Annotated in this window: 47 protein-coding genes; 26 read left to right on the plus strand and 21 right to left on the minus strand. The window is 67.1% G+C overall.

From position 1 onward, the window contains the following. The first annotated feature begins 224 nt into the window (after window positions 1-224). The 3 genes from ACV229_RS37265 to ACV229_RS37275 all read left to right on the plus strand — a co-directional run bounded on the left by ACV229_RS37265 (window position 225) and on the right by ACV229_RS37275 (window position 3,989). Window positions 225-1,076, plus strand: coding sequence for a hypothetical protein (locus tag ACV229_RS37265; protein WP_448088057.1), 852 nt, complete (start codon window positions 225-227; stop codon window positions 1,074-1,076). Between the two features lie 232 nt (window positions 1,077-1,308). Beyond that, window positions 1,309-2,622, plus strand: a complete 1,314-nt coding sequence (locus ACV229_RS37270; RefSeq protein ID WP_448088058.1) for an MFS transporter — start codon at window positions 1,309-1,311, stop codon at window positions 2,620-2,622. Between the two features lie 17 nt (window positions 2,623-2,639). Beyond that, window positions 2,640-3,989: an MFS transporter gene (locus ACV229_RS37275; RefSeq protein WP_448088059.1), complete on the plus strand. Its 1,350-nt coding sequence runs from the start codon at window positions 2,640-2,642 to the stop codon at window positions 3,987-3,989. A gap of 123 nt (window positions 3,990-4,112) precedes the next feature. Here the strand turns inward: ACV229_RS37275 and ACV229_RS37280 are convergent, their stop codons facing one another. Further along, window positions 4,113-4,820 (minus strand): Crp/Fnr family transcriptional regulator, encoded by a 708-nt coding sequence (locus tag ACV229_RS37280; RefSeq protein WP_448088060.1) that lies wholly within the window; start codon window positions 4,818-4,820, stop codon window positions 4,113-4,115. 82 nt (window positions 4,821-4,902) lie between these two features. Between ACV229_RS37280 and ACV229_RS37285 the strand changes: the two genes are divergently transcribed. The 3 genes from ACV229_RS37285 (at window position 4,903) to ACV229_RS37295 (ending at window position 7,213) form a co-directional block, all read left to right on the plus strand. Continuing rightward, window positions 4,903-5,430 carry an Mpo1 family 2-hydroxy fatty acid dioxygenase gene (locus ACV229_RS37285; protein WP_448088061.1) on the plus strand — a complete coding sequence of 176 codons (528 nt, stop codon included), beginning with the start codon at window positions 4,903-4,905 and terminating at the stop codon, window positions 5,428-5,430. Window positions 5,431-5,438: 8 nt separating this feature from the next. Then, window positions 5,439-6,446: a 2-dehydropantoate 2-reductase gene (locus ACV229_RS37290; RefSeq protein WP_448088062.1), complete on the plus strand. Its 1,008-nt coding sequence runs from the start codon at window positions 5,439-5,441 to the stop codon at window positions 6,444-6,446. Between the two features lie 140 nt (window positions 6,447-6,586). Further along, on the plus strand, window positions 6,587-7,213 hold the full coding sequence (locus ACV229_RS37295) for a class I SAM-dependent methyltransferase (protein ID WP_448088063.1): 627 nt from the start codon (window positions 6,587-6,589) through the stop codon (window positions 7,211-7,213). Between the two features lie 30 nt (window positions 7,214-7,243). Here ACV229_RS37295 and ACV229_RS37300 read toward each other — a convergent pair whose 3' ends face one another. Both ACV229_RS37300 and mdtD read right to left on the minus strand, forming a co-directional pair. After that, window positions 7,244-8,518: an EAL domain-containing protein gene (locus tag ACV229_RS37300; RefSeq protein WP_448088064.1), complete on the minus strand. Its 1,275-nt coding sequence runs from the start codon at window positions 8,516-8,518 to the stop codon at window positions 7,244-7,246. Between the two features lie 186 nt (window positions 8,519-8,704). Continuing rightward, entirely contained in the window at window positions 8,705-10,141 is a 1,437-nt protein-coding gene (mdtD, locus tag ACV229_RS37305; RefSeq protein ID WP_448088065.1) for a multidrug transporter subunit MdtD, read from the minus strand. 246 nt (window positions 10,142-10,387) lie between these two features. Here mdtD and ACV229_RS37310 point away from each other — a divergent pair, with 246 nt between their 5' ends. Together ACV229_RS37310 and ACV229_RS37315 are read left to right on the plus strand one after the other, a co-directional pair. Next, window positions 10,388-10,711: a DUF2917 domain-containing protein gene (locus ACV229_RS37310; protein ID WP_448088066.1), complete on the plus strand. Its 324-nt coding sequence runs from the start codon at window positions 10,388-10,390 to the stop codon at window positions 10,709-10,711. A 146-nt stretch (window positions 10,712-10,857) separates the two neighbouring features. Next, the gene (locus ACV229_RS37315; protein WP_448088067.1) at window positions 10,858-12,252 is read left to right on the plus strand and encodes a CoA transferase; all 1,395 of its coding nucleotides are present in this window, start codon (window positions 10,858-10,860) and stop codon (window positions 12,250-12,252) included. An 18-nt stretch (window positions 12,253-12,270) separates the two neighbouring features. Here ACV229_RS37315 and ACV229_RS37320 read toward each other — a convergent pair whose 3' ends face one another. Then, complete coding sequence (locus tag ACV229_RS37320; protein ID WP_448077366.1) at window positions 12,271-13,017, minus strand: GntR family transcriptional regulator; 747 nt, start codon at window positions 13,015-13,017, stop codon at window positions 12,271-12,273. A gap of 187 nt (window positions 13,018-13,204) precedes the next feature. Here ACV229_RS37320 and ACV229_RS37325 point away from each other — a divergent pair, with 187 nt between their 5' ends. Next, the gene (locus ACV229_RS37325; RefSeq protein WP_448088068.1) at window positions 13,205-14,050 is read left to right on the plus strand and encodes an aldo/keto reductase; all 846 of its coding nucleotides are present in this window, start codon (window positions 13,205-13,207) and stop codon (window positions 14,048-14,050) included. A 28-nt stretch (window positions 14,051-14,078) separates the two neighbouring features. Here ACV229_RS37325 and ACV229_RS37330 read toward each other — a convergent pair whose 3' ends face one another. The 6 genes from ACV229_RS37330 to ACV229_RS37355 form a co-directional block, all read right to left on the minus strand. Next, complete coding sequence (locus ACV229_RS37330; protein ID WP_448088069.1) at window positions 14,079-16,190, minus strand: hypothetical protein; 2,112 nt, start codon at window positions 16,188-16,190, stop codon at window positions 14,079-14,081. 274 nt (window positions 16,191-16,464) lie between these two features. Next, complete coding sequence (locus ACV229_RS37335; protein WP_448088070.1) at window positions 16,465-17,523, minus strand: HoxN/HupN/NixA family nickel/cobalt transporter; 1,059 nt, start codon at window positions 17,521-17,523, stop codon at window positions 16,465-16,467. A gap of 175 nt (window positions 17,524-17,698) precedes the next feature. After that, complete coding sequence (gene fusA / locus ACV229_RS37340) at window positions 17,699-19,813, minus strand: elongation factor G (RefSeq protein ID WP_448088071.1); 2,115 nt, start codon at window positions 19,811-19,813, stop codon at window positions 17,699-17,701. A 208-nt stretch (window positions 19,814-20,021) separates the two neighbouring features. After that, the gene (locus tag ACV229_RS37345; protein ID WP_448088072.1) at window positions 20,022-20,522 is read right to left on the minus strand and encodes a DUF192 domain-containing protein; all 501 of its coding nucleotides are present in this window, start codon (window positions 20,520-20,522) and stop codon (window positions 20,022-20,024) included. A 190-nt stretch (window positions 20,523-20,712) separates the two neighbouring features. Continuing rightward, window positions 20,713-20,934, minus strand: coding sequence for a hypothetical protein (locus tag ACV229_RS37350; protein WP_448088073.1), 222 nt, complete (start codon window positions 20,932-20,934; stop codon window positions 20,713-20,715). A 268-nt stretch (window positions 20,935-21,202) separates the two neighbouring features. Continuing rightward, window positions 21,203-21,781, minus strand: coding sequence for a pseudouridine synthase (locus ACV229_RS37355; RefSeq protein WP_448088074.1), 579 nt, complete (start codon window positions 21,779-21,781; stop codon window positions 21,203-21,205). Window positions 21,782-22,056: 275 nt separating this feature from the next. Here ACV229_RS37355 and icd point away from each other — a divergent pair, with 275 nt between their 5' ends. Together icd and ACV229_RS37365 are read left to right on the plus strand one after the other, a co-directional pair. Then, window positions 22,057-23,313 (plus strand): NADP-dependent isocitrate dehydrogenase, encoded by a 1,257-nt coding sequence (icd, locus tag ACV229_RS37360; RefSeq protein ID WP_448088075.1) that lies wholly within the window; start codon window positions 22,057-22,059, stop codon window positions 23,311-23,313. 143 nt (window positions 23,314-23,456) lie between these two features. Next, window positions 23,457-25,685 carry an NADP-dependent isocitrate dehydrogenase gene (locus ACV229_RS37365; protein WP_448088076.1) on the plus strand — a complete coding sequence of 743 codons (2,229 nt, stop codon included), beginning with the start codon at window positions 23,457-23,459 and terminating at the stop codon, window positions 25,683-25,685. A gap of 120 nt (window positions 25,686-25,805) precedes the next feature. Here the strand turns inward: ACV229_RS37365 and ACV229_RS37370 are convergent, their stop codons facing one another. Then, the gene (locus tag ACV229_RS37370) at window positions 25,806-26,030 is read right to left on the minus strand and encodes a hypothetical protein (protein WP_448077376.1); all 225 of its coding nucleotides are present in this window, start codon (window positions 26,028-26,030) and stop codon (window positions 25,806-25,808) included. A 580-nt stretch (window positions 26,031-26,610) separates the two neighbouring features. On the opposite strand from ACV229_RS37370, the gene ACV229_RS37375 reads away from it, so the two are divergent. Then, on the plus strand, window positions 26,611-28,209 hold the full coding sequence (locus tag ACV229_RS37375; protein WP_448088077.1) for a multicopper oxidase family protein: 1,599 nt from the start codon (window positions 26,611-26,613) through the stop codon (window positions 28,207-28,209). Between the two features lie 172 nt (window positions 28,210-28,381). Here ACV229_RS37375 and ACV229_RS37380 read toward each other — a convergent pair whose 3' ends face one another. Then, the gene (locus ACV229_RS37380; protein ID WP_004196460.1) at window positions 28,382-28,585 is read right to left on the minus strand and encodes a cold-shock protein; all 204 of its coding nucleotides are present in this window, start codon (window positions 28,583-28,585) and stop codon (window positions 28,382-28,384) included. A gap of 545 nt (window positions 28,586-29,130) precedes the next feature. Here ACV229_RS37380 and clpS point away from each other — a divergent pair. The 4 genes from clpS (at window position 29,131) to ACV229_RS37400 (ending at window position 34,259) form a co-directional block, all read left to right on the plus strand. Further along, window positions 29,131-29,445, plus strand: a complete 315-nt coding sequence (gene clpS / locus ACV229_RS37385) for an ATP-dependent Clp protease adapter ClpS (RefSeq protein ID WP_059975503.1) — start codon at window positions 29,131-29,133, stop codon at window positions 29,443-29,445. Beyond that, window positions 29,442-31,742 (plus strand): ATP-dependent Clp protease ATP-binding subunit ClpA, encoded by a 2,301-nt coding sequence (gene clpA, locus ACV229_RS37390; RefSeq protein ID WP_448088078.1) that lies wholly within the window; start codon window positions 29,442-29,444, stop codon window positions 31,740-31,742. Before clpS ends, clpA begins: the two co-directional genes overlap by 4 nt. Before the next feature lie 104 nt (window positions 31,743-31,846). Continuing rightward, a complete protein-coding gene (locus tag ACV229_RS37395) occupies window positions 31,847-33,226 on the plus strand; it encodes an amino acid permease (protein WP_448088079.1) in 1,380 nt (459 codons plus the stop codon). A 265-nt stretch (window positions 33,227-33,491) separates the two neighbouring features. Continuing rightward, window positions 33,492-34,259, plus strand: coding sequence for a COG4705 family protein (locus ACV229_RS37400; RefSeq protein ID WP_448088080.1), 768 nt, complete (start codon window positions 33,492-33,494; stop codon window positions 34,257-34,259). A gap of 58 nt (window positions 34,260-34,317) precedes the next feature. Here the strand turns inward: ACV229_RS37400 and dut are convergent, their stop codons facing one another. From dut to ACV229_RS37425, 5 genes are all read right to left on the minus strand, one after another. After that, window positions 34,318-34,764, minus strand: coding sequence for a dUTP diphosphatase (gene dut / locus ACV229_RS37405; RefSeq protein WP_448088081.1), 447 nt, complete (start codon window positions 34,762-34,764; stop codon window positions 34,318-34,320). A 58-nt stretch (window positions 34,765-34,822) separates the two neighbouring features. Further along, the gene (gene coaBC, locus ACV229_RS37410; protein WP_448088082.1) at window positions 34,823-36,034 is read right to left on the minus strand and encodes a bifunctional phosphopantothenoylcysteine decarboxylase/phosphopantothenate--cysteine ligase CoaBC; all 1,212 of its coding nucleotides are present in this window, start codon (window positions 36,032-36,034) and stop codon (window positions 34,823-34,825) included. 69 nt (window positions 36,035-36,103) lie between these two features. Then, window positions 36,104-36,604: a signal peptidase II gene (gene lspA, locus ACV229_RS37415; RefSeq protein WP_448088083.1), complete on the minus strand. Its 501-nt coding sequence runs from the start codon at window positions 36,602-36,604 to the stop codon at window positions 36,104-36,106. Between the two features lie 2 nt (window positions 36,605-36,606). Then, window positions 36,607-39,444, minus strand: a complete 2,838-nt coding sequence (gene ileS, locus ACV229_RS37420) for an isoleucine--tRNA ligase (protein ID WP_448088084.1) — start codon at window positions 39,442-39,444, stop codon at window positions 36,607-36,609. Between the two features lie 101 nt (window positions 39,445-39,545). Next, complete coding sequence (locus ACV229_RS37425) at window positions 39,546-40,538, minus strand: bifunctional riboflavin kinase/FAD synthetase (protein WP_448088085.1); 993 nt, start codon at window positions 40,536-40,538, stop codon at window positions 39,546-39,548. Between the two features lie 122 nt (window positions 40,539-40,660). On the opposite strand from ACV229_RS37425, the gene purN reads away from it, so the two are divergent. From purN to nadC, 6 genes are all read left to right on the plus strand, one after another. Beyond that, on the plus strand, window positions 40,661-41,323 hold the full coding sequence (purN, locus tag ACV229_RS37430; RefSeq protein WP_448088086.1) for a phosphoribosylglycinamide formyltransferase: 663 nt from the start codon (window positions 40,661-40,663) through the stop codon (window positions 41,321-41,323). Next, window positions 41,320-42,585, plus strand: coding sequence for an RsmB/NOP family class I SAM-dependent RNA methyltransferase (locus ACV229_RS37435; protein ID WP_448088087.1), 1,266 nt, complete (start codon window positions 41,320-41,322; stop codon window positions 42,583-42,585). Before purN ends, ACV229_RS37435 begins: the two co-directional genes overlap by 4 nt. An 18-nt stretch (window positions 42,586-42,603) precedes the next feature. Further along, window positions 42,604-43,962, plus strand: a complete 1,359-nt coding sequence (locus ACV229_RS37440) for a mechanosensitive ion channel family protein (RefSeq protein ID WP_448088097.1) — start codon at window positions 42,604-42,606, stop codon at window positions 43,960-43,962. 193 nt (window positions 43,963-44,155) lie between these two features. Continuing rightward, window positions 44,156-45,352, plus strand: a complete 1,197-nt coding sequence (locus ACV229_RS37445; RefSeq protein ID WP_448088088.1) for a DesA family fatty acid desaturase — start codon at window positions 44,156-44,158, stop codon at window positions 45,350-45,352. A 209-nt stretch (window positions 45,353-45,561) separates the two neighbouring features. Continuing rightward, window positions 45,562-46,698, plus strand: coding sequence for a quinolinate synthase NadA (gene nadA, locus ACV229_RS37450; protein WP_448088089.1), 1,137 nt, complete (start codon window positions 45,562-45,564; stop codon window positions 46,696-46,698). Beyond that, entirely contained in the window at window positions 46,695-47,579 is an 885-nt protein-coding gene (gene nadC / locus ACV229_RS37455) for a carboxylating nicotinate-nucleotide diphosphorylase (RefSeq protein WP_448088090.1), read from the plus strand. The genes nadA and nadC overlap by 4 nt, the downstream gene beginning before the upstream one ends. 104 nt (window positions 47,580-47,683) lie before the next feature. Here nadC and nadB read toward each other — a convergent pair whose 3' ends face one another. The 4 genes from nadB to radC all read right to left on the minus strand — a co-directional run bounded on the left by nadB (window position 47,684) and on the right by radC (window position 50,854). Next, complete coding sequence (gene nadB, locus ACV229_RS37460) at window positions 47,684-49,270, minus strand: L-aspartate oxidase (RefSeq protein ID WP_448088091.1); 1,587 nt, start codon at window positions 49,268-49,270, stop codon at window positions 47,684-47,686. Window positions 49,271-49,432: 162 nt separating this feature from the next. Further along, window positions 49,433-49,600, minus strand: a complete 168-nt coding sequence (gene rpmG, locus ACV229_RS37465) for a 50S ribosomal protein L33 (protein ID WP_448088092.1) — start codon at window positions 49,598-49,600, stop codon at window positions 49,433-49,435. Window positions 49,601-49,617: 17 nt separating this feature from the next. Beyond that, entirely contained in the window at window positions 49,618-49,851 is a 234-nt protein-coding gene (gene rpmB / locus ACV229_RS37470; RefSeq protein ID WP_004186391.1) for a 50S ribosomal protein L28, read from the minus strand. A gap of 241 nt (window positions 49,852-50,092) precedes the next feature. Next, window positions 50,093-50,854, minus strand: a complete 762-nt coding sequence (gene radC, locus ACV229_RS37475) for a RadC family protein (RefSeq protein ID WP_448088093.1) — start codon at window positions 50,852-50,854, stop codon at window positions 50,093-50,095. A 135-nt stretch (window positions 50,855-50,989) separates the two neighbouring features. Here radC and ACV229_RS37480 point away from each other — a divergent pair, with 135 nt between their 5' ends. From ACV229_RS37480 to ACV229_RS37495, 4 genes are all read left to right on the plus strand, one after another. Beyond that, complete coding sequence (locus tag ACV229_RS37480) at window positions 50,990-51,445, plus strand: FKBP-type peptidyl-prolyl cis-trans isomerase (protein ID WP_448088094.1); 456 nt, start codon at window positions 50,990-50,992, stop codon at window positions 51,443-51,445. 2 nt (window positions 51,446-51,447) lie between these two features. Further along, window positions 51,448-52,428 (plus strand): 4-hydroxy-3-methylbut-2-enyl diphosphate reductase, encoded by a 981-nt coding sequence (gene ispH / locus ACV229_RS37485; protein WP_448088095.1) that lies wholly within the window; start codon window positions 51,448-51,450, stop codon window positions 52,426-52,428. 267 nt (window positions 52,429-52,695) lie between these two features. Further along, entirely contained in the window at window positions 52,696-53,736 is a 1,041-nt protein-coding gene (locus tag ACV229_RS37490; protein WP_448088098.1) for a branched-chain amino acid ABC transporter substrate-binding protein, read from the plus strand. A 211-nt stretch (window positions 53,737-53,947) separates the two neighbouring features. Further along, the coding region (locus tag ACV229_RS37495) for an ABC transporter permease subunit (RefSeq protein WP_448088096.1) at window positions 53,948-54,199 on the plus strand (252 nt) is incomplete at its 3' end.

The raw sequence follows: 54,199 nt of genomic DNA on the forward strand, positions 1-54,199 counted from the left end.
TTCGGCGATCGGTCTTGGAACAGGCTCGGGAATGAAACGGGCGGTTTGTATGAAATTCGTAATATATGAGGGTACTTTCGGATCGCTGGAATGCCACATCGTTGCCTATTGTGGGTAAATGTGAAACTGCGCTCGCTTCGGCCATGCGGTCAAAGGAACGACACGCGTCGTTCTTTTCTCAGTGGCGAGGGGCATGACGCAATCGGCAGCGACGGGGGCGTGTCATGGTTTTTCTCGAAAAAAACGTTGCGTTGAATTTTGTCGAGCGGAAGGATCACGCCGTCGAACTCGTCGGGGGCGACAACGAGAAACGGACGTATTACCCTGCCATGACAATGTGGCTGAAGCTGGGGCAGCTTCAGGTGGTGCAACAACTTGCAGAGTCGCTGGACGCGGACAAGCAGCCGACGCTTTCCCTGTCGCTGCACGGCGTGGCCCATCTCGACGGGCAAGAGCTGTCGATCATCGGCGACGATCAACACACGACGCGCACGCTTCAGGTGTCCTTCGAGGCGCGCGATGTCAACACGGCTGACCGGCTGGGCTTGCGTGCGCTGGAAGACGAGCTGGGCAACGCGTTGTCCGATGTGGTGCTCGGCAGTGCCCGGCTCGGCTTCAATCGTGCCGACGACGGGACCGACGAGTCCGATCAGTGGTGGCTCGCGTGCCACATTCCCAGCGCCTGCCTGCAGGTGCTTGCGAAGGCCATCGCGGATGGCCAGCTTGGCGCGGTGGAGTTGGGGTTGGCCATGCGGCACCTGTATCTGGCCGAAAATGCGGCGGCCGACCCTGCACGCCAGCCTCGCCTGTTTCTCCGGCCCAACCAAAGCGACGATGCGATCGAATGGCCAAGTATTGCAACCGGCTATGTCACCCATCTGCGGATCGACTTTGCGGCGACCGCATTGCGCGGCGCTGCGGCGGCCAAGGATCCGGACGGCGACGCAACCGCGAAGCTCGTCGCGGATGCCGTGAACTCGCTGGGACTCAGGCTCGTCAACCTCAGATTGACGGTGAGATGGATCGGCGTCCTCATCGCCGTGCTGCTCTTCCTTGAAGTTCTCGAACGTCTGTGAGCCGTTGCGCTCCCGGCAAAGCCCTCGTCGCGAGGGCTTTGTTTTTTTCGGCCGCCGCATGGCGGAAGGCCGCCCGGGCCTTATAACCACAGGCAATCAGTCGATGCCATAAATTCAATAGACGCTCGCGGGCCCGGCTCCGACACTCCTTTTCCAGCAATTCGTGACACGAATGACGGCGCGCATCGAGACCCCGGCACGGGGCGGCGCGACGGCCCCTGGAGGAGACACCATGTTTCAACGCCCCCGCGTCACTCGGTCGATACTCGCGCTGATGTGCGCGATGTCGTTCATCATGTACCTCGATCGCGTGAACCTGTCGGCGTCGGCCGGCGTGATCCGCGACGACCTCCATCTGTCGAATACGGGCGTCGGCCTCGTGTTCGCGGCGTTCGCGTACACGTACGCGATCTGCCAGGTGCTCGGCGGCTGGGCGAGCGACCGCTACGGCGCGAAGCGCACGCTGATCGCGTGCGCGGCGATCTGGATCGTCGCGACGGTCGCGACCGGCCTCGCCGGCGGCCTCGTGTCGCTGTTCTGCGCGCGCATGCTGCTCGGCGTCGGCGAGGGTGCCGCGCTGCCCGCGCAGGCCCGTGCGCTGACCAACTGGTTTCCCGCCGGCCGGCGCGGCTTCGTGCAGGGGATCACCCATTCGTTCTCGCGGCTCGGCAACGCGGTCACGCCGCCGCTCGTCGCGTTCGTCGTCGCGCTCGCGTCATGGCGCGCATCGTTCGTCGCGGCGGGCGTGCTCACCGCGGTGTGGGTGATCGTCTATGCGTGGTACTTCGCCGACGATCCGCGCCGCCACCGCCACATGACCGCCGACGAGGCCGCCGACCTGCCGCCCGCCCGTACCGACGCCGCCGCCACGACGCGGGCCCGCACGCCGTGGCGGCGGCTGCTCGCGCGCATCGGGCCGACGATGGTCGTGTATTTCTGCTACGGCTGGACCGGGTGGCTCTTCTTCACGTGGCTGCCGACCTTCTTCATGCACGGCCGCGGCCTCGACCTGAAGCAATCCGCATTCTTCTCGGCCGGCGTGTTCCTGTCGGGCGTCGTCGGCAATACGGCGGGCGGCGTGCTGAGCGATCGCGTGCTGAAGCGCACCGGCAACGTCGTCGCCGCGCGCCGCAACGTGATCATCGTCGCATTCGGCGGCGCGCTCGCGTTCCTCGTGCCGGTGCTGTTCGTCAAGTCGCTGACGTTGACCGCGGTGTCGATGAGCCTGTCGTTCTTCTTCCTCGAGATGACGATCGGCCCGATCTGGGCGGTGCCGATGGACATCACGCCGCAGCACGTCGGCGTCGCGAGCGGCCTCGTGAACGCGGGCTCCGCGGTCGCGGGCATTTTCACGCCGATCGTGTTCGGCTTCGTCGTCGACCGCACCGGAAGCTGGACGCTGCCGTTCGCGGGATCGATCGCGCTGCTCGTGCTCGGCGTCGCGATGACGTTCTTCATGCGGCCCGACATCCCGCTGCGCGACGATGCGCGCGCGGTGCATGCGGACGATACGGGATACGAACTGACCGGGCCGTCCGGACACTGAACGAGGAGAAGACATCGATGAACCTGCCACCCGTCACGACATCGCCGGCGCTCGACGCCGCGACCCGCAAGGCCCTCCGGCGCCTGCTGCCGTTTCTCGTGCTGATGTACGTGCTCGCGTTCGTCGATCGCGCGAACGTCGGCTTCGCGAAGAACGTGCTGCAGGCCGACACGGGACTGAGCGATGCCGCGTTCGCGTTCGGCGCGGGCATCTTCTTCGTCGGCTACGCGCTGTTCGAGGTGCCGAGCAACCTGCTGATGCATCGCTTCGGCGCGCGCGTGTGGATGAGCCGCATCATGCTCACGTGGGGCATCGTGTCCGCGTGCACGGCGTTCGTGCACGACGCGGCGAGCTTCTACGCGCTGCGCGTGCTGCTCGGCATCGCGGAGGCCGGATTCTTTCCCGGGATCATCCTGTTCCTGTCGAACTGGTTTCCGGCGCGGATCCGCGCGCAGGCGATGGGACTGTTCTATTTCGGGCTGCCGCTCGCGCTCGTGCTCGGCAGCCCGATGTCCGGCTGGCTGCTCGACCTGCCGATGCCGTTCGGCCTGCATCCGTGGCAAGGGATGTTCGCGGCCGAAGGGCTCGCGGCGTCCGTGGTCGGCGTGATCGCGTTCTTCTACCTGACCGACCGGCCCGTCGACGCACGCTGGCTGTCGGCCGACGAGCGCGCGGCACTCGCGGCGACGCTCGGCGACGAGGACGCGCACAAGCGCGCACACGGCCCCGCGTCCGTGGCCGCCGCGCTGCGCGATCCGCGCGTGCTGTTCTTCAGCGCGATCTACTTCGCGATCCAGATCAGCGTGTACGGCGTCGTGTTCTACCTGCCGACGCGCATCGCCGGACTGACAGGCGGCCACGTCGGCACGACGGTCGGTTGGCTGACCGCGATTCCATGGTGCGCGGCGATTGCCGGCACGTTCGTCGTCACGCGGCACGCGGATCGTTCCGGCGGGCATCGCGGGTGGGCCGCCGCGATGCTCGCGCTCGCGGCGGCCGGCATCGCCGCGTCGGCGCTCGGCACGTCGCTGCCGGTCGTGCTGATCGCGTTCTGCGTCGCGGCGACAGGGTTCGTCGCGGTGCAGCCGCTGTTCTGGACGCTGCCGACCGGGTATCTCGGCGGCGCGGCAGCCGCAGGCGGGATCGCGTTCGTCAATTCGATCGGCAATCTCGGCGGCTTCGTCGCACCGAATTTGAAGAGTCTCGCGGAGCGCGCGGTCGGGCATCCGCAGGCCGGCATGCTGTCGCTCGCGCTGTTCGGCTTCGTCGGCGCGGCGCTGCTGCTGATGGCGGGCACGGCGGGCCGGCGTGAGGATGCGGCCCGCGATCGCACGGCGGCATGGGGAGATCAGCCGACGCGGCCGTGAGGGGCGCGGCACGCGGGCATACAGTCCGAGGTAGGCGTTAGTCGGGGTTGGCACGGATATGCGGTCTCGTGCGCCGGAGATGCCGTGCGGCGCGCGGGCCGGCCGCCGCGCAGGGGCTGCCGCTCAGTCCGCGCTGCCCGGCAGCCCGCTTGCGCGGCGCAGCGCCTCGACGTCGACGACTTCGATCTCGCCGACGTGCAGCCGCACGACGCCGCCGGCTTCGAGCGACTTCAGCAGCTGATTCGTGGTCTGCCGCGTCAGCGACAGCATGGCCGCGAGCTTTTCCTGCGACAGCCGGATGCGCGTGCGGCCGGCGCTGATGCCGCCGTAGCCGTCGGCGATCATCAGCAGGCGCGCGGCAAGCCGCTGCGCAGCCGGCATCACGCTCATCGATTCGACGGTCAGGAAGCTGAGCCGCAGCTTCTGCGCCATCAGCAGCGCGAACTCCCGCCAGTAATGCGGCGTCGCGTCGAGGATCGCGAGCAGCGCCGCCTGCGGCACGTGCAGCAGCAGCGCGTCCTCGAGCGCGATCGCGTCATGCGTGCGCGGCAGGCCGTCGAACAGCGCGATCTCGCCGAACCACGTGACCGGCTCGGCGACCGTCAGCAGCGCTTCCTTGCCCTGCGGATCGACCGCGCCTATCGTGAGGGAACCACCCAGCACCGCATACAGCCCGCATGGCGGGTCGCCGCGGCGGAACAGCGCGTGGCCGGCCGGCAGCCGGCGCAGCGCGGCATGCGCGAGCAGCTCCGCGCGCAGTGCGTGCGGCAGCGCGGCAAACCACGGGTGCGCGTCGAGTTGCGGCAGATAGCGGTCCAGGGGCTCGGGCATGGGCGGCGCGATGTCGGGTAGCCGACAGAGGTTCTCGGACGTGACGGGCATCATAGCGCGCAACGAACGAGTAGGAGACGCGATGAAAACGCTCGAAGACCATCTGTCCCAATATGCGGCCTATCACCGCGACGCGCGCAACATCGCGACGCACCTGGTCGGCATTCCGATGATCGTGTTCGCGGTCGAGGTGCTGCTGTCGCGGCCCGCGCTCGGCACGCTGGCGGGCGTCGCGCTGTCGCCGGCGCTGCTGCTCGCGATCGCGTTCGCGGTGTTCTATCTGCGTCTCGACCTGCGCTTCGGTGTCGTGATGTCGGCGCTGTTCGCGCTCGGCCTGTGGGCCGGGCAGGCGGTCGCGGCGCTGCCGACTGCGCGATGGCTCGGGATCGGCATCGGCGCATTCGTCGTCGGCTGGATCGTGCAGTTCGTCGGTCACTGGTTCGAGGGGCGCAAGCCCGCGTTCGTCGACGATCTCGTCGGGCTGATGGTCGGGCCGCTGTTCGTCGTCGCCGAGGTCGCGTTCTTCGCGGGGCTGCGCGGCGACGTGCGGCGCGCAGTCGAGGAGCGGGCGGGGGCCGTGCACGGCGGCGCGCACGACGTGCACGCATGAAAGCGCGCATGCCTCGCATCTGCGTGCTCGGCGCGGGCGCCGTCGGCTGCTATCTCGGCGGCCGGCTCGCGGCGGCCGGGCAGGACGTCCGGCTGATCGGCCGTGCCCGGATCGGCGACGCGATCCGGGCGCACGGGCTCACGCTGTCGGACCTTCACGGCTATCGTGCGCGGGTCGCACCGGCAGACGTCGCGTTCGACATCGACGATGCCGCCGCGGGCGACGCGCAGCTCGTGCTCGTCACCGTGAAATCGGCGGCGACGCCGGATGTCGCGGTGCAGCTTGCCCGCGTGCTGCGGCCCGGCACGCTCGTGATCAGCTTCCAGAACGGCGTGCGCAACACCGACACGTTACGCACTGCGTTGCCGCAGGCCACCGTGCTCGCCGGGATGGTGCCGTTCAATGTGATCGAGCGCGGGCCGGGTGCGTTTCACCAGGGCTCGTCGGGCATGCTCGCGGTCGACGCGTCGCCCGCGCTGCAGCCGTATGCCGACGCGTTCGCGCGCGCCGGGCTGCCGCTTGCGCAGCACCGCGACATGCCTGCCGTGCAGTGGGCAAAGCTGCTGCTCAACCTGAACAACGCGGTCAATGCGCTCGCGAACCAGCCGCTGCGCGACGAGCTTGCGCAGCGCGCGTATCGCCGCTGTCTCGCGCTCGCGCAGCGCGAGGCGCTGCGCTGGCTGCGGCAGGCCGGAATCCGGCCGGCACGTGTCACGCCGCTGCCCGCCACGTGGGTTCCCGCGGTGCTCGATGCGCCCGATCCGGTGTTCCGCGTGCTCGGCGCACGGATGCTCGCGATCGATCCGTTCGCGCGCTCGTCGATGTCGGACGACCTGGCCGCGCGCCGCCCGACCGAAATCGAGTGGATCAACGGCGAGGTGGTGCGGCTCGCGGCGCGTTTCGGCGCGTCGGCGCCCGTGAACGCACGGCTTTGCGCGCTCGTGCACGACGCGGAAGCGGCTGCGGAGCGGCCGGCCTGGCGTGGCGACGCGCTGTGGGCAGCGCTGGCGGAATGAGCGTTGCGATGTGTGAACGCATCGGGCGGACGATGCGTGTTCGCGTCGGGATCTCGCAGAATCGCGCCGAGCGACTGCACGCTGCGCAAGGACTAAGATGGGGGTCGCGTCATGTGACGCCCTTGCGGAGCGCAATCGCCATGGTGGATCGCCCGACTCTCGATGCCTACGATGCTTACGCGGCCGACTACGCGCAGATCTGGCTTGACGAGGGCCCGCCCGACGACACCTATGCGCTGCTCGAGCAGCATTTCGCGCCGGGACCGACGGCGGACGTCGGCTGCGGCGCGGGACGCGATACCGCGTGGCTCGCGTCGCGCGGTTTCGACGTGCGCGGCTACGACGCGAGCACCGCGCTGCTCGACGAGGCGCGGCGGCGCCACCCCGATCTCCGGTTCGAACATGCGGTGCTGCCGGCGCTCGCCGGCGTGCCGTCCGGCGCGTTCCGCAACGTGCTGTGCGAGACCGTCGTCATGCATCTGGATCATGCGGAGGCGACGGCCGCCGCCGCGCGGCTCGTCGAGCTGCTGATGCCCGGCGGCACGCTGTACATGAGCTGGCGGGTGGCGGGGAGCGGGTCGCTGCGCGACGAGCGCGGGCGCCTTTACACGGCGCTCGACGGCGTCCGGATGCGCGCCGCGCTCGGCGCCGGCGTACGGGTGATCGACGAGCATGAAGTCGTCAGCGCGTCGTCCGGCAAGCGTGTGCACCGGCTGATCGTCCGCAAGGCGGACGCCGCTCCGGGCGCCAACCCGCCGCCTGCATGAACGGGCCGGCAACCGCCGGCCGCACGGCGCTCAGTTCCGGTGGTGCGCCGCTTCCCAGTTGATGTCGACGCACAGCACCTGCATCCCGCTTGCAGCGGGCGCCGCGATCGACGCGGTCACGCACAGGTGCGCCTCGTTGATCGACAGGTACGGCGGCGTCAGGTGCACGCGGCCCGGCGCGCGCATCGCGTGGATGAAGTACGGCCGGCGTTCCCAGCTCGCGCCTTCCGAATGCAGCATCGGGCGGAAGCGCTTCGCGCGCTGCGACAGGCTGCAGCACGCCAGCACGTTGTCGCCGATCTGCCGCCCCGACGCGTCGAGCAGGAAGCAGCGTGCGGTTTCCGGCAGGCCGAGCACCGTGACGGCCGCATCGGTGAGCGCTGCACCTGCGCTGAGCTTCGTGCTCGCCTCTTCGAGCGCGGCGACATACGGCTCGAGCCGCGTCGCCTGCTGGCGCTCGCGTTCCGCGACGCGCAGGCGCAGCGCCGCCGACAGCGTATCCATGCAGCCCGCCGCGGCCTGCGGCTGCACGGGGTCGACGCTCGGCCCCGCGAAGTATTGGCCCTGCACGAAATCGACGTCGCACTCGAGCGCGATCAGCGCCTCGCGCTCGGTCGACAGGCCGCCCATCAGCACGAGCTGGCCGGATTCGTGCAGCAGCGACACGAGTCCCGGCAGCACGCGCTCGAGGTGCGAATGCTCGCTCGCCTGCGCGAGGATGCCGCGGTCGAGCGTGACGATGTCGGGATGCAGGTGCCACACGCGGTCGATGTTCGAGTGCTTCGCGCCGAAGCCGCCGAGCGCGATCAGGAAGCCGGCCTTGCGCAGGCCGTCGACGATCGCCGCATAGCGCGGCGTCTCGCCGCCCGCCTGCTCGGGTACCTCGAGCACCACGCGTTGGGGCGGCAGGCCGAGCGCCTTCAGGTTTGCGAGCAGCGCGTCGCCGTAAACGGTGTCCATCAGCGCCGCCGGATGCAGGCTCAGGAAGAGCCACTCGTCATGGCTGTCGAACGCATGGAAATTGCCGAGGTGCAGCGATTCGGCGAGCCGGCCGAGCTCGAGCAGGTCGCCGCGCCGCGCGGCTTGCGTGAAGACCTCGTGCGACGCGACCTGGCGGCTTTCCTCGTCGTGCGCGCGCAGCGACGCGTGATAGCCGATCGCGCGCCGGTGGGACACGGAAAACACCGGCTGGAACACGCTGAACACGGTGTACCCGCCGTACAGCACGGTGCGCCGGTTGCCGTCGTCGCCGGCGACGGGGCGGGGCGGCTGGAAGCCGGGGGGATCGATTTCGATCATGCTCATGATGTCGGCCGAGGGAAGGCTGCCAGTTTACCTACAGAATAGGCGAGCAAGAAGCGTGCGCAACGGCGCAACCGGTGCGGCGGGCTGTCGGGGCGCGAGGCACGGCGGGAGGCGCCGTCCGCATGGCGCCTGCCGATGCACCGTCGTGGTGCGCGGCGCGCCGGGGCGAGGCCCGGTGCGCACGTATCACGCGCGTTCCGACGGATCGGTCTTGCGTGCGGCGCCGCGGATCTCCGGCGCGAGCTGCGCGAAGATCCACGCGGACGCCGCGGTGATGAGCCCGATGCAGATGAACGTCGCGTGGAACGCGGGCAGCGTGTTGCTCGGAGTCACGGTGCGCAGCATCCCGGTGAAGGTTGCGAGCAGCGCGCCCGCGACCGTCACGCCGAGGCTCATCGACAGCATCTGCACGAGCGAGAACAGGCTGTTGCCGCTGCTCGCGCCGCCCGTGCCGAGATCCTTCAGCGTCAGCGTGTTCATCGCGGTGAACTGCATCGAGTTGAAGCCGCCGAATAGCGCGAGCTGCGCGACCTTGAGCCACACGGGCATCGCGTCGCGCATCAGCGCGAAGCTCGCCATCATCACGCCGACCATGATCGTGTTCGCGAGCAGCACCTTGCGGTAGCCGTGCTTCGTGATGAGGCGCGTGATGATGCGCTTCGAGAACATCCCTGCCGCCGCGACGGGCAGCATCATCAGTCCCGCCTGGAATGCGGTGTAGCCGAGGCTCACCTGCAGCAGCAGCGGGATCAGGTACGGCATCGCGCCGGTGCCGATCCGCGCGAACAGGTTGCCGAGCAGGCCGACGCTGAACGTGTGGATCCGGAACAGCTCGAGCGAGAAGATCGGCTGCGTCGCGCGCACCGCATACAGCCCGTACGCGACGAAGCACGCGAGGCTCAGGATCAGCAGCACGAGCACCGCCGCGTGCTGCATGCCGAGATCGGCGAGCCCGTCGAGCGACAGCGAGATCGCGACCATGCCGATCGTCAGCAGCAGGTAGCCCTTCAGGTCGAAGCGGCCGACCGCCGGATTGCGCGCGTCCGGCATCGAATACCAGGTCGCAATGCAGCCCGCTACGCCGACCGGCACGTTGATCAGGAAGATCCAGTGCCACGACGCGATCTTCACGAGCCAGCCGCCGAGCGTCGGTCCGATCAGCGGGCCGATCAGTCCGGGAATCGCGACGAACGACAGCGCGGACAGGTAGCGCTCGGCCGGAAACGTGCGCAGCACCGCGAGCCGCCCGACCGGCAGCAGCATCGCGCCGCCGATCCCCTGCAGCACGCGGAACGCGACGAGCTGCGTCAGCGTGTGCGCGTTCGCGCACAGCAGCGAGCCGAGCGAGAAGACCAGGATCGCGCTGAAGAACACCCGCCGCGTGCCGAGCATGTCGGCGAGCCAGCCGGACACCGGGATCATCACGGCCATCGTCAGCGAATACGCGATCACGACCGACTGCATCCGCAGCGGCGATTCGCCGAGGCTCGCGGCCATCGACGGCAGCGCGGTGTTGACGATCGTCGCGTCGAGCGTCTGCATGAAGAAGCCCGTCGCGACGAGCCAGAGCATGACCGTGAGGTTTTTTTCGCCGGGGGCGGTGGCGGGCGGACGTTGGAACATGGAGGTGAGAGCGGGGCGGGGTGCGCGAACGCGGGACAGCCGACATTGTAGGGAAAGCCGCCGCGCCATGCAGTTTCGACCCCGTGACCGGCGGCCCGAGGCGCCGGTGCGCCGGCGACCCGACCGGACGCCCGTTCGCCGACTGACCAGTACAGTTCAGTCGAAAGTGTCTGCGACCGTATCTGTCCGTGTGCTGCCACTGTCCGGAATACTGAACGTGTCCGATGAAGCGACCAGGAGGCCGCCATGCGTGAACTGCGACTCTATGTGCTGGACGGCGACGAGCCCGCCGGGCGGTGGCGCATGATTGACCGCACGTCGCTGCAGGTGGCGGACGGCGAACTGTGGGTGACCGTCGAAGGCGAGCAGGCCGATCACTGGCTGCGGCCGGGCGACACGCTTTCGTTCGCGCGCGGGATGCGGGTCTGGATCAGCGCCGGGCCGCGCGGCGCGACTTTCGCGTTCGGTCCCCGGGACGTGCCGGCCGTCGCGCGCGACGACGCGTGGCGGCAGCGTATCGCCGCGTGGGGCGAGCGCCGCCGTGAGGCCGCCGCGTCGCTGCCGGCGTAGGTGCGTGCGGCCCGGCCGGGCGGTGGCACGGGAGCGCACGGCCCGGCCCGACGATGCGTCGCGTGTCGATTCGTGCGATGCGGATTGAACGCGCGCGCGGCGAAATCTAGACTCGATTTCGTATCCGGCTCGCGTCGCACACGATCATGACACCCGCTCTCGCATTGACGTATCTGTGGCAACTCGCACACGGCGACCCCGGCGCGCTCGCGCGCGCCGCCGTCACCGGGCAGGACCCGGCACTGCCGTCGACGTACCACGTCGGCACGCTCGCCGCGGCGACGATCGCGGCGGCCGGGCTCGCCGCCGCCGAATGCCATCGCCTTCGCACGGGCATCGCGCAGCATGTCGACGTGTCGGTGCGTGACGCGCTCGTCGCGTTTCGCAGCGAGCGCTATCTGCGTGTCGACGACGGGCCGCCGCCCGAACTGCGTCATCCGGTAACCGGCTTCTACGCAACCCGCGATGCGCGCTGGATCCAGCTGCACGCGAATTTTCCGCATCACCTGCGCGGCATCCTCGCGGTGCTCGACTGCGCGGGCACGCCCGCCGACGTCGCCGCGGCGATCCGCACATGGGACGGCGCGACGCTCGATGCCGCGCTCGCGGATGCGGGGCTTTGCGCGGCACTGATCAGAACACCTGATGAATGGGCTGCGCACGAGCACGCGCGTGCCGTCGACACGCTGCCGCTGTTCGAGATCGAACGCATCGGCGATGCGCCCGTGCAGCCGATCGGCCGCGGCGACGCGCCGCGGCCGCTCGCCGGCGTGCGCGTGCTCGATCTGACGCGCATCATCGCGGGCCCGGTCGCCGGCCGCACGCTTGCGTCGCACGGTGCGCAGACGCTGCTCGTGAACAGCCCGCAGCTGCCGAACATTGCACCGCTCGTGATCGACAACGGGCGTGGCAAGCGCTCCGCGTGGATCGACCTGCGCGAACGCGCGGGTGTCGACGAGCTGGACCGGCTTGCGCGTGATGCGGACGTGTTCCTGCAGGCGTATCGACCCGGCGCGCTCGCGGCGCGCGGCTTTGCGCCGGACGCGCTGGCGGCGTCGCGGCCCGGCATCGTGTACGTGTCGATTTCCGCGTACGGGCATGCGGGGCCGTGGTCGCGGCGGCGCGGTTTCGACAGCCTCGTGCAGTCGGCGAGCGGTATCGCGTCGCGCGAGCAGCACGCGGCGCACGCGGATCGGCCGCGTCACCTGCCGTGCCAGGCGCTCGATCATGCGACCGGCTACCTCGCGGCATTCGGCGCGATGATGGCGCTGGCGCGCCGCGCGCGCGAAGGGGGGAGCTGGCACGTGCGGCTGTCGCTCGCGCAGACGGGCCGCTGGCTGCAGTCGTTCGGCCTCGTGCCGGACGGCGCGCACGCGCCCGACCTGGCGCCCGACGACGTGTGCGACCGGCTCGACCGGACGGCATCGCCGTTCGGCGTGGTCGACGCGGTGCGGCCGGCGGAGCGCCTGTCGGCAACGCCGCCGTATTTTGCGCTGCCGCCCGTGCCGCTCGGCACGGACGAAGCGCGGTGGATGGACTGACGGAGCGCGCGCCCGAGCTTACTTGCGCAGCTCGACGACGAAGTCGTAATAGTCGTTCCGGCAATAGGTGTCGGTCAGCTCGATCGCGCGCTGGTCGGCCGTGTAGCCGATCCGGGTGATCAGCAGCAGCGCGTCGTGCGGCGCGATGCCCATCTGCCGCGCGATCTCGTCGGTCGCGTTGACCGCACGGAAGTGCTGCAGCGCGCGCACGATCGGCGTGCCGCGCGCTTCGAGGTAGCTGTACAGCGAGTCGCCGATTGCCTGCGGATCGGGAATCAGCGTCGCGGGGAACGTGGAGTTCTCGACCGCCATCACGATGCCGTCCGCGAGGCGCAGGCGTTTCAATCGTGTAACCGAAGCCGTCGGCGACAGGCCGAGCTGAATCACTTCGTCGCGGTTCGCGGGCTGGATTTCGCGCGCGAGCCATTGCGAACTCGGCTTGAAGCCGCGGCGTTCGAGCATCTCGCTGAAGCTCGACAGGCGCGAAAGCGGATCCTCGTAGCGCGGCTGGATGAAGTTGCCCGCGCCCTGCGTGCGCCGGATCATCCCTTGCTCGACGAGGAGCGCAATCGCCTTGCGCGCGGTGATGCGCGACACGCCGAGCGCTTCCGACAGCACGCGCTCGGACGGCAGTGCTTCGCCGGCCGTCCAGCGGTTGTCGTGAATCGCTTCGCCGAGCTTGCGGGCGAGCTGCAGATAGAGCGGGGTGTCGTTGTCCGGGTCGGGGCGCAGGTCCTGCCAGCGGTCGTCCGTCGTTGCCTTCATGGAATGGGTATCGATCAGGTTGCGGCCATTCTAAGTCATCATGCGGTGCCGTTATAGCCGGTTTTTGCCGTGCAGCAGTCGGGCGCGGCGCCGAATGGCTACACTGATGCGTCGTATCGGATGCCACCGCCGCCGCGCGTGGCGACGATCCGGCCACGAAACGGCCACGATTTCGCAGCGAGGAACCATGACAGATACGACCGCCACGGTCGTCCTGCCTGACGGCGAGACGATCCCGAAGCTCGGGCAGGGAACCTGGGAGATGGGCGAGCGTTCGTCCCGGCGCGCGGACGAAATCGCCGCGCTGCGCGAGGGCGTCGCGCTCGGGATGACGCTGGTCGACACCGCGGAGATGTATGGCGAGGGCGCGACCGAGGATCTCGTCGGCGAGGCGCTCGCCGGGTTGCGCGACGACGTGTTCCTCGTCAGCAAGGTGTACCCGCATCATGCGAGCCACCGCGGTGTCGTGGCCGCATGCGAAGCGAGCCTCAAGCGCCTGCGCACCGATCGCCTCGATCTCTATCTGCTGCACTGGCGCGGCTCGGTGCCGCTCGAGGAGACGGTCGAGGGATTCGAGGCGCTACGCCGCGCGGGCAAGATCCGCCACTGGGGCGTGAGCAATTTCGACACGGCCGACATGGACGAACTCGTCGATGAAGCGGGCGGCACCGCGTGCGCGACCAACCAGATCCTGTACAACATCGCGCGGCGCGGACCGGAATTCGACTTGCTGCCGTGGCTCGCAGCGCGCCGGATGCCGGCGATGGCCTATAGCCCGGTCGACCACGCGCGCCTGCCGAAACGTTCACCGCTCGACGAGATCGCGCGGGTGCGCGGCGTGTCGGTCGTGCGCGTCGCGCTGGCCTGGGTGCTCGCGCAGCCTGGCGTGTTCGCGATCCCGAAGGCGGCGCGGATCGAGCACGTGCGCGACAACCGCGCCGCGCTCGATCTTGTGTTGAGCGATGACGAGCGCGCGCAGCTCGACGCGTACTTCCGTCCGCCGCGCAGCAAACGCGCGCTCGAAATGCTCTGACCTCGGCGACGCCGCACGGCGCCGCGAGTCAGTGGCCGTGGCCGCCGCTGTTGCCATTGCCGCCATTGCTGCCGCCATTGCCGTTGCCATTGCCAACGCCATTGGCGCCACCGTTGCCGGCGCCTCCACTCCCGTTGCCATTGCCGTTGCCGCCGCCGTTGCCATGGCCGCCGTTGCCGCCGTTGCTGCCGCTGCCGCCGTTACCGCCGTCGCCGCCGCTGCCGCCGTTGCCGCCATTGCCGTGACCACCGCCGTTACCGCCGTTACCGCCGCTGCCGCCGTTACCGCCGCTGCCGCCGTTGCCGCCATTGCCGTGACCACCGCCGTTGCCGCCGTTGCCGCCGTTGCCGCCGCTGCCGCCGCTGCCGCCGCTACCGCCGCTACCGCCGCTACCGCCGCTACCGCCGCTACCGCCGCTACCGCCGCTACCGCCGCTACCGCCGCTACCGCCGCTGCCGCCGTTACCGCCGCTGCCGCCGTTACCGCCGTTACCGCCATTGCCGTGACCACCGCCGTTGCCGCCGCTGCCGCCGCTGCCGCCGCTGCCGCCGCTACCGCCGCTACCGCCGCTGCCGCCGTTACCGCCATTGCCGTGACCACCGCCGTTGCCGCCGCTGCCGCCGCTGCCGCCGCTGCCGCCGTTACCGCCGTTACCGCCATTGCCGTGACCACCGCCGTTGCCGCCGCTGCCGCCGCTGCCGCCGCTACCGCCGCTGCCGCCGTTACCGCCATTGCCGTGACCACCGCCGTTGCCGCCGCTGCCGCCGCTGCCGCCGCTGCCGCTGCCGCCGCTGCCGCCGCTACCGCCGCTACCGCCGCTGCCGCCATTGCCGCCGCTGCCGCCGTTACCGCCGCTGCCGCCGCTGCCGCCGCTACCGCCGCTACCGCCGCTACCGCCGCTACCGCCGCTACCGCCGCTGCCGCCGTTGCCGCCGCTGCCGCCGTTACCGCCGCTGCCGCCGTTACCGCCGCTACCGCCGCTGCCGCTACCGCCGCTGCCGCTACCGCCGCTGCCGCCGCTGCCGCTACCGCCGCTGCCGCCGCTGCCGCCGCCATCGCCGTGACCACCGCTGCCGCCGCTGCCGCCGCTGCCGCCATTGCCGTGACCACCGCCGTTACCGCCGTTACCGCCGCTGCCGCCGTTACCACCGCTGCCGCCGTTACCACCGCTGCCACCGCTGCCACCGCTGCCACCGCTGCCGCCGTGTCCACCATGTCCGCCGTGGCCTCCGCAGCCGCAGTCGCCGCCGCCCGAAGTGCCGCCGCCCGAGGTACCGCCACCCGACGTGCCGCCACCCGAGGTACCGCCGCCCGACGTGCCGCCACCCGAGGTACCGCCGCCCGACGTGCCGCCGCCCGACGTGCCGCCGCCCGACGTGCCGCCGCCCGACGTGCCGCCGCCCGACGTGCCGCCGCCCGACGTGCCGCCGCCCGACGTGCCGCCGCCCGACGTACCGCCGCCCGACGTACCGCCGCCCGACGTACCGCCGCCCGACGTACCGCCGCCCGAAGTGCTGCCACCGGAAGTACCGCCACCGGAAGTGCCGCCACCGGAAGTGCTGCCACCGGAGTGGCCGCCACCCGAAGTCCCACCACCCGAACTTCCGCTGCCGTTGCCTCCGGCGCCCGACGCGTTGCCTGTGGAGTTGCCACCACTGTGACCATTTCCCGTCGTGCCGCCGGCTGTCGAACCAGTCGTTCCTCCGACTCCGATACCTGCGGGCCCGACGGCGCCATTTCCGTTGTTTCCACTGCTGCCGCTTCCACTGCCACTGCCCGTGCTGCCGCCACTACCGACTCCGCTGTCGCCGTTGCCGCCCACGCCGCCGCCGGCGAGATGGGAGCCCGATCGGCACGCCACCGGATCGGCGGAACAGGGCGACGCCAGTTCGGCGAGCAGCTTCGTGACGTCGGTATCGGCGGACGCATCGAACGTGCCGGCCGGCATCGCGTTCTGCGCGATTTGCAACAGTGAGGAGAATGGCGCGGCGTCGCGCGACTGCGCGGCGCTCAGCCCGGCGGGCGTGGTCTCTTGCGCGATCGCAAACGTGCCGCAGCAGCACGCGAATGCGGCTGCTGCGAGCAAGGTCGCGCGATAGCATCGTCCCGCCGCGCGGAACGGCTTTTTCGTCTTGTGCATCATTGGCCTCCCAAAGCGCGCGATCCCCGTCGCCGCGCGGCTTTATGCGTGTGGTGCCCAGGGGCCAGAAGATGCGATGTTGTTTCGGCGGCCGATTTCATCCGGCCAGGTCATGACCTGCCGGAAACTTCGATCGGCACGCGGGCCCGCCGTGCGGACCCGTTACTGCGATAACCGTGCCAACGGTCGCTCACGCCCGTCGTGCAAGGCGTGAGGGCTCCGCGCGACCAGCGCTGAAACGTCGGAGGAGGGGTTTGGTTTCTGAATTGAAACGTCAGGAGGAAGCGCAGCGTGTCGGCGCGTCGGCCGCACGCCGCCAGCGGTGGAACAGGATCGACGCGATCCAGCAGGTCAGAAACAGCGCGACGATCCCGTATCCGATCACGCCGAACCGTTCGCCGGCCGCGTCGAGCGCATCGCGCACGGGGCCTGTCAGCGCGAGCTTGTCGGCGAGCAGGCTGGCTGCCTCGATGCCACCGATCGCGAGCGCGACCGCCGCGGACACGAACGTGATGCTCGCGTTGTAAAGGAGCTTGCGCTGCGGATCGTCCATCGCCCAGCCATATGCGTGGATCATCAGCACGTTGTCCGTCGAATCGATCAGCGTCATGCCGGCCATGAACAGCGCGGGAAACAGCAGGATCGCGTAGAGCGGCAGGCCCTGACTCGCCTGCGTGGCGGCGATCGCAAGCAGGCCGATTTCGGTTGCAGTATCGAAACCGAGCCCGAACAGCACGCCGACCGGATACATGTGCCAGCTCTTCGACACGAACCGGAACAGCGGACGCAGCAGCCGCGTAACGAAGCCGGCAGGCCGGTGCGTGTGCGTGGCCTCCGCGTGCGCACCGTCCGGCGCGCGGCGGTAGCGCCGCCATACGTCGCGCAGGATCGCGAGGTTCACGCCGGCCAGCACGAGCAGGAACGTTGCGGACACGGCAGTGCCGAGCGTGCCGCCGATGTCGCGAAACGCGTCGAAACGGTCGCGCAGCACGAACGCGGTCAGCGCGACGCCGAGCGTCGCGGCGACGACGATCGTCGAATGACCGAGCGAGAAGAACAGGCCGACCGTCAGCGGACGCTGCCCGTGCTGCATCAGCTTGCGGGTCGCGACGTCGATCGCGGCGATGTGGTCCGCATCGACCGCGTGGCGCAGCCCGAGTCCATAGGCGATCGCCGCCGTGCCGAGCAGCAGCGGCCGATCGCGCAGCGCCGCGAGCGCCCATACCCAGACCGCGGCGTTGGCGGCGATCAGTCCCGCATAGAGCATCAGCAGGCGGCGCAGGGCAGGGGACAGCAGCATCGGCGTGGATTCGTCTGATGGTATGCCGTGCATTGTGTCACGCACAAAATGCACGGCCGTCCGGTCAAAATTGTCGTGCCGCAATGTGGCGAATGCGGTTGCGACGCGCGCTTCGCCGGAATTCCGGCGCGTGTCCGGGGCGTGCGCGCGACGAAAAAAAGCCCGTCCGCGAACGGACGGGCTTCGGGTGCTGCAGCGGCTGCCGACGTTACCGCGTATCGGTGCGCTTCGCGTTGATCACCGCTTCCGACACGTTCGTCGGCGTCTCCGCGTAGTGCTTGAACTCCATCGTGTAGGTCGCGCGGCCCTGCGTCGCCGAACGCAGCGACGTCGAGTAGCCGAACATTTCCGCGAGCGGCACCTCGGCGCGCACCAGCTTGCCGCCGCCGCCCGCGATGTCCTCCATCCCCTGCACGATGCCGCGCCGGCTCGACAGGTCGCCCATCACGTTGCCCATGAAGTCCTCGGGCGTCTCGACCTCGACCGCCATCATCGGCTCGAGCAGCACCGGCTTCGCGCGGCGCATCGCTTCCTTGAACGCCATCGAGCCGGCCATGCGGAACGCGTTTTCGTTCGAGTCGACGTCGTGGTACGAACCGAACGTCAGGTGCACCTTCACGTCGACGACCGGGTAGCCCGCGAGCACGCCGCTCTTCAGCGTCTCCTCGATGCCCTTGTTGACCGCCGGGATGAACTCGCGCGGAATCACGCCGCCCTTGATCTCGTCGAGGAATTCATAGCCCTTGCCGGGGTTCGGCTCGAGCTTGATCACCGCGTGACCGTACTGGCCGCGACCACCCGACTGCTTGACGAACTTGCCCTCGACGTCCTCGGCGACGGTGCGCACCGTCTCGCGATACGCAACCTGCGGCTTGCCGACCGTCGCTTCCACGCCGAACTCGCGCCGCATCCGGTCGACGATGATCTCGAGGTGCAGTTCGCCCATCCCGGAGATGATCGTCTGGCCCGATTCTTCGTCGGTCTGCACGCGGAACGACGGATCTTCCTGCGCGAGGCGGTTCAGCGCGAGCCCCATCTTTTCCTGGTCGGCCTTGGTCTTCGGCTCGACGGCCTGCGAGATCACCGGCTCGGGGAATTCCATCTTCTCGAGGATGATCGGCTTGCCCGGATCGCACAGCGTGTCGCCCGTCGTCGCTTCCTTCAGGCCGACCGCCGCGGCGATGTCGCCCGCGCGCACTTCCTTGATTTCCTTGCGCTCGTTCGCGTGCATCTGCAGGATCCGGCCGAGCCGTTCCTTCTTGTCCTTCGTCGGGTTCAGCACCGTGTCGCCCGATTCGACGACGCCCGAATACACGCGGAAGAAGATCAGCTGGCCGACGAACGGGTCGGTCATGATCTTGAACGCGAGCGCGGAGAACGGCTCGTCGTCGCTCGGATGACGTTCCGCTTCGTTGTCGTTGAGATCGTGACCGAGGATCGCGGGCACGTCGGCGGGCGACGGCAGGTAGTCGATCACCGCATCGAGCATCGCCTGCACGCCCTTGTTCTTGAACGCGCTGCCACAGAGCATCGGCACGATCTCGTTCGCGATCGTGCGCTTGCGCAGCGCGGCCTTGATTTCTTCCTCGGTCAGCGAGTTGTGGTCGGTCAGGTACTTCTCGAGCAGTTCCTCGCTGGCCTCGGCCGCAGCCTCGACCATCTTCTCGCGCCACTCGTGCGCGAGCTCGACGAGGTTCGCCGGGATGTCCTCGTACGTGAACTTCACGCCCTGGCTTTCGTCGTCCCAGACGATCGCCTTCATCTTCACGAGATCGACGACGCCCTGGAAATGGTCTTCCGCGCCGACCGGAATCTGGATCGGTACGGCGATGCCTTTCAGGCGCTCGCCGATCTGCCGCTGCACGCGGAAGAAGTCGGCGCCGACGCGGTCCATCTTGTTGACGAACGCGATGCGCGGCACCTTGTACTTGTTCGCCTGGCGCCACACGGTTTCGGACTGCGGCTGCACGCCGCCGACCGAGTCGTAGACCATGCATGCGCCGTCGAGCACGCGCATCGAGCGCTCGACTTCGATCGTGAAGTCGACGTGCCCGGGGGTGTCGATGATGTTGATCCGGTGTTCCGGATAATTGCCGGCCATGCCCTTCCAGAACGCGGTCGTCGCGGCCGACGTGATCGTGATGCCGCGTTCCTGCTCCTGCTCCATCCAGTCCATCGTGGCCGCACCATCGTGCACTTCGCCGATCTTGTGGCTCACTCCGGTATAAAACAGGATGCGCTCGGTAGTCGTGGTTTTGCCGGCATCGATGTGAGCGCTGATCCCGATATTGCGATAGCGCTCGATGGGGGTTTTGCGGGGCACGTGAACCTCCAGTGGTTCGGGTCGTAAGCCGGCCGGCTGCGCCGGTCCGGGGAATTCAAGCGAGATTTAAAGCATAGCGCTTGCGTGTGGCTTTTGCAGATAGGGGCCGTGCAGCCGGAATCAAGATGCACGGCGGGCGAAAAAAAAGCCGGCGCGCAGGAGGCGGCCGGCCGGCAGGCACGCGCGGCGACGCGCCGCGGCGGTGCCGTCACTGCGGCTGCGGCAGCCCGTCGAGCTTCATGCCGGGCTTGATGCCCTTCGCCGCGAACCAGCCCTTGCTCATCTCGAGCGCATAGACGCCGTTGTTGCGCGGGCAGTGGTTGTTGGTCGTCTCGGCCTGCATCTCGTCGATGTCGGTGATCGTGCCGTCCGCGCGGATGAACGCGATCGACAGCGGGATCAGCGTGTTCTTCATCCAGAAGCAGTGCACGGCGTTCTCGTTGAACACGAACAGCATCCCTTCGTTCGGCGCGAGCTGCGAGCGGTACATCAGCCCCTGTTCGCGATCGGCATCGTTGGCCGCGACGGCCGCGTCGATCACGTACATGCCGGCGCGCAGCTTGACGCGCGGAAACTCGCTCGGCTGCTTGGCGCCGGGCGGCATCTGTGCGACGGCGGATTGCATGCCGACCGCGGCGACGGCCAACGCGGCGGGAAACACGGCGGCGCGCGCAAGGCGGCCGAGCGACGAGCGCAGGGAGAATCGCACAGCAGGGCTCCTTTCGGAAAATCGAGACCCGCATGGTACGCGATGCGTATCGGCGGGAACACATCGGGCGCGCACAAATCGGCGGGCACAAAAAAGAAAAAGGCAGATCGCCTTGCGGTGACCTGCCTTTCAACGCCGTAAGAACGGCAACAACGTGTTCTTGACTGCGTTATTCTTGCAACTTGCTTACTTAGTTCGAAGCAGCTGCCGGGGCTTCGGCTTCGCTTGCAGCCTTCTTAGCAGCGTGGTGCTTCTTAGCTGCGTGGTGCTTCTTGTGGTTTGCCTTCTTTGCCGGTGCCGAAGCAGCTTCTGCCGGAGCAGCAGCAGCCGGTGCAGCGGCCGGAGCCGAAGCTTGTGCGAAAGCAGCCGTTGCGAAGAGACCAGCGACCAGAGCGGCGATCAGTTTGTTCATGTTGTGTTCCTCAGCTTTAGTTAATTAACCAAATGACCCGGCATAGGAGTCATGACGTCTAACGGTGCCATCCACCTTTCGGTTGACAGACGCTCCGAGAAATTTCTCTTTGCGCTGCGGGCGCCGAATCGTATTCGAAAAAAACGTCGCTTTCGTGACGCAAACGCGGTTCGGCTGCCAATGCCGGATAGCTCAGGGTGGCATCTGCGTCGTTTAACGCGCGATCTTCGCAGGCGGTTGACGAAAAAAATCACGCATCACGGAAATGTCATTCGAGGCGCGCGAAACCGTCCCACGGCGCCCGCGGCGGCAGCTCGATTGTTTCTCCTGGTGCAATGCCGAGCGCGAATATGTCGAGCGCGCCAATGCCGACGCGCACGAGGCGCAAGGTCGGAAAGCCGACCGCCGCGGTCATCCGGCGCACCTGGCGGTTCTTGCCTTCGGTGATCGCGAGCTCGATCCACGTGGTCGGGATCGCCGCGCGGTAGCGGATCGGCGGGTTGCGCGGCCACAGCGCGGCGGGCGGCTCGATGAATTCGGCGCGGCACGGGCGCGTCACGTAGTCGCCGAGATCGACGCCGCGCGCGAGCGCCTTCAGGTCGGCCGGCGCCGGCGCGCCGTCGACCTGCGCCCAGTAGCGCTTGACGAGCTTGTGCCGCGGTTCGGCGATGCGCGCCTGCAGCGCGCCGTCGTCGGTGAGCAGCAGCAGCCCCTCGCTGTCCGCGTCGAGCCGGCCGGCCGCGTAGACACCGGGCGTTCTTACCCAGTCGCCGAGCGACGGTCGCGTCTCGTGCGCGGAAAACTGGCAAATCGTGCCGAACGGCTTGTTGAGGGCGATCAGGGTCATGGCGGAACGCGTGCCCGGCGCGCCGGAAGGGCGGGGCGGGCGGTCTATGGCAAATGGCGGAATCTTAATGCATAATACGGAACGCCAAGTCCTCTGTCTTATATAAGACATAAGGGAAGACTTGATACGCAGCGCCGCGCTTCGCGCCGCCGTGCCCGATAGGGGCGCTAGAATAGCGGCTCGCTGCAGCAGTCACGGGAGACGCCAGCCGCGATCCCGTCACTGCGCAGCTTTCGACCAGCCTTACCTGCTCAGCCACGTCACTGGAGTCGATCATGCCGTATCAGCACATCAAGGTTCCGGAGGGCGGTGACAAGATCACCGTCAACAAGGATTTCACGCTCAACGTTTCCGATCAGCCGATCATTCCCTATATCGAAGGCGACGGTACGGGCTTCGATATCACCCCGGTCATGATCAAGGTCGTCGACGCGGCGGTCGAGCGGGCGTACAAGGGCAAGCGCAAGATCCACTGGATGGAGATCTATGCGGGCGAGAAGGCGACGAAGGTCTACGGTCCGGACGTGTGGCTGCCGGACGAGACGCTGCAGGTGCTGAAGGAATACGTGGTGTCGATCAAGGGGCCGCTGACGACCCCGGTCGGCGGCGGCATCCGGTCGCTGAACGTCGCGCTGCGCCAGGAGCTCGACCTGTACGTGTGCCTGCGTCCGGTGCAGTACTTCAAGGGCGTGCCGTCGCCGGTGCGCGAGCCGGAAAAGATCGACATGGTGATCTTCCGCGAGAATTCGGAAGACATCTACGCGGGCATCGAGTGGCCGGCCGAGTCGGAGCAGGCGAAGAAGGTCATCAAGTTCCTGCAGGACGAGATGGGCGTGAAGAAGATCCGCTTCCCGGAAACGTCGGGCATCGGCGTCAAGCCCGTGTCGACGGAAGGCACCGAGCGGCTCGTGCGCAAGGCGATCCAGTACGCGATCGACAACGACCGCAAGTCGGTCACGCTGGTGCACAAGGGCAACATCATGAAGTTCACGGAAGGCCTGTTCCGTGATGCCGGCTACGCGCTCGCGCAGAAGGAATTCGGCGGCGAGCTGATCGACGGCGGCCCGTGGATGCGCGTGAAGAACCCGAAGACGGGCGGCGAGATCGTCATCAAGGATTCGATCGCCGATGCGTTCCTGCAGCAGATCCTGCTGCGCCCGGCCGAGTACGACGTGATCGCGACGCTGAACCTGAACGGCGACTACATCTCCGACGCGCTGGCCGCACAGGTCGGCGGCATCGGCATCGCGCCGGGCGCGAACCTGTCGGATTCGGTCGCGATGTTCGAGGCGACGCACGGCACCGCGCCGAAGTACGCAGGCAAGGATTACGTGAACCCCGGTTCCGAAATCCTGTCGGCCGAAATGATGCTGCGCCATCTCGGCTGGACCGAGGCGGCCGACGTGATCATCGCCGCGATGGAAAAGTCGATCCTTCAGAAGCGCGTCACGTACGACTTCGCGCGCCTGATGGAAAGCGCGACGCAGGTGTCGTGCTCGGGCTTCGGCGAAGTGCTGATCGAGAACATGTAAGTCCCCTCCGGGGTGTGCCGGCGCATGGCCGGCCGCCCCGGCGCCTACTGCCGGACCCCCCCTTACGCGACCGACCCGGTCGCACTTCCGCCGGTACCGCCGGCGATCTTCAGTCCCAATTTTCAAGTAGCAACGCATCGACCATGTCCACTTCGCCCAAGATCATCTACACCCTCACCGACGAAGCGCCTGCGCTCGCGACCTACTCGCTGCTGCCGATCGTCAAGGCCTTCACGCGCTCGTCCGGCGTCGCCGTCGAGACGCGCGACATCTCGCTCGCCGGCCGCATCATCGCCGCATTCGCGGACGTCCTGCCGTCCGAGCAGAAGGGATCGGACGATCTGGCCGAGCTGGGCCAGCTCACGCTGAAGCCGGAAGCCAACATCATCAAGCTGCCGAACATCAGCGCATCGGTGCCGCAACTGAAGGCCGCGATCGCCGAACTGCAGGCGCAGGGCTACAAGCTGCCCGCGTACCCGGAAGAGCCGTCGACTGATGAAGAGAAGGCCGTCAAGGCCCGCTACGACAAGATCAAGGGCAGCGCGGTGAACCCGGTGCTGCGCGAAGGCAACTCGGACCGCCGCGCGCCGCTGTCGGTCAAGAACTACGCACGCAAGCATCCGCACAAGATGGGCGCGTGGAAGGCCGATTCGAAGGCGCACGTCGCGCACATGAGCGAAGGTGACTTCTACGGCAGCGAGAAATCGGCGCTGATCGCCGACGCCGGCAGCGTGAAGATCGAGCTGACGAAGGCAGACGGCACGAAGCAGGTGCTGAAGGAAAAGACGGCCGTCAAGGCGGGCGAGATCATCGACGCGTCGGTGATGAGCAAGAAGGCGCTGCGCAGCTTCCTGGAAGCGCAGATCGCCGACGCGAAGGCGCAGGACGTGCTGTTCTCGCTGCACCTGAAGGCGACCATGATGAAGGTCTCCGATCCGATCCTGTTCGGCCACGCGGTGTCGGTGTTCTACAAGGACGCGCTCGCGAAGCACGCGGACGTGCTCGCGCAGGCCGGCTTCAACCCGAACAACGGCATCGGCGACCTGTATGCGCGCCTGAAGGACCTGCCGGCCGACACGCGTGACGCGATCGAAGCCGACATCAAGGCCGAATACGCGGTGCGCCCGCGTCTCGCGATGGTCAACTCGGACAAGGGCATCACGAACCTGCACGTGCCGAGCGACGTGATCGTCGATGCTTCGATGCCGGCGATGATCCGCGAATCGGGCGGCATGTGGGGCCCGGACGGCGCGCTGTACGACGCGAAGGCCGTGATTCCGGACCGCTGCTACGCGGGCGTCTACCAGGCTGTTATCGAGGACTGCAAGCAGCATGGCGCGTTCGACCCGGTCACGATGGGCAGCGTGCCGAACGTCGGCCTGATGGCGCAGGCAGCGGAAGAATACGGTTCGCACGACAAGACGTTCCAGATCGCGGCGGACGGCGTCGTGCGCGCGACCGACGAAGCGGGCAACGTGCTGCTCGAGCACGCGGTCGAAGCGGGCGACATCTGGCGCATGTGCCAGACGAAGGACGCGCCGGTGCAGGACTGGGTCAAGCTCGCGGTGAACCGCGCACGCGCAACCGGCGCACCGGCCGTGTTCTGGCTCGATCCGGCGCGCGCGCACGACGCGCAGGTCATCGCGAAGGTCGAGCGCTACCTGAAGGACCACGACACGAACGGCCTCGACATCCGCATCATGACGCCGGTCGACGCGACCCGCTTCTCGCTCGATCGCATCCGCGCGGGCAAGGACACGATCTCGGTGACGGGCAACGTGCTGCGCGACTACCTGACCGACCTGTTCCCGATCATGGAGCTCGGCACCAGCGCGAAGATGCTGTCGATCGTGCCGCTGATGGCGGGTGGCGGCATGTTCGAAACGGGCGCCGGCGGTTCCGCGCCGAAGCACGTGCAGCAGTTCGTCGAAGAGGGCTTCCTGCGCTGGGATTCGCTCGGCGAATTCCTCGCGCTTGCCGCATCGCTCGAACACCTCGGCCACGCGTACCAGAACCCGAAGGCGCTCGTGCTCGCGAAGACGCTCGACCAGGCAACCGGCAAGTTCCTCGACGAGAACAAGTCGCCGGCGCGCAAGGTCGGCGGCCTCGACAACCGCGGCAGCCACTTCTACCTGTGCCTGTACTGGGCGCAGGCGCTCGCTGCGCAGGCCGAGGATGCCGCGCTGCAGGCACAGTTCGCCGATGTCGCGAAGGCGCTCGCCGACAACGAAGCGCGCATTCTCGAGGAACTGTCGGGCGCGCAGGGCAAGCCGCAGGCCATCGGCGGCTACTATCGCCCGAACGTCGACCTGACGAGCCAGGCGATGCGCCCGAGCGCGACGCTGAACGGCATCGTCGACGCCGTCGCCTGACGATCTGCGCAGGCGCGATTGCGCGAGCCGCTGCCGGGCATCATGCCCGGCGGCCGGCCACCCCACCGAAAAGAAAAACGCCCCGGACGCCCGGGGCGTTTTTCGTTGGCGGCTCGCCACTCACACGTGGACGATTTCCCATTCCGCGATTTCGTGCGGCACTTCGAGCGTTGCCGTGTCCAGTTCGGACAGTTGCGGGCAGTCGCCGCGGGAGATGTGGTCTGCGGCAAGCTCGGGGCACGAGAACGCACCGAGCAGGGCATTGCCGAACGTCGCTTCCCAGCCGCCGTTGCCCGGCAGGATGTAGAACGACCCGAGCGCTGAACCAAAGCGAAATCCCATCATTTCCGTTCTCCCTTTCTGATCACACGCGTTTCGAATCCGTGGCGCCTGCTGCCGGTTCGGCAGACTCTGGCTCGACTGGCGGTTGCGTCGGGTTCGTCGGTGGTGCGTGTCGAACGTCGTTGCGTAACGTCAGTGCATGTGAAGAAGTCTACGTCCGGACCCCGTTCGGATGGTGCAGGTAGAACTGCTGCTCGAAACAAAAATTTTCTTTTAAAAACAAGTGCTTGTTTTCGCTGTTTCGTATCGCGGAAGGCTTTTTGGCATCGCGAAACAGAAGATTTGTGCCCTGCACCACGAATTTTTATAACGCAGGGGTTCGTTCCGTATCGTGAAATTTTGGGTGTTTTGCGGACGATGCGTAGCCGCCACGGCCGATCCTGGTCGCGAACGGCCGTTTCGGCGGCTCGCCCGCTGTCGGATTCCACCGAGGGCGGGTGCCGGTCTGCGACGTTTCGCCGCCCGATCGGCGCCGCCGAATTTCAGTGCGGGCGTCCGGTTATGATGACGCGGGCAACGGGCGCCGGCATCGTACCGGACGACAGCTTCCCGAAGAACAACCGTCAAGAACGAGGACCGATTGATGATACGCAGAGCATTCCTGTCGCGCGCCGTCGGCGTTGCCGTCGCGTCGCTGTTCGCGCGCGGCGCTTGGGCGCAGCACGCGGGTCATGCGGGCATGGAAGACATGGATCAGATGGACGACATGCCCGGCATGGCCGGCACGTCGTCGCACGGACAGCATGCGAAGGCGGCACGGCCGGCCGCGCTCGCGGCTGCCGACGCGCTGCCGGCCGGCGCGCCGCTGGCGTCGCTGCGCGCGCTCGCCAACGAGAGCCGCGAGCCCGGGACGTTCCGCGCGACGCTGGTCGCACAGCCGGTTGCGCGAGCGCTGCTGCACGGCGCGCGGCCGACGACGTTCTGGCAATTCGGCGCGGGTACGCAGGGCCCGGTCGTCGGGCCGTTGATCGATGTGCGGGAGGGCGATACGGTCGAGATCCGGTTCGTGAACCGGTTGCCGCAGCCGTCGACGATCCACTGGCACGGGCTGCCGGTGCCGCCGGACCAGGACGGCAACCCGTCCGATCCGGTCGCGCCGGGGGCGTCGCAGGTCTATCGCTTCACGTTGCCGAAGGGGAGCGCGGGCACATACTGGTATCACCCGCACCCGCACATGATGACGGCCGAGCAGGTATTTCGCGGGCTGGCCGGGCCGTTCGTCGTGCGCGCGGCCGACGATCCGCTTGCCGGCTGGCCGGAGCGGAACCTGTTCGTGTCCGATCTGAAGCTCGCGCGCGACGGCACGATTCCGCCGAACGACATGATGGACTGGATGAACGGTCGGGAAGGCCAGTTCGTGCTGGTCAACGGCGCGCGCCGGCCGCGCATCGACATCGCCGGCGACGAGCGCTGGCGCGTATGGAACGCATGCAGCGCGCGCTATCTGCGGCTCGCGTTCGACGACGGACGCGCGTTCGAGCAGGTTGGCACCGACGGCGGGCTGTTCGATGCAGCGCGCCGCGTCACGTCGCTGCTGCTCGCGCCGGGCCAACGCGCGGAATTGCTGGTGCGCGCCGGCGACCGCGCGTCGCGCGCGGTGCTGCAGGCGGCCGAATACGACCGGCGCAAGATGGCGATGTCCGACGACGGGCACGGCAGCCTGCCGCCGGATCCCGCGATGCCGCTGGCGGACGTTGCGTTCGCACCGGCCGCCGCGCGCGCGCTGCCGGCGACGTTGCGCGCAGTGCCGGCACTCGGTGAGCCGGCAGCGCACAAGGAGATCGCGTTCGGCGAGGAAATGGACATGGACGCGATGATGGGCGCGCCGGTGCATGGCCGCCCCGCGGGCATGCGCTTCACCATCAACGGCGACACTTACGCGCCGCACCGTGCGACGTTGACGAGCCGCATGGGTGACGTCGAGCGCTGGACGATCCGCAACGACACCGACATGGACCACCCGTTCCATCTGCACGGCACGCAATTCCAGGTGACCGAGCGTGCGTCGAACGGCACCCGTACGCAGGAACCGTTCCGCGCGTGGCGCGACACGGTGAACGTGCGGAGCGGCGAAACCGTGACGATCCTCACCACGCAAGACATGCGAGGCGAGCGCATGTTTCATTGCCACATCCTCGAGCACGAGGATCTCGGCATGATGGGTACGCTGAAGGTCGTGTGATGTGTCGCCGGCGTCAGCGGCGTATCGGATGAACACGCGCGATTTGCATGTGCGGCCCGACAATCGCCGGTAGTGCGGCTGGATTAGGCGAACAGGCCGGCCAATCGAAAGTCGACCGCAAAAAAAGAAACCCGGCGTTGAGCCGGGTTCCTTCGTCCGAAATCCGTTGCCCTCAGGCGGCCTGGATGTTCGAAGCTTGCTTGCCTTTCGGTCCTTGCACGACCTCGAAGCTCACCTTCTGGCCTTCCTTCAGGGTCTTGAAACCCTGCATGTTGATGGCCGAGAAGTGTGCAAACAGATCCTCACCGCCCTCGTCGGGAGTGATGAAACCGAAGCCCTTCGCGTCATTGAACCATTTGACAATACCAGTTGCCATACCTACTTCCCCTGTCACACAGTCGCTACTTACCACGAGCACGCTCGAAAAGCTAAACGACCCGAAAATACAGCCGTTCCCCCCTCACAAGCTCACCTCGGCCTTTCTCTTCTCGCTTCGCCGTTCAGACAAATTGAAAAAAGTGCCAGCTTGATTGTTGGCGCTCTTTATTGGAGTGTCAAGAGAATTTTTAGACGTATAGAGGGACGTTGTAAAGAACCCATTTTCAGGGTTTTTCCGGCTTTGCTTTGCAGCATGCGGCCAAGCGCGCGCACTTGAAAAGTCGCATAATCGGCTCATATACCAGGCTCGAGTGACACGCGTTCGAGCCGTCCCGGCTTGTGGGATACTGGATGCGGACGCGACGTCGCGGTGCGATTCTCCGTGACGGAACGTGTCCCGCGCCACGCGTGAAAGCCGGCACCGCAGCCGGCTTTCGTATGGCGCGACAGTACGCGTGATTCCGGGGTTCCGGGGAGGGCACCGGCCAGTCGGTCGGGTTATGGCAGGATTGCGGGCCTGTCCGAGTTGTTTAGAATGGGTGTATGGCGATTATCCCGGACAAGCAGGACAGTACCGTCCTGGAACGCAAGCAGCAGAAGCTGAAGCCGCCTTCGATGTACAAGGTGGTGCTGCTCAATGACGACTTCACGCCGATGGAATTTGTCGTGATGGTCGTGCAGGAATATTTCAGGAAGGATCGCGAGACGGCCACGCAGATCATGCTGAAGGTCCATCGCGAAGGGCGAGGGGTTTGTGGGGTCTATACGCGGGACATCGCGTCGACCAAGGTTGAGCAAGTCGTTACCCATGCGCGGCAGGCCGGGCATCCGCTGCAGTGCGTGATGGAGGAAGCATGATTGCCCAGGAATTGGAAGTCAGCCTGCACATGGCGTTCATGGAAGCACGCCAGGCGCGCCATGAGTTCATAACGGTCGAGCATCTGCTGCTGGCCCTGCTGGATAATCCGACGGCGGCCGAGGTGTTGCGCGCGTGCGCGGCAAACATCGAGGACCTGCGTCAGAACCTGCGCAATTTCATCCACGACAATACGCCCACCGTCCCGGGCACCGACGACGTCGATACGCAACCGACGCTCGGTTTCCAGCGCGTGATCCAGCGCGCGATCATGCACGTCCAGTCGACGTCGAACGGCAAGAAGGAAGTCACGGGCGCGAACGTGCTCGTCGCGATCTTCGGCGAGAAGGATTCGCATGCCGTGTACTACCTGCAGCAGCAGGGCGTCACGCGGCTCGACGTCGTGAACTTCATCTCGCACGGCATCGCGAAGACGAATAGCGGCGAGGCCGCGAAGGCGAGCGACGCGAACAGCGAGAGCGAAGACGCGAATGCGCAGAAGGAAACCCCGCTCGCGCAGTTCACGCAGAACCTGAACCAGATGGCGAAGGACGGCCGCATCGATCCGCTGATCGGGCGCGAGTCCGAAGTCGAGCGCGTCGTGCAGGTGCTGTGCCGCCGCCGCAAGAACAATCCGCTGCTCGTCGGCGAAGCCGGTGTCGGCAAGACCGCGATCGCCGAAGGCCTCGCGTATCGCATCACGCGCGGCGAAGTGCCGGACATCCTCGCGAACGCGCAGGTGTATTCGCTCGACATGGGCGCGCTGCTCGCAGGCACCAAGTATCGCGGCGATTTCGAGCAGCGCCTGAAGACGGTGCTGAAGGAGCTGAAGGAGCGCCCGCACGCGATCCTGTTCATCGACGAGATCCATACGCTGATCGGCGCCGGCGCGGCGTCGGGCGGCACGCTCGATGCGTCGAACCTGCTGAAGCCGGCGCTGTCGTCGGGCACGCTCAAGTGCATCGGCGCGACGACGTTCACCGAGTACCGCGGCATCTTCGAGAAGGATGCGGCGCTGTCGCGGCGCTTCCAGAAGGTCGACGTGACCGAGCCGACCGTCGAGCAGACGGTCGCGATCCTGCGCGGGCTGAAGTCGCGCTTCGAGGAGCATCACGGCGTCAAGTATTCGTCGGGTGCACTGTCGGCGGCGGCCGAACTGTCGGCGCGCTTCATCACCGACCGTCACCTGCCGGACAAGGCGATCGACGTGATCGACGAGGCGGGCGCCGCGCAGCGCATCCTGCCGAAGTCGAAGCAGAAGAAGACGATCGGCAAGAGCGAGATCGAGGAAATCATCTCGAAGATCGCGCGCGTGCCGGCGCAGAGCGTGTCGCAGGACGACCGCAGCAAGCTGCAGACGCTCGATCGCGACCTGAAGAGCGTCGTGTTCGGGCAGGATCCGGCGATCGACGCGCTCGCGGCATCGATCAAGATGGCGCGCGCGGGCCTCGGCAAGCTGGACAAGCCGATCGGCGCGTTCCTGTTCTCCGGCCCGACCGGCGTCGGCAAGACCGAAGTGGCGCGCCAGCTCGCGTTCACGCTCGGCATCGAGCTGATCCGCTTCGACATGTCGGAATACATGGAGCGCCACGCGGTGAGCCGCCTGATCGGCGCGCCGCCGGGCTACGTCGGGTTCGACCAGGGCGGCCTGTTGACCGAAGCCGTCACGAAGAAGCCGCACTGCGTGCTGCTGCTCGACGAGATCGAGAAGGCGCATCCGGACATCTTCAACGTGCTGCTGCAGGTGATGGATCACGGCACGCTGACGGACAACAACGGCCGCAAGGCGGATTTCCGCAACGTCATCATCATCATGACGACGAACGCGGGCGCCGAGTCGATGCAGAAGGCGTCGATCGGCTTCACGACGCGCCGCGAAACCGGCGATGAGATGGCCGACATCAAGCGCCTGTTCACGCCGGAGTTCCGCAACCGGCTCGACTCGATCATCAGCTTCCGCTCGCTCGATGAGGAAATCATCATGCGCGTGGTCGACAAGTTCCTGATCCAGCTCGAGGACCAGCTCCACGAGAAGAAGGTCGACGCGTTGTTCACCGACGCGCTGCGCAAGCATCTCGCGAAGCATGGCTTCGACCCGCTGATGGGCGCGCGGCCGATGCAGCGGCTGATCCAGGACACGATCCGCCGCGCGCTGGCCGACGAGCTGCTGTTCGGCAAGCTCGTCAACGGCGGTCACGTGACGGTCGACGTCGACGAAAACGACAAGATACTGCTGTCGTTCGACAAGCTGGCGAATCCGCCACACAAGCCGAACGAGGAGGCGGTCGAAGTCGAATAAGCGATAATTGCTCGTTTCAAGCCAACGGCGCGGGAAGTCTTCCGCGCCGTTTCGTTTTATCTGGCGCCGGCGGCGCCAGCGTGGGTGCAGGGAGTGAGGAAGCGGTGACTCAACAACAACGGACGTTCGACAGCATCGTCGAGCGCGAACAAGGGCTGCGCCACGCATTGTCGTCGGGGCAGATGGCGATGATCGCGATCGGCGGCGCGATCGGCACGGGGCTGTTCCTCGGCAGCGGATTCGCGATCGGGCTCGCCGGCCCGAGCGTGATGATCTCGTATGCGATCGGCGCGCTGATCGCGCTGCTGCTGATGGGCGCGCTCGCGGAAATGACCGTCGCGCACCCGACCGCCGGGTCGTTCGGCGCGTATGCGGAGCATTACGTCGGCCCGCTCGCCGGTTTTCTCGTGCGCTATGCGTACTGGTTCGCGGTGGTATTCGCGATCGGCACCGAGATCAGCGCGATCGCGGTGTTCATGAAGTACTGGTTCCCCGCCGTGCCGGGCTGGTACTGGGTCATCGGCTTCTCGGCGCTGCTGATCGCCGTCAACCTGTCGAGCGTCACGCTGTACGGTTCGGTCGAGTATGCGTTTTCGCTGCTGAAGATCGCGGCGATCATCGTGTTCATCGTGCTGGGCGCGTATATCGTCTGGTCGGCGCCGGCCGCGTCCGGCATCGGCTTCGCGAACTACACCACGCACGGCGGCTTCCTGCCGAAGGGGCCGTGGGGCACGTGGGTCGCGGTGATCGTCGCGATCTTCAGCTACATGAGCATCGAAGCCGTCGCGATCGCGGCAGGCGAGGCGCGCGATCCGCAGCACGCGGTCACGCGCGCGTTCCGCTCGACGGTGTTCCGGCTCGTGCTGTTCTACCTGCTGACGCTCGCGCTGATGCTCGCGATCGTGCCGTGGACGCAGGCGGGCACCGACGAAAGCCCGTTCGTGAAGGTAATGGCCGCGACGCGCGTGCCGTATGCGGCGGGGGTGATCAACTTCGTCGTGCTGATCGCCGCGCTGTCGGCGATGAACAGCCAGCTCTACGTGACGACGCGGATGATGTTCAGCCTGTCGCGCGCGCGCCTCGCCCCGGCGCTGTTCGGCCGGCTCGGCGCGAACGGCGTGCCGCGTGCGGCGCTGTGGGTGTCGACGAGCGGCGTCGCGGTCGCGGCCGTGCTCGTCGCGCTGTCGCCGGACACCGCATTTACCGTGATGATGGCGATCGCGATGTTCGGCGCGCTGTTCACGTGGCTGATGATCTTCGTCACGCATCTGCGCTTCCGCCGGCATTACCGCGGCCCGGCGCTCGCGTTCCGGATGTGGTGGCATCCGTTCGGCAGCTTGCTCGGCGCCGGCCTGCTCGCCGCGATCCTTGTCACGACGGCATTCACGCACGAGTTCCGGATGACGATGGCGGTCGGCGTCGTGTTCGTCGTGCTGCTCACGCTCGCGTACGCGCTGCATTACCGGCGCCGGCACGCGCGCTGACGGCTGGGCTGGCCGGCGCGGTGCACGCTGCTGCGGCCTCGGGCGCCGCCGCACGGCCGCCCGCGTGGTGCCCGGTCGCGTTCCGACCCCGCGCGAACACGCTTGTCGTGCGCCGTCCCCGCATGGGATGCCGGATGACGACACCGCATCGAGGACGCCATGGACGCGTTAACGACGCGTTAAGGAAGCGTTGATTACCATTCGATCCGTCTGCAAGGCGATGCGGTCTCGACCGCGTCGCCGCGTATTCCTGCATGAGGTTCGAATGAAAAAATTGCCCGAAATCACGCTCGCGTTCTGGATCATGAAGATCTGCGCGACCACGCTCGGCGAAACCGGCGGCGACCTGCTGTCGATGACGCTGAACGTCGGCTACGCGGTGAGCTCGATCCTGCTGTTCGGTTTCTTCCTCGTCACGCTCGGCGCACAGTTGAAGACGACGCGCTATCGCCCGGCGATTTACTGGGCGGTGATCGTCGCGACCAGCACGGCCGGCACGACGATGTCCGATTTCATGGATCGCACGCTCGGCCTCGGCTATGCGGCCGGCTCGTCGATCCTCGTCGCGATCCTGCTGGCGATCTTCGCGGTGTGGCGCCTGACCGGCGAGTCGCTGTCGGTCGACGAGATCCGCACGCGCAAGGTCGAGATGCTGTACTGGATCGCGATCCTGTTCTCGAACACGCTCGGCACCGCGCTCGGCGATTTTCTCGCGGACAGCTCGGGCCTCGGCTTCGCCGGCGGCGCGCTGCTGATCGGCGGCCTGATCGCCGTGATCGTGCTCGCGCATTACTTCACGCGGATCTCGGGCGTATTCCTGTTCTGGGCGGCGTTCGTGCTGACGCGTCCGTTCGGCGCGACCGTGGGCGATCTGCTGACGAAGCCGGTCGCGAAGGGCGGCCTCGCACTCGGTACCATCGGCTCGTCGGCGGTGCTGTTGAGCGTGCTGGTGGCGTTGGTCATCTACGCGACGATCGCGCAGCGGCGGCAGCCGACACCGGCGGTCGTGCGGATCGCGCAGCCGGTCGAATAATGATGTAGAAGGGCTGAACGAAGAAGGGGCGGCGCGCATGCGCCGCCCCTTTTGTCGTTCAATGACGGCCGGTGCTGCCGAAGCCGCCTTCGCCGCGATCGCTCGTGGCGAAATCGCCGACGATGTTGAACTGCGCCTGCACGACCGGCACGATCACGAGTTGCGCGAGGCGTTCGAACGGGTTCAGCACGAACTCCGTCTGACCGCGGTTCCACGTCGAGATCATCAGCTCGCCCTGGTAGTCCGAGTCGATCAGGCCGACCAGGTTGCCGAGCACGATGCCGTGCTTGTGGCCGAGGCCCGAGCGCGGCAGGATCAGCGCCGCATAGCCGGCGTCGGCGAGGTGGATCGCGAGGCCGGTCGGCACCAGCGCGGTCTCGCCCGGCTTCAGCGTGAGCGGCGCGTCGAGGCATGCGCGCAGGTCGAGGCCGGCGCTGCCGGACGTCGCGTAGGCGGGCAGGTAGTCGCGCATGCGCGCGTCGAGGATCTTCAGGTCGAGTTTCATGCAGTCGTCGAATGGCTAATGATGGAGCGCGGCGGCGGGCAGGCCGCCGCGCGTATGGTCAGATCAGGCGGTTGTCGGGCAGGCGCTTTGCGATTTCCTCGACGAGCACGTGCGCGAGTTCGTCCTTCGGCGCGCGCGGCAGGCGCGTGATGCCGGTTGCTTCGAACAGCACGACTTCGTTGTCGTCGCGGCCGAACGTCAGCGGGCCGAGGTTGCCGACGAGCAGCGGCACGTTCTTGCGCTTGCGCTTCTCGTCGCCATGCACGTCGAGATCGCCGCTCTCGGCCGCGAAGCCGACGCAGAACGGCGGGTCGGGCAGTGCGGCAACCGACGCGAGGATGTCCGGGTTCTCGACGAACGTCAGCGCGGGCATCTTGCGGTCGGCGGTCTTCTTCATCTTGTGCTCGGCGGGCTGCGCGACGCGCCAGTCGGCCACCGCGGCCACCGCGATGAAGATGTCGGCGTCGGGCACCGCATTCATCACCGCGTCGTGCATCTGCTGCGCGGTCTGCACGTCCTCGCGGTAGACGCCCCACGGCGTCGCGAGCGCGACCGGGCCGGCGACCAGATGCACTTCCGCGCCGGCCTGTTGCGCGGCGCGTGCGAGCGCGAAGCCCATCTTGCCGCTCGAGCGGTTCGTGAGCCCGCGCACGGGGTCGAGCGGTTCGAACGTCGGGCCGGCGGTGATCAGCACGCGCCGGTGCGCAAGCCGCTTCGGCTGGAAGTGCGAGACGATCGCTTCGTAGATCGCTTCCGGCTCGAGCATCCGGCCGTCGCCGACTTCGCCGCACGCCTGCGCGCCCGAATCGGGGCCGAGCACCGACACGCCGTCGGTGCGCAGCTGCGCGACGTTGCGTTGCGTGGCCGGGTTCTGCCACATCTGGCGGTTCATCGCGGGCACGACGAGCAGCGGACAGTCGCGCGCGACGCACAGCGTCGACAGCAGGTCGTCCGCGAAACCGTGCGCGAGCTTCGCGAGGAAGTCGGTCGACGCGGGCGCGATCACGATCGCGTCGGCTTCGCGCGACAGGTCGATGTGCGCCATGTTGTTGTCGACGCGCGGGTCCCATTGGCTCGTGTAGACGGGCCGGCCGGACAGCGCCTGCATCGTGACGGGCGTGATGAACTGGGTGGCGGCTTCCGTCATCGCGACCTGCACGGTCGCGCCGGCCTTGGTGAGCAGCCGCGTGAGCTCGGCAATCTTGTAGCAGGCGATGCCGCCCGTCAGGCCGAGGACGAGATGTTTTCCTGCGAGTTCTGCGTGTGCCAACTCGGGCCTCCGAAGGGGTCGATCAAGACGGCCGGCGCACGGCCGGCCGTCGACGCAGAGTATGCGCGCTTAGCGCGTGCCGCGCACGCGACGCAGTTCGTCGTAGATCAGCAGCACCGCGCCGACCGTGATCGCGGAATCGGCGAGGTTGAACGCCGGGAAGTGCCAGGCGCCGACGTGGAAATCGAGGAAGTCGATCACGTGGCCGTAGATGAGCCGGTCGATCACGTTGCCGAGCGCGCCGCCGAGGATCAGCGCGAGCGACAGGCTGAACAGGCGCTGCTGGCCGTGACGCTTCAGCAGGAAGCAGATCACCAGTGTCGCGCCGATGCCGAGCGCGGTGAACGCCCAGCGCTGCCAGCCGCTTGCGGTCGACAGGAAGCCGAACGCGGCGCCACGGTTGTAGACGAGCACGAGATTGAAGAACGACGTCAGCGCATGCTGCGCGCCATACGCGAAGGTCTTCAGGATCGCGATCTTCGTCAGCTGGTCGAACAGGATGACGATCAGCGAAATGCCGAGCCACGGCGCGAGCGCGCCACTTGTCGATTTCGACAGGGTTTTCGCCATATTTACGCTGCGCTCCGGGTTTCGCCGTTTTCAAACAGGTTCGAGAAGCAGCGGCCGCACAGCGTCGGATGATCGGCGTGCGCGCCGACGTCGTCGCGGTAGTGCCAGCAGCGTTCGCACTTCTGCCACGTCGACGCTGCGACGTCGACGCTTTCCTGCGCTTCGTCGTCGACCTTGACGACGGTGGCCGCCGACGTGATCAGCACGAACTTGAGATCGTCGGCGAGGCTCGCGAGCGCGTCGTAGCGCGCGCCGCTCGCATGCACGGTCACTTCCGCCTGCAGCGACGAGCCGATGCGGTTCGCGGTGCGGGCTTCCTCGAGCGCCTTCGTGACGTTGCCGCGCACGTCGCGCAACAGCGTCCACTTCGCGATCAGCGCGTCAGCGTCGGCGACGCCAGGATACGCGTAGTACGTTTCCGTGAAGATCGTGTCGCTCGCCGGCTGGAACACCTTCCACGCTTCTTCCGCGGTGAACGACAGGAACGGCGCGAGCACGCGCAGCAGGCCCTGCGTCAGATGGTAGAGCGCCGTTTGCGCGGAGCGGCGCGCCTTCGAATCGGGCGCGCTCGTATACAGGCGGTCCTTCAGCACGTCGAGGTAGAAGCCGCCGAGATCCTCCGAGCAGTACGTCTGCAGCTTCGCGACGACCGGGTGGAACTCGTACTTCTCGTAGTGCGCGAGCAGCTCGGTCTGCAGCTGCGTGGAGAACGCGACGGCGTAGCGGTCGATCTCGAGCCACTCGCCGACCGGCAGCGCGTGCTGCGCGTAGTCGAAGTCGGACAGGTTCGCGAGCAGGAAGCGCAGCGTATTGCGGATCCGGCGATAGCCTTCCGTGACGCGCTTCAGGATCTCTTCGGAGATCGCGAGCTCGCCCGAGTAGTCGGTCGACGCGATCCACAGGCGGATGATTTCCGCGCCGAGGCGGTTCGCGACTTCATGCGGATCGATGCCGTTGCCGAGCGACTTGCTCATCTTGCGGCCTTCGCCGTCGACCGTGAAGCCGTGCGTGAGCAGGCCCTTGTACGGCGCGCAGCCGTCGAGCATCGACGCGGTCAGGAGCGACGAATGGAACCAGCCGCGGTGCTGGTCCGAGCCTTCCAGGTACAGGTCGGCCGGGAACTGCAGGTCGTCCTTGTGCGAGCCGCGCAGCACGTGCCAGTGCGTCGTGCCCGAGTCGAACCACACGTCGAGCGTGTCGCGATTCTTTTCGTACATGTTCGCGTCGTCGCCGATCAGCTCGCGCGGATCGAGCGTCTGCCACGCCTCGATGCCCGACTGCTCGACGCGCTTCGCGACTTCCTCGAGCAGCTCGAGCGTGCGCGGATGCAGCTCGCCGGTTTCCTTGTGGACGAAGAACGCCATCGGCACGCCCCATTGGCGCTGGCGCGACAGCGTCCAGTCCGGGCGATTCTCGATCATGCTGTGCAGGCGCTGCTTGCCCCACGACGGGTAGAACGCGGTCGCGTCGACACCCGCGAGCGCGGTGTCGCGCAGCGTCGCGCCGCCGTCGTGCGGCGTCACGTCCATGCCTGCGAACCACTGCGACGTCGCGCGGTAGATGATCGGCGTCTTGTGGCGCCAGCAGTGCATGTAGCTGTGCGTGTACTTCTCGTTGCGCAGCAGCGTGCCCGCGGCGTTCAGCGCGTCGACGATCTTCGGGTTCGCGTCCCAGATCGACAGGCCGCCGAACAGCGGCAGCGATTCGATGTAACGGCCGTCGCCCATCACCGGGTTGATGAAGTCCGAATCCATCATGCCGTGCGCCTTGCACGAGATGAAGTCCTCGACGCCATACGCGGGCGACGAGTGCACGACGCCGGTGCCGGTGTCGGTCGTCACGTAGTCGCCGAGATAGACGGGCGACGTGCGCTTGTAGCCGGGGTGGGCCGCGGCGAGCGGGTGGTTGAAGCGCAGGTTGACGAGCTTCTCGCCGCGCGTCGTCGCGACGACGCGGCCGGTCAGCTTGAACTCTTCCATGCACGCGGCGACGCGCTCTTCCGCGATGATCAGCAGGCCGCGCTCGGTGTCGACGAGCGCGTAGACGATATCCGGATGGAGGTTGAGCGCCTGGTTCGCCGGGATCGTCCACGGCGTGGTGGTCCAGATCACGATGCCGCCGTCGGCGCGCGGCAGCGCGGGCAGGCCGAATGCCTGCGCGGTCTTTTCCGGCTCCGCGAACGTGAACATCACGTCGATCGTCGGGTCGGTGCGGTCCTTGTACTCGACTTCCGCCTCGGCGAGCGCCGAGCCGCAATCGAAGCACCAGTTCACGGGCTTCAGCCCGCGATACACGTAGCCCTTCTCGAGGATCTTGCCGAGCGCGCGGATTTCCCCGGCCTCGTTGACGAAGTTCATCGTCTTGTACGGGTTGCTCCAGTCGCCCAGCACGCCGAGCCGCTTGAAGCCGACCTTCTGCTTCTCGATCTGCTCGGTCGCGTACGCGCGCGCCTTGCTCATCACCTCGGCCGCCGGCAGCGACTTGCCGAACTGCTTCTCGATCTGGATCTCGATCGGCATCCCGTGGCAGTCCCAGCCCGGCACGTACGGCGCGTCGAAGCCCGCCATGTTGCGCGACTTGATGACGATGTCCTTCAGGATCTTGTTCACCGCGTGGCCGAGGTGGATGTCGCCGTTCGCATACGGGGGGCCGTCGTGCAGGATGAACTTCGGCCGGCCCTTGCTCGCTGCACGGATCTTCTCGTAGATGCCGTGCGTTTCCCATTCCTTGACCCACTGCGGCTCGCGCTTCGGCAGGTCGCCGCGCATCGGGAACGGCGTGTCGAGCAGGTTGACCGGATACTTGGCCTGCGGTTTCGAATCGGCTTTCTTGTTGCTCATGATGAGATCGCTATCAAATCGGGGGACGCTCGTGCGTCGTGAATCGGGAATGCGCGCGCAGCGGCGGCGCCGGGGTGCGGCGCATCGCGCCGCCGGCCGGGTCAGCTAATTCGGTCGGTGGCCGACGTCGAGAAGCCGGTCGCGCGGCTGCCGGGCGCATGGCCGTGCGCCGCGAAATACGCGCGCGCGTTCGCGACGTCTTGCGCGATCGCGCGCGACAGCGCTTCGAGATCGTCGAATTTCGCCTCGTCGCGCAGCTTTTGCAGGAATTCGACGCGCACGATCTTGCCGTACGCATCGCCGTGCCAGTCGAGCAGGTGGACTTCGAGCAGCACGCGGCCCGAATCGACGATGGTCGGGCGCAGGCCGAGGCTTGCGACGCCGGGCAGCGGGGTGTCGGCGAGGCCGTGCACCTGGACGACGAAGATGCCCATCAGCGCCGGCCGCTTGTGCGCGATCGGCAGGTTCAGCGTCGGGAAGCCGAGATCGCGGCCGAGCTTCAGCCCGTGCGTGACGTGGCCGCTGATCGCGTAGCCGTGGCCGAGCGCCTGCGCGGCCGCCGCGAGATCGCCGGCCGCGAGCGCGGCGCGCACGCCGGAGCTGGAGATCCGCGTGCCGTCGTCGCCGGCGACCGTGCCCATCTGCTCGACCTCGAAGCCGTACTGCTCGCCGGCCGCCTTCAGCGACTCGAACGTGCCCGCGCGCTTCGAGCCGTAGCGGAAATCGTCGCCGACCATCACCCAGCGCGTGTGCAGCCCGCCCACGAGCGTGCGCTCGACGAACGCCTCCGGCGACTGGCTCGCGAACGTGTGGTTGAAGTGCTCGACGACCACCCGGTCGACGCCGTTCTCGCGCAGCGCCTCGAGCTTGTCGCGCAGCATCGCGATGCGCGGCGGCGCGCTCGCCGGATTGAAGAATTCCCGCGGGTGCGGCTCGAAGGTCATCACGCAGACGGGCAGGCCGCGCGCGTCCGCTGCCGCGCGCACGCGCGCGAGCAGGGCCTGGTGGCCGCGATGGACACCGTCGAAGTTGCCGATCGTCAACGCGCACGGGGCGCGGCTTTCGGCGTTGGGCAGGCCGCGGAAGACTTTCACGATAGCGGGAGCAGCGTCGGGGTATGGGCGGATGGATGCCGCAAAGCAGAAGATTATAAACGTTCGGGCGGGCAGGCGGCTGAGGAGGGGGGAAACGGGAGGCCGAATGGTAAAATTCGCGGATGAAAAAAATCGTCATCTTGATTTCCGGTCGCGGCAGCAACATGGAAGCCATCGTCCGCGCATGCGCGCAGGAGCGGTGGCCCGCCGAGGTTGCCGCCGTGATCGCCAACCGGCCCGATGCGGCCGGCCTTGCGTTCGCCGCGTCGCACGGGATTGCGACCGCGGTGGTCGACCACCGGTCGTTCGACGGCCGCGACAGCTTCGATGCGGCGCTTGCCGACGAGATCGACCGCTTCGCGCCCGATCTCGTGATCCTCGCCGGCTTCATGCGGATTCTCACGCCCGCATTCGTCAAGCGGTTTGAGGGTCGGATGCTGAACATCCACCCGTCGCTGCTGCCGAGCTTCAAGGGCATCCATACGCACCAGGCGGCGCTGGACGCCGGTTGCGCGCTGCACGGCGCGACCGTGCATTTCGTCATCCCCGAGCTGGACAGCGGCGCGATCGTCGCGCAGGGCGCGGTGCCGGTGCGTGCGGGCGACGACGCGGCCGCACTCGCGCAGCGGGTGCTGACGGTCGAGCACGTACTGTATCCGCGTGCGGTGCGCTGGTTCGTCGAGGGGCGTCTGCGCCTCGAGGACGGGCGGGCGGTGGTGGCGCCGGACGAGGCGCGCTGGATTTTCGCGGATGAACCGCAACCCAAGACGAGCGAGGGCGTATGAAGCTGCACGGATTCCTGATCGGCCAGACCGAGACCCTGTTGGCCGAGGTGCTGAAGTTCGCCGGCCCCGCTGACGCAACGACGAGCCGGTTCTTCCGCGCGCACCCGAAGCTCGGGCACGCGGAGCGCGGCGTGATCGCGGAGGCCGTGTTCGCGGTGCTGCGCAGGAAGATGGAGTTTGCGCACCTCGCCGAGAGCGGCACGGGCAGCCCCGCGCGGCGCCTGACGCTGCTCGGCCTGATGCAGACGATGGGCCGCAACGCGCTGAAGCCGTTCGTGTCGGACGCCGAGGCCGCGTGGCTCGAGCACGTGTCGAAGATCGACCCGGCGAGCCTGCCGGTGCGGATCCGCACGAACCTGCCGGACTGGATCCATCAGGCGCTCGCGGCGCGCTTCGATGCCGAAGAGCTCGCGCAGCTCGCGGCGGCGCTGAACTACCCGGCGCCGCTCGACCTGCGCGCGAACGCGCTGAAGTCGACTCGTGACCAGGTGATCGACGCGCTGCGCGCGAACGGCATCGACGCGGGCGCGACGCCGTTCGCGCCGAACGGCGTGCGCGTCGTCGGCAAGCCGGCGCTCACGCGCCTGAAGCTGTTCGAGGAAGGCCAGATCGAGGTGCAGGACGAGGGCAGCCAGCTGCTGTGCTCGCTCGTCGCGCCGCGGCGCGGCGAGATGGTCGTCGATTTCTGCGCGGGGGCGGGCGGCAAGACGCTCGCGCTCGGCGCGATGATGCGTTCGACCGGGCGCCTCTATGCGTTCGACGTGTCGGAAAAACGCCTCGCGAAGCTGAAGCCGCGCCTCGCGCGCAGCGGGCTGTCGAACGTGAATCCGGTGCTGATCGACAGCGAGCACGACGCGAAGATCAAGCGGCTCGCGGGCAAGATCGACCGCGTGCTCGTCGATGCGCCGTGCAGCGGCCTCGGTACGCTGCGCCGCAACCCGGACCTGAAGTGGCGCCAGTCGCGCGCGTCGATCGATGAACTCACGCCGAAGCAGGCGTCGATCCTCGCGAGCGCCGCGCGTCTCGTGAAGAAGGGCGGGCGGCTCGTGTACGCGACCTGCAGCGTGCTCGACGCGGAAAACGAGGCGATCGTCGAGCAGTTCCTCGCCGATCATCCGGAATTCGCGCTCGTGCCGGCGCAGAAGGTGCTGGCCGACCAGCGCATCGAACTCGAGACGGGCGACTACCTGTCGTTGTGGCCGCATCGTCACGCGACCGACGGCTTCTTCGCCGCCGTGCTCGAGCGGCGCGCGCAGGCGTAACGGCGGGCCGCACGGATGATGCAGAACCTGCAGAGCCGCCTGCTGTCGCGCCGGCTCGCGTCGGTGATCCAGGACTTCAACCAGCCGGTGATGATCTGGCAGGCGGCGATCCTGGTCGGCGCGCTGTGCTTCGCGTGGCTGGCCGCGCGTTTCGTGCACGCCCGCATCGACGCGCGCCGCCGGGCCGCCGGGCGCACGCCCGGCGCCGGTGCGCAAAGCCTGAAGCGCGCGCTGTTTCCGCTGTTCGGCAGCGTGCTCGTGGCGGTCGCGCAGCTCGCGTTCGACCCGTTCATGTCGACCTCGCTGCTGTCGCTCGCGCTCGTGCCGCTGATCGGCATCGCGCTGATCTACGCGCTGTTCTTCTTCGCCCGGCGCGTGTTCGCACGCGACGGCCACACGCATGCGTGGCTGTCCATCGTCGAGAAGCTCGTGTCGATCGTCGTGTGGGCCGCGATGGTGCTCACCGTGCTCGGCATCCAGCGCGACGTGCTGCAGTGGCTCGACAGCGTGCAGTTCCGCGTCGCGAACGCGCACCTGACGCTGCTGTCGGTGATCTCCGGCGCGCTGTGGGTCTGCGTGACGCTGATGGTCGCGATGTGGCTCGGCTCGGTGCTCGAGGATCGCCTCGCGCGCGCGAGCACGCTCGACGCGAACCTGAAGGTCGTGCTGTCGCGGGTCGGGCGCGCGCTGCTCGTGTTCGCGGCGGTGCTGATCGGGCTGTCGCTCGTCGGCATCGACGTGACGGTGCTCGGCGTGTTCGGTGGCGCGGTCGGCGTCGGGCTCGGCTTTGGCCTGCAGAAGATCGCCAGCAACTACGTGTCGGGCTTCATCATCCTGCTCGACCGGTCGCTGCGGCTCGGCGACGCGATCAGCGTCGGCGGGCTGCAGGGCGTCGTCACGCAGATCCGCACGCGCTATACGGTCGTGCGCGGCCTCGACGGCAACGAGACGCTGATCCCGAATGAGAAGCTGATCACCGACGTCGTGCAGAACCAGTCGTCGTACCTGACGCGCGGCTACGCGAAGGTCGCGGTGCAGGTCGCGTACACGAGCGACGTCGAGCGCGCGCTCGCGGTGCTCGCCGACGCGGCGAAAGACGTGCCCCGCGTGCTCGCGGAGCCCGCGCCGACGCCGTATCTGGTGAATTTCGGCGCGGACGGCATCGATCTCGAGCTCGGCTTCTGGATCGAGGATTCCGCAAAGGGCACGTCCGGCGTGCGCTCGGCGGTGAATCGCAACATCTGGCGGCTCTTTTCCGAGCACGGGATCTCGATCCCGTTCCCGCAGCGCGAAGTGCGCGTCGTCGGCCTGCCGGACGGCTTCGCCGCCGCGCGGCCGGCAGACGGCGCCCGCGCGGCCGGGCACCCCGTCATGTAATGCCGGCCAGAAGCGGAGCGCCGGCGCCGCGGAGTCCGCCGGTGGACTTCCTGCGTTGCTCCAAGGCAAGAAATATTCATTTTTTACAAAGACTTGGAACGATTGCAGTAAAATTTCTGTCTGTTACGCGGTATGCTTTCATTTTTCTGACGTCGGTGGATGACCGGCGTCGCTCACACCACAGGTAACTGCCTTGTTGAATTCCCTGCTCGACTTTCTTTCCCACGGGCTCCTGCGCTTTTCGTGGTGGCAGATCGTGCTGTTCGCGCTCGCCGTCACGCACGTCACGATCGTCGGCGTGACGGTCTACCTGCATCGCTGCCAGGCGCACCGCGCGCTGGAGCTGCACCCGATCGCGAGCCACTTCTTCCGCTTCTGGCTGTGGATGACGACCGGCATGCTGACGGGGCAGTGGGCGGCCATCCACCGCAAGCACCATGCGAAGTGCGAAACCGAGGAAGATCCGCACAGCCCGCAGACGCGCGGCATCTGGAAGGTGTTCCTCGAGGGCGCCGAGCTGTATCGCGCGGAAGCGAAGAACGAAGAAACGATGCGCAAGTTCAGCCACGGCACGCCGAACGACTGGATGGAGCGCAACGTCTACACGAAGTACCCGATCCTTGGCATCAGCCTGATGATGGTGATCGACGTCGCGCTGTTCGGCGTGATCGGCCTGACGGTTTGGGCCGTGCAGATGGCCTGGATCCCGTTCTGGGCGGCCGGCGTCGTCAACGGCTTCGGCCACTTCTGGGGCTACCGCAACTTCAACTCGGCCGATGCGAGCACGAACCTGTTCCCGTGGGGCATCGTGATCGGCGGCGAGGAACTGCACAACAACCACCACACGTTCGCGACGTCCGCGAAGCTGTCGAACAAGTGGTACGAGTTCGACATCGGCTGGATGTACATCCGCATCATGTCCGCGTTCGGTCTCGCGAAGGTGAAGAAGGTCGCGCCGACGCCGCGCCTGAACAAGCCGAAGACGGTGCTCGACCAGGAAACGCTGCAGGCCGTGCTGTCGAACCGCTACGAGGTGATGGCGCGTTACGGCAAGGCCGTCAAGCGTGCGTACCGCCAGGAGCTCGTGCGTCTGAAGGAGCTCGGTTCGAGCGACAAGTACCAGCTGATGCGCGGCGCGCGCAAGTGGTTCCACAAGGACGAGGACGGCCTCGACGAGCAGAAGAAGAAGCTGCTGCCGGAGATCTTCGCGAACAGCCAGAAGCTGCAGACGTACTTCCAGCTGCGCCAGGAACTGGCCGCGATCTGGGATCGTTCGACCGCGTCGCGCGAACAGCTGCTCGCGCAATTGCAGGATTGGTGCCATCGCGCCGAACAAAGCGGCATCAAGGCGTTGCAGGAATTTGCGACGCGCCTGCGCCGCTACGCCTGATTCGAAATCGATTAGAATCTCAGGACGTCACAAACCCCGCGTTGGCGGGGTTTTTTCTTTTGGGCCGACCGTTTCTGCGGCGGCGATCAGCGGGACCGGGTTTTGCACGGAACCGGAGCAAGCGCGATGGCGCTGACTCCGGTCGAGCTTTGCAAGGGATCAAAGCAAGCGCTGAAGTGCTTGCTCTGATCGACACAGGAGATATGGAGATGCAATCGACGATCAAACCCGTCGAGTACGACCGACCGGTTGCTGCAGGGGCAGTCTGCGGCGTCGGACAGGCATGGGCGAAGGTGCCCGAGACGCCGTCCCCCGAGGAACGCGCTGCGCTGAAGGCGCGCATCAAGGCGTTGCTTGTGCGCGAGAAGGCGGTGCTGGTCGCGCACTATTACGTGGACGCCGAATTGCAGGAGCTCGCTGACGAAACCGGCGGCTGCGTCGCCGATTCGCTCGAAATGGCCCGCTTCGGCCGCGACCACGACGCGCAGACGCTCGTCGTCGCCGGGGTGCGCTTCATGGGCGAGACCGCGAAGATCCTGAGCCCGAACAAGCGGATCCTGATGCCGGACCTCGACGCGACCTGTTCGCTCGACCTCGGCTGCCCGGTCGACGAGTTCTCCGCATTCTGCGATGCGCACCCGGACCGTACCGTGGTCGTCTATGCGAACACCAGCGCCGCCGTGAAGGCGCGTGCGGACTGGATGGTCACGTCGTCGATCGGCCTCGAGATCATCGCCGACCTGCACGCGCGCGGCGAGAAGATCATCTGGGCGCCGGACCGTCATCTCGGCAGCTACATCCAGAAGAAAACCGGCGCGGACATGCTGCTGTGGCAGGGTTCGTGCCTCGTGCACGACGAATTCAAGGGCATCGAGCTGGACCTGCTGCGCGCCGAGTATCCGGACGCGAAGGTGCTGGTCCATCCGGAGTCGCCGGAGAACGTCGTCGCGCAGGCCGACGTCGTCGGCTCGACGACGCAGCTGATCGATGCCGCGGTCAAGCTCGATGCGACGCGCTTCATCGTCGCGACCGATCTCGGCATCCTGCACAAGATGCAGCTGGCCGCGCCCGGCAAGACCTTCATCGCGGCGCCGACGGCCGGCAACAGCGCGACCTGCAAGAGCTGCGCGCATTGCCCGTGGATGGCGATGAACGGCCTCGCGAACCTCGCGGACGTGCTCGAGCGCGGCCACAACGAAATCTTCATCGATCCCGCGATCGGCGAGCGTGCGCGCCTGCCGATCGACCGGATGCTCGATTTCGCGGCCGCCCACAAGAAGCGCGTGCAGGCGAGCGGCGACCTGCAGCGCGACCAGCGACTGTTCGCGAACGTGGGGGCGGCATGACGAATAGCGCCGTATCCCCGCTGTACGAAACGATTCGCGAGCAATACGGCGCTGCGTTCGACGACGCGCTCGCGCGCAACGTCGCCGATGCGATTGCGGAGGACGTCGGTTCGGGCGACCAGACCGGGCGGCTCGTGCCGGCGGACGAGCGCCGCCGTGCGCGCATCATCGTGCGCGAAGAAGCCGTGCTGTGCGGCGTGCCATGGTTCGATACGGTGATGCGCCGGATCGATCCGGCGATCGACGTGCGCTGGCATTACCGCGAAGGCGATCGTATGACGGCTGATTCGACCGTCTGCGAACTCGAGGGGCCGGCCCGCGCGCTGCTGACCGCCGAGCGCAACGGGCTCAATTTCCTGCAATTGCTGTCGGGTGTCGCGACCGCGACGCGGCGCTATGTCGACCGGATCGACGGCACGCGCGCGAAGATTCTCGATACGCGCAAGACGCTGCCGGGCCTGCGGCTCGCGCAGAAATACGCGGTGCGGGTCGGCGGCGGGGCAAACCAGCGCCTCGCGCTGTACGACGGCATCCTGATCAAGGAAAACCACATCGCGGCCGCGGGCGGCGTCGGCGAGGCGCTCGACGCGGCGTTCGCGCTGAACGCGGGCGTACCGGTGCAGGTCGAGGTCGAGACGCTCGCGCAGCTCGGCACGGCGCTCGTGCACCGCGCGCAGTCGGTGCTGCTCGACAACTTCACGCTCGACATGATGCGCGAAGCGGTGCGCGTGGCGGACGGCAAAGCGGTGCTCGAGGTGTCGGGCGGCGTCAATTTCGATACGGTGCGCGCGATTGCCGAAACCGGCGTCGACCGGATCTCGATCGGTGCGCTGACGAAGGACGTGCGCGCGACCGATTATTCGATGCGGATCGTCGACTGATCGCACCGCGAAGCAATCCGCAGACAAAAAAGCCGTTGGCGTGTAAGCGCAAACGGCTTTTCTTCTTGCGCGCTGCATAGCGTTGCGCCGTGCAGCGTGCCGCGTCAGCGGCGCGCCTTCGGCATCAGCACGCTCGGCAACGCCTTCGGCAGCGCATGCGGCCAGTCGCGGCTGAAATGCAGGCCGCGGCTTTCGCGGCGCGACTGGGCGCTCTTGACGATCAGCGTCGCGACATCGACGAGGTTGCGCAGCTCGAGCAGGTCGCGGGTCACGCGGAAGTTCGCGTAATACTCCTGGATCTCGTCGCGCAAAAGCGACAGCCGGTGCCGCGCGCGCTCGAGGCGCTTGTCCGTGCGCACGATGCCGACATAGTTCCACATCAGGCGCCGCAATTCGTCCCAGTTGTGCGCGACGACGACTTCCTCGTCCGCGTCCGACACGCGGCTCTCGTCCCACGCGGGCAGCGTGCCCGGCGACTCGGCGTCGAAGCCGGCCGTTTCGATCGCGTCGGCGGCCGCGCGGCCGATCACGAGGCATTCGAGCAGCGAGTTGCTCGCGAGGCGGTTCGCGCCGTGCAGCCCCGTGTACGACGTCTCGCCGACCGCATACAGGCCGGCGAGGTCGGTGCGGCCCGCGAGATCGGTGACGACGCCGCCGCACGTGTAGTGCGCGGCCGGCACGACCGGGATCGGCTCTTTCGCGATGTCGATCCCGAATTCGAGGCAGCGCGCGTGGATCATCGGGAAATGCTCGCGCAGGAACGTCTCCGGCTGATGGCTGATATCGAGATATACGCAGTCGATCCCGCGCTTCTTGATCTCGAAGTCGATCGCGCGCGCGACGATGTCGCGCGGCGCCAGCTCCGCGCGCGGATCGTGCGCCGGCATGAAGCGGGTGCCGTCCGGCAGCTTCAGCAGGCCGCCTTCGCCGCGCACGGCTTCGGAAATCAGGAACGATTTCGCATACGGATGGAACAGGCAGGTCGGGTGGAACTGGATGAATTCCATGTTCGCGACCCGGCAGCCCGCGCGCCACGCCATCGCGATACCGTCGCCGGTCGCGGTGTCGGGGTTCGTCGTGTACAGGTAGACCTTGCCTGCGCCGCCGGTGGCGAGCACCGTGTGCGGCGCCTCGATCGTGATCGTGCGATCGTTCTCGACGTCGAGCGCATACAGGCCGTGGCAGCGGCGGCCGGGCAGGCCGAGCCGGTCCGACGTGATCAGGTCGATCGCGTGGTGGTTTTCGAAGAACGTGATGTTCGGGTGCTGGCGCGCGCGTTCGGACAGCGTCGCGAGCACCGCGTGGCCGGTCGCGTCGGCGGCGTGGATGATGCGCCGGTGGCTGTGGCCGCCCTCGCGGGTCAGGTGAAAGCCGAGCTCGGCGGCATCGTCCTTCGTGAACGGCACGCCCTGCGAGATCAGCCATTCGATCGCTTCGCGGCCGTGCTCGACGATGTAGCGGGTCGCGCCCTCGTCGCACAGGCCGCCGCCGGCGACCAGCGTGTCGTCGACATGGTTCTCGATGCTGTCCGCGGAGTCGAGCACCGCGGCGATGCCGCCTTGCGCGTTGTCGCTCGCGCCCTCCATCATCGAACGCTTTGCAATCAGCGCGACGCGCCGCGTGCTGGCCAGATTGAGCGCGACCGACAGGCCTGCCAGGCCACTGCCGACGATCGCCACGTCGAATTTCATTGCTGCATCTCCGTCATTGCACTCTTGATCTTGTGTGTTCCGGCGGCAAAACCGCGGAAAGGGGAGAGCATACCGCGTCGGGCTCGAGCGTGCGCGCCAAAACAAAAAGCCCCGCGATTGCGGGGCTTTCTGGTCGTCGTCAGGCTGGCAGGAACCAGGAGATTACTTGATCTTGGTTTCCTTGTACTCAACATGCTTGCGGGCGACGGGATCGAACTTCATGATCGCCATCTTTTCCGGCATGTTGCGCTTGTTCTTCGTGGTCGTGTAGAAGTGACCCGTGCCAGCGGTCGACTCGAGCTTGATCTTGTCGCGTGCGCCTTTTGCCATGATTGTGCTCCTTGGGCTTAGGCTTCGCCGCGTGCGCGCAGGTCAGCGAGCACGGAATCGATGCCGTTCTTGTCGATCAGGCGCAGGCCGGCGTTCGAAACACGCAGGCGCACCCAACGGTTTTCGCTTTCCACCCAGAACCGGCGGTTTTGCAGGTTCGGCAGGAAGCGACGCTTCGTCTTGTTGTTGGCGTGGGAAACGTTGTTGCCGCTCATCGGCGCTTTCCCAGTTACTTGGCATACGCGTGCCATGAGAGCACTCCTAATACGCTAAATTCGGGGTTCGATCGCCGGTGAAGGTTCTCATCGAGCAGCCACGTGATCCATAGCTGCACTCAGAACGCCCAAGCCCTTAACAGACAAGGCCCTTCGATGGCTAGAACTGGTTGGAAAAAAGACAGACGGCGATTCTAGCAGAAAAAGCTCAGAAAAATCAAACGCAATTTCGCTTCACCGTTGCATCGGGCCCGGACGGTTCGCCGGGGTGCACAGTCTACAGCCAACCGGCGCCCGCGAACGAGAATGTGTCACTCGTGCCGACGACGATGTGGTCAAGCAGCCGCACGTCGATCAGCGCGAGCGCATCGCGCAGCACGCGGGTCAGGCGCCGGTCTTCCGCGCTCGGCTGCACGGCGCCGGACGGGTGGTTGTGCGCGACGATCAGCGCGGCGGCGTTCAGCGACAGCGCGCGACGCACGATCTCGCGCGGGTAGACGGCCATCCGCGTGAGCGAGCCGCGCGCGCTTTCCTCGATGTCGATCAGGTGATGGCGAGCGTCGAGATACAGCGTGACGAACACTTCATAGGGACGTGTGCCGATCTTGAGCCGCAGAAAATCCTCGACCGCGCCGGGCGAATCGATCAGCAGCCGCTCGCGCGCCTTCTCGGCGAGCGCGCGCCGCCCGAGCTCGGCGACCGCGGAGAGCAGCGCGATGCGGGCATCGCCGATGCCGGGGCGGCCGCGGAAATCGTCCGGTGTCGCATCGAGCAGCCCGCGCAGCGAGTTGCCGAACTGCGCGAGCAGCGCGCGGGCGTTGTCGAACACGTTGTGGCCGGGCACGCCGGTGCCGAGCAGCAGCGCGATCAGCTCGTCGTCGGACAGCGCGGCGGGTCCGCGCGTGAGCAGCCGTTCGCGCGGCAGCCCGGTTTCCTTGGTGCGCGGGGCGTAGCGCTTGCGCCGAACGGGCGGGACGGACACGGGCACAGGCCCGGGGTCGTCCCGGCATTCGGGAAAAGACAATAATTGTTGCGTCATCGTTGATGCTCCATTGCGGCAGGCCGGCCTGCGCGCCGTCGTCGCACTTTCCGCCTTGCGCGCGCAGGTGACTTACAATACGAGTTTTGCGCTGGGCCTTCCGGCCGTTACGGGCGCCGACTGAACGAGTCATTCATGAGCCTTATCGATCTATCCGAAGTGAAGCCCGGTTCGCACGTCACGCTGCACTACCGGTTGGCCCTCGCCGACGGCGCCGACATCGTCAACACCTTCTCCGACAAACCCGCCACGCTGCTGCTCGGCGCGGGACAGCTGGCGCCCTCGCTGGAACAGATTCTCGTCGGGCTCCGGGTGGGTGACCATTCGACTTTTCAGCTAGCGCCCGAGCAGGCGTTCGGGCCCCGAAATCCCGACATGCTCCAGCGCGTGACGCTCTCGACGCTGCGCGAAAACGGGATGGTCGGCGACGATTTCACGCCGGGCGACCTGATCGAGTTCAACGCGCCGGACGGCGGCCGATATGCAGGGGTGCTGAAGGAAATCGGCGAGACCTCCGCGTTGTTCGACTTCAATCATCCGCTCGCGGGCCAAGCGCTCACGTTCGAAGTGAAAATCATCGGGATCCTGTAATCATGAGCACCACCGATACGCTGTCCGGACAGACTGTCGCAGCCGACGCCGAAATCCTGCTGGCGCAGCCGCGCGGCTTCTGCGCGGGCGTCGATCGCGCGATCGAGATCGTCGAGCGCGCGATCGCGATGCATGGCGCGCCGATCTACGTGCGCCACGAGATCGTTCACAACAAGTACGTGGTCGAGGATCTGAAGAAGAAGGGCGCAATCTTCGTCGAGGAGCTCGAGGAAGTGCCGGCCGGCAACACCGTGATCTTCAGCGCGCACGGCGTGTCGAAGGCCGTGCGCGACGAGGCCGGCGTGCGTGGCCTGCGCATCTATGATGCGACGTGTCCGCTCGTCACGAAGGTGCACGTCGAAGTGGCAAAGATGCGCCAGGATGGTGTCGACATCGTGATGATCGGGCACAAGGGGCACCCGGAAGTCGAGGGGACGATGGGGCAGGTCGAACGCGGCATGCATCTCGTCGAGAGCGTCGAGGATGTGCAGAAGCTCGCGCTCGCCGATCCGGAGCGCATCGCGCTCGTTACGCAGACGACGCTGTCGGTCGACGACGCGGCTGAAATCATCGCCGCGCTGAAGGCGAAGTACCCGAAGATCCGCGAGCCGAAGAAGCAGGACATCTGCTACGCGACACAGAACCGCCAGGACGCGGTGAAGTTCATGACGCCGCAGTGCGATGTCGTGATCGTCGTCGGGAGTCCGAACAGCTCGAATTCGAGCCGCCTGCGAGAGGTGGCCGAGAAGCGCGGCGTCGCCGCGTACATGGTCGACGCGCCCGAGCAGATCGATCCCGCATGGGTCGCCGGCAAGCGCCGCATCGGCGTGACGGCCGGCGCGTCGGCGCCCGAGGTGCTCGCACAGGCGGTGATCGCGCGCCTGCGCGAACTCGGCGTGCGCAATGTCCGCGCGCTCGAGGGCATCGAGGAGAACGTGTCGTTCCCGTTGCCGCGCGGCCTGAACCTGTCTCCCGCCGACTGACCCGGATACCACTCGCGGTACACCGAAGCGCGCCCCAGGGCGCGCTTTTTTTTGCCCCTCGTGATTGCAATCGCAACCAATCTTCCAAATGACGGTGCAACCGGGTTGCTATCCGCGATCGAGGTCGTCTCTCAAAATTGGTTGCAATGCAGGAAAACCCCATCGAATCAGGAATATTGGCGTCCTATAAATGGAGTTACAATGCGCCCGTTTTCAGGCCTGAGCGGTCGTGAAATCGGGTTTTGGCAAGGCGCGGGAGACCTTTTAATGCATGTGAAGTTGGCTTACGCCGTGTCCGTCGCCGCAGCGGTTGCAATGCTTGCCGCCTGCAGCAAAAAGAGCGACGACGGGGCGGGCATGGAGGCTGCGGTGTCCGCGCCACCGCCGGCCAGCGACGTGCGCGTCGTCAAAATCGGCCATGCCGCCCCGCTGACGGGGAGCATTGCGCATCTCGGCAAGGACAATGAAAACGGGGCACGTTTGGCGATCGAGGAAATCAACGCGCATGGCCTGACGATCGACGCGCATCCGGTGCGGCTGGAACGGGTCGCCGAGGACAATGCCGCCGATCCGAAGGCAGGCACGCTAGTTGCTCAGAAGCTGGTCGACGACCGGGTTGTGGCAGTGGCGGGGCGCCTTGATTCGGGGGCGTCGATCCCGGCGTCGAAAAATTACAGCGACGCAGGCATCGTGCAGATTTCACCGTCCTCGACCAACCCCGACCCTATCGCGAAGACCGTCCAGGCAGCGGGCGGACAGATCGTCGCGCGCGAAGCGACCGGCGATCGCGCGACGGATTTCAACGCAACCCTGACGAAGAACAAGAGCGACCATCCCGACGTGATCACGTACGGCGGCATGGACGCAACGGGCGGCCCGTTTGCGAAGCAGACGCAGGCGCTCGGCATCGAGGCAAGAATCCTTGGCGGCGACGGCGTGTGTACCGACAAGGTGGTCGAGCTCGCGGGCAACGCGGTGCGGAACCTGATCTGTTCGGAGGCGGGGCTCGCCCTGTCGCGGATGGACAACGAGGCGGACTTCGAGCAGCAGCACGAGGACCGTTTCAACACGCCGGTGCAGATCCATGCGCCGCTCACGTATGACGCCGTCTACGTGAACGTCGACGCAATGAAGCGCGCGAACTCGATTGACGCGTCCAAGGTGCTGGCTGCGATGCCGTCGACCGATTACCGCGGGGTGATCGGTCACATCGCATTCACGCCGAACGGCGATTTGAAAGAGAGCGCGATTTCGCTCTACGACTTCAAGGAGGCAAAGAAAACCGTCCTCGATGTCGTGACGATGTAGCGACGGGACTCGTGACGGCACCGGAACAGTGCGGTGCCGTTTTTGTATCCGCTCCGGCGGCAGGTCCGGCCGTACAGGCCGGGCGGCGCACGCCGGGACGATCCACCCTTACCGGTCTTTTTTAGTACCCGCAGTGTCGCCGAGACGACGTGATTCCTCGCTTACCCGCGGGGCGCAGCCTCATCCGGCAGCACGGGCCAAGGAGCTTTAAATGGATATCTTCGTCCAGCAGATCCTCAACGGGCTGGTGCTCGGCAGTGTGTACGCCATCATCGCGTTGGGTTACACGATGGTGTACGGCATTCTGGGCATCATCAACTTCGCGCACGGCGATGTGCTGATGATCGGCGCAATGGTCGCGCTGTCGGCGATCAGCGTGCTGCAGAACCACTTCCCCGGGCTCGGCAACGTCGCGACGCTCACGATCGGTCTCGGCATCGCCGCGGTGGTCTGCGCGTGCGTG

The organism is Burkholderia sp. MR1-5-21, from assembly GCF_053427715.1.

Bases quoted from the DNA above. Each gene is read 5' to 3' on its own strand.
- ACV229_RS37265 (WP_448088057.1), top strand. From the start codon at position 225: ATGGTTTTTCTCGAAAAAAACGTTGCGTTGAATTTTGTCGAGCGGAAG.
- ACV229_RS37270 (WP_448088058.1), top strand. From the start codon at position 1,309: ATGTTTCAACGCCCCCGCGTCACTCGGTCGATACTCGCGCTGATGTGC.
- ACV229_RS37275 (WP_448088059.1), top strand. From the start codon at position 2,640: ATGAACCTGCCACCCGTCACGACATCGCCGGCGCTCGACGCCGCGACC.
- ACV229_RS37280 (WP_448088060.1), bottom strand. From the start codon at position 4,820: ATGCCCGAGCCCCTGGACCGCTATCTGCCGCAACTCGACGCGCACCCG.
- ACV229_RS37285 (WP_448088061.1), top strand. From the start codon at position 4,903: ATGAAAACGCTCGAAGACCATCTGTCCCAATATGCGGCCTATCACCGC.
- ACV229_RS37290 (WP_448088062.1), top strand. From the start codon at position 5,439: ATGCCTCGCATCTGCGTGCTCGGCGCGGGCGCCGTCGGCTGCTATCTC.
- ACV229_RS37295 (WP_448088063.1), top strand. From the start codon at position 6,587: ATGGTGGATCGCCCGACTCTCGATGCCTACGATGCTTACGCGGCCGAC.
- ACV229_RS37300 (WP_448088064.1), bottom strand. From the start codon at position 8,518: ATGAGCATGATCGAAATCGATCCCCCCGGCTTCCAGCCGCCCCGCCCC.
- mdtD (WP_448088065.1), bottom strand. From the start codon at position 10,141: ATGTTCCAACGTCCGCCCGCCACCGCCCCCGGCGAAAAAAACCTCACG.
- ACV229_RS37310 (WP_448088066.1), top strand. From the start codon at position 10,388: ATGCGTGAACTGCGACTCTATGTGCTGGACGGCGACGAGCCCGCCGGG.
- ACV229_RS37315 (WP_448088067.1), top strand. From the start codon at position 10,858: ATGACACCCGCTCTCGCATTGACGTATCTGTGGCAACTCGCACACGGC.
- ACV229_RS37320 (WP_448077366.1), bottom strand. From the start codon at position 13,017: ATGAAGGCAACGACGGACGACCGCTGGCAGGACCTGCGCCCCGACCCG.
- ACV229_RS37325 (WP_448088068.1), top strand. From the start codon at position 13,205: ATGACAGATACGACCGCCACGGTCGTCCTGCCTGACGGCGAGACGATC.
- ACV229_RS37330 (WP_448088069.1), bottom strand. From the start codon at position 16,190: ATGCACAAGACGAAAAAGCCGTTCCGCGCGGCGGGACGATGCTATCGC.
- ACV229_RS37335 (WP_448088070.1), bottom strand. From the start codon at position 17,523: ATGCACGGCATACCATCAGACGAATCCACGCCGATGCTGCTGTCCCCT.
- ACV229_RS37350 (WP_448088073.1), bottom strand. From the start codon at position 20,934: ATGAACAAACTGATCGCCGCTCTGGTCGCTGGTCTCTTCGCAACGGCT.
- ACV229_RS37355 (WP_448088074.1), bottom strand. From the start codon at position 21,781: ATGACCCTGATCGCCCTCAACAAGCCGTTCGGCACGATTTGCCAGTTT.
- icd (WP_448088075.1), top strand. From the start codon at position 22,057: ATGCCGTATCAGCACATCAAGGTTCCGGAGGGCGGTGACAAGATCACC.
- ACV229_RS37365 (WP_448088076.1), top strand. From the start codon at position 23,457: ATGTCCACTTCGCCCAAGATCATCTACACCCTCACCGACGAAGCGCCT.
- ACV229_RS37370 (WP_448077376.1), bottom strand. From the start codon at position 26,030: ATGATGGGATTTCGCTTTGGTTCAGCGCTCGGGTCGTTCTACATCCTG.
- ACV229_RS37375 (WP_448088077.1), top strand. From the start codon at position 26,611: ATGATACGCAGAGCATTCCTGTCGCGCGCCGTCGGCGTTGCCGTCGCG.
- ACV229_RS37380 (WP_004196460.1), bottom strand. From the start codon at position 28,585: ATGGCAACTGGTATTGTCAAATGGTTCAATGACGCGAAGGGCTTCGGT.
- clpS (WP_059975503.1), top strand. From the start codon at position 29,131: ATGGCGATTATCCCGGACAAGCAGGACAGTACCGTCCTGGAACGCAAG.
- clpA (WP_448088078.1), top strand. From the start codon at position 29,442: ATGATTGCCCAGGAATTGGAAGTCAGCCTGCACATGGCGTTCATGGAA.
- ACV229_RS37400 (WP_448088080.1), top strand. From the start codon at position 33,492: ATGAAAAAATTGCCCGAAATCACGCTCGCGTTCTGGATCATGAAGATC.
- dut (WP_448088081.1), bottom strand. From the start codon at position 34,764: ATGAAACTCGACCTGAAGATCCTCGACGCGCGCATGCGCGACTACCTG.
- lspA (WP_448088083.1), bottom strand. From the start codon at position 36,604: ATGGCGAAAACCCTGTCGAAATCGACAAGTGGCGCGCTCGCGCCGTGG.
- ileS (WP_448088084.1), bottom strand. From the start codon at position 39,444: ATGAGCAACAAGAAAGCCGATTCGAAACCGCAGGCCAAGTATCCGGTC.
- purN (WP_448088086.1), top strand. From the start codon at position 40,661: ATGAAAAAAATCGTCATCTTGATTTCCGGTCGCGGCAGCAACATGGAA.
- ACV229_RS37435 (WP_448088087.1), top strand. From the start codon at position 41,320: ATGAAGCTGCACGGATTCCTGATCGGCCAGACCGAGACCCTGTTGGCC.
- ACV229_RS37440 (WP_448088097.1), top strand. From the start codon at position 42,604: ATGCAGAACCTGCAGAGCCGCCTGCTGTCGCGCCGGCTCGCGTCGGTG.
- nadA (WP_448088089.1), top strand. From the start codon at position 45,562: ATGCAATCGACGATCAAACCCGTCGAGTACGACCGACCGGTTGCTGCA.
- nadC (WP_448088090.1), top strand. From the start codon at position 46,695: ATGACGAATAGCGCCGTATCCCCGCTGTACGAAACGATTCGCGAGCAA.
- nadB (WP_448088091.1), bottom strand. From the start codon at position 49,270: ATGAAATTCGACGTGGCGATCGTCGGCAGTGGCCTGGCAGGCCTGTCG.
- rpmG (WP_448088092.1), bottom strand. From the start codon at position 49,600: ATGGCAAAAGGCGCACGCGACAAGATCAAGCTCGAGTCGACCGCTGGC.
- rpmB (WP_004186391.1), bottom strand. From the start codon at position 49,851: ATGGCACGCGTATGCCAAGTAACTGGGAAAGCGCCGATGAGCGGCAAC.
- radC (WP_448088093.1), bottom strand. From the start codon at position 50,854: ATGACGCAACAATTATTGTCTTTTCCCGAATGCCGGGACGACCCCGGG.
- ACV229_RS37480 (WP_448088094.1), top strand. From the start codon at position 50,990: ATGAGCCTTATCGATCTATCCGAAGTGAAGCCCGGTTCGCACGTCACG.
- ispH (WP_448088095.1), top strand. From the start codon at position 51,448: ATGAGCACCACCGATACGCTGTCCGGACAGACTGTCGCAGCCGACGCC.
- ACV229_RS37490 (WP_448088098.1), top strand. From the start codon at position 52,696: ATGCATGTGAAGTTGGCTTACGCCGTGTCCGTCGCCGCAGCGGTTGCA.